The sequence below is a fragment of the Pelagibacterium sp. genome, from assembly GCF_035555455.1.
Taxonomy (GTDB): Bacteria; Pseudomonadota; Alphaproteobacteria; order Rhizobiales; family Devosiaceae; genus Pelagibacterium.
In genome coordinates this window covers 1-57671 of record NZ_DATMGM010000063.1, presented here as the reverse complement: position 1 = coordinate 57671, position 57671 = coordinate 1, and the positions used below count along the sequence as shown (strand labels likewise).

The window sequence follows — 57671 nt, the reverse complement described above, 5'->3', positions numbered from 1 at the left end:
GGTATCGTCGGTGCCATCGTCGCCAACGCTCTCCTCGCCGTATTCGGTATCGGTTTTGCCGGCTGGATCGGAAATCTTATCGCAGGCGTGATCGGTGCTTGTCTGTTGATCTGGATCGGCAGGGCCGTTCGCGGCAGGCGATAGACAAACAACAGGCCGCGCCTGTAAATGGGCGCGGTCTTTTTTCTGCCGCGCCAGGCGGCGTTCGAACAGGGCTGTTTCATGGTAACGCTTCTCGACACGGTATCCCGTCAGGCCATTCGCCACCCGGAAAAGGCCAATCGCCCCGATACCGACGTGCTGCGCAAACCCGACTGGATCCGCGTCAAGGCGCCGGGTTCCCCGGTCTATCGCGAAACCCGCGAAATCGTACGCACACACGGGCTGGTGACGGTGTGCGAAGAGGCCGGATGCCCCAATATCGGGGAGTGCTGGTCGAAAAAGCACGCCACCATGATGATCATGGGCGAAATCTGCACCCGTGCCTGCGCCTTTTGCAATGTGCGCACCGGGATGCCCACGGCGCTCGACCCCAATGAGCCGGAAAATGTGGCCCTCGCCGTCGAAAAGCTCGGGCTGGAACACGTGGTCATCACCTCGGTGGACCGCGATGACCTGCCGGACGGGGGCGCGCAGCATTTCGCCGATGTGATCTACGCGATCCGGGCGCGCAACCCGCGCACGACGATTGAAATCCTGACGCCGGACTTCCTGCGCAAGGACGGCGCGCTGGAAATCGTCGTGGCGGCCAAGCCTGACGTGTTCAACCATAACCTTGAGACGGTGCCGTCCAAATATCTGACCGTACGCCCCGGCGCGCGCTACTTCCATTCGATCCGGCTGCTGCAGCGGGTCAAGGAACTCGATCCCCGGATGTTCACCAAATCAGGCATCATGGTCGGACTGGGCGAAACGCGGAACGAAGTGCTGCAATTGATGGACGATCTGCGGATCGCCGACGTGGATTTCCTCACCATCGGCCAATATCTGCAGCCGACCCGCAAGCACCACAAGGTCGAGAAATACGTGACGCCGGAAGAATTCAAATCCTATGCGACGGTCGCCAGGACCAAGGGGTTCCTTCTGGTGTCGTCGAGCCCGCTGACCCGATCTTCCCACCACGCCGGCGAGGATTTCGCCGAATTGCGCAAGGCACGGCAGGCAAAGCTCGGACTCGCCTGATGCACAAGACATTCGAGCGCCTCGTTCCGCATTCCGCGGCGCAGATGATGGCGCTCGTCGCCGATGTGGCGACCTATCCCGACTTCATTCCCCATTGCGAGCGCATGGAAGTGCGCCGCAGTTTTGACGCGCCCGATACGCGTTTTGATGCGCGCATGCATATCCGGTTCGGGCCGATCGCCCAGAGCTACACCAGCCGCATCGAGGTCAATCGCGACGCTGCGACGATAAGGGTAAGGGCGGTCGATGGGCCGTTTTCCCACCTCGACAGCATGTGGCGGTTTACCGAGGGCGAGGCCGGGACAAAAATCCGCTTCGATATCGATTTCGGGATTGCCAACCCGCTGATCCGAACGGTGGCCGAACCGGCCTTCGCCGCCAAGCAGGAAGAGATCATCGACGCGTTTGTGGTCGAGGCGAAGCGCCGCTACGGCTGAGGGTTGGAAATTTCAACCTGCTCAGAGAACGTCGAGAATCATAGCGAGGGCGGTGCGGACGGTTTCGGCGCGAATCTGGGTGCGGCCCAGATCGCCATAGCGCATTTCCTGATGCAGCGTGCCCGACGGGGTCGCGAGGCCGAAATGCACAAGGCCGATGGGCTTGGTGTCCGAGCCGCCGCCCGGCCCGGCAATGCCGGTCACCGCAATGGCCAGATCGACCCCGGCGCGGGTGCGCGCTCCTTCGGCCATGGCCCGGGCGACCTGTTCGGACACAGCGCCGTGTGCGGAAATCAGCGTCGCCGGAACCCCGATCATCTCGCTCTTGGCTTCATTGGCATAGGTGACGAACCCGCCATAAAGGATAGCGGAGGACCCGGCCACTGAGGTGAGCGCGGCGGCGATCAGGCCCCCGGTGCAGCTTTCGGCGGTGACCATGATCTGGCCCGCGACCGTCAGCCGGTCATTGACCTTGCGCGCCAGATCGAGGGTTTCGGTATCGAGCATGTCAGTCTCCGGTGATGGGAACCTCAATGGTGGCCGTGGTCTGGGCCGCTATGCCTTCGCCGCGCCCGGTAAAGCCCAGTTGTTCAGAGGTTGTCGCCTTGACGGAAACCCGGTCGATGGAAAGGCCGGCGATTTCGGCGATGCGGACACGCATGGCGGCGACATGGGGGCCGATGCGGGGCATTTCGCAAATGATGGTGGTGTCGAGCAGGACGATGCGGCCGCCGCGCGCGCGTACCCTTTGCGCCGCGTGATCGAGAAAGATCGCGGAATCGGCGTCCTTCCATTCCATCTCGCTGGGCGGGAAATGGGTGCCGATATCGCCTTCGGCCAGCGCGCCATAAAGGGCGTCGGCCAGGGCGTGCAGCACCACATCGGCGTCGGAATGGCCCTTGAGCCTTGCCGTGTGGGGGATGGAAATATTGCCCAGCACCACTGCATCGCCCGGCGCAAAGGCGTGAACGTCAAAGCCCGAGCCGACGCGCGTTTCCATAGTCTGTTCTCCTGCCAGCAGGCGTTCGGCCCGAGCGAAATCATCGGGCAGCGTGATCTTGATGTTGCTAGTATCGCCCTCGGCGAGCGCAACGCTGAGCCCGGCCCATTCGGCGATGGCCGCATCGTCGGTGAACCCGTCGCTCATGGCGATGGCGCGGCGATGGGCGTCGTAAATGGCCGGGAAGTGGAAGCCCTGCGGCGTCTGGGCAGCGAAAAGCTGGGTGCGATCCTCGGTGCCCCCAACCGTCTTGCCGTCCAGTGAGCGCTTGATGGTGTCGGTAACGAGCGTGACCGGAAGCGCGCCGCTGGCATCGTCGAGGGCAGCCACCACGCGGGACACCAGCGCTGCATCGACAAAGGGGCGCGCGCCGTCATGGATCAGGACGATATCGGGTGCGGTATCGGCCAGAGCCTGAAGGCCGTTGAACACCGAAACCTGCCGGGTTTCGCCGCCGGTGACCGGGGCAGCGAGGCGGGGATCGGCAAGGCCGAGGGCGGCAAACAGGGCGCCCTGGTCGGGGCCGATGACAGGAACGACCTTGGTGATGGTCGGGATGGCGAGAAGGGCGCGCAGGGTGCGGGCAAGCAGGGGAACGCCCGCCACCTCGCGATACTGCTTGGGCAGTCCATCGCCCCCGGCGCGCTCGCCGCGGCCTGCGGCAACCACCAGCGCGACAATGGATTTGTGTTCAGTCATGAATTCTGGCCGTCCTGCGGATACGCTCGCACCCTTTGGTGTGCTCATAGAACATTTCGGCAATCGGGGGAAATGCTCAATACGCTGCGCAAGGTTGCCGATTGTGTCGCATTGGCGCGGCCCCGGGCGAATGGCAAATGAGGGCTAATCCGCTGCTTGCGCCAGAAGGTGGTGACTAATATAACGGCACATCGAAATAAGTGTACAGTTTTGAGGCAGGGCGCGTCATGCCAGATGCCCGCGCAATAAGCATCGGCGCTATCACACTGCCAAACCGCGCTTTTCTCGCGCCGATGGCGGGAATCACCGACCGCGCCATGCGCGACCTCGCGGCCCGGTTCGGGGCCGGATCGGTTGTCTCGGAAATGATCGCCAGCGCCGCGCTGGTCACCGGGCAGCGCGACATGGTCCGAAAACTCACCCCCAGCGGCAGCCTGCCCCATATCGTGCAATTGGCCGGATGCGAGGCCGACTGGCTGGTGCGCGGCGTCAGGATCGCCGAGGAGGCCGGGGCCGACGTCATCGATCTCAATTTCGGTTGCCCCGCCAAGCGGGTGACCAGCGGCTATGCGGGTTCGGCCCTGATGCGGGTGCCCGATACGGCGCTGGCGCTGGTCGAGGCGGTTGTGGCCGCGACTGAATTGCCGGTGACGGTGAAAATGCGGCTGGGCTGGGACGAGGACAGCCTCAACGCTGCCGATATCGCCCGCCGCGCCGAAAATGCCGGGGTGAAAATGATCACCGTGCATGGGCGCACACGGCAGCAATTTTATAAGGGCACGGCGCGCTGGCAACTGGTGCGCGAGGTCGTCGAGGCCGTGTCGATCCCGGTGGTCGTCAATGGCGATATCACCGGCCCGGACGAGGCCCGGGAAGCACTGGCGCAATCGGGCGCGCAAGCGGTGATGATCGGACGCGGGGCGCAGGGGCGGCCCTGGATCGTCGGCCAGGTGGGGGCGGTCCTGCGGGGTGAGACTGCGGAACCAGCACCAGCGGGCGAGGATTTGATCGATCTGGTCGAGGGCCATTACGAGGCCATGCTAAGCGATTATGGCACAGAATTGGGGGTGCGGGTGGGGCGCAAGCATCTGGGCTGGTATCTCGATGCCATCGGTAACACCGAAAGCGCGGCGCGGCGTCCGGTGATGACCGAGAACGATCCCAAACGGGTTATCGAGCTGATGCGCGACCTCATGCGCGAGGATCGGGACAGGGCCGCATGACCATTTCGGCACAGGCCGATCTGCACGGACAGATCCTTCATGCGTTGCCCCAGCCGGTGCTGGTGTGCGCACGGGATGGAGCGATCATTTTTGCCAATTATGCCGCCGAAACCTTCTTCCAGGCCTCGGCGTCTATTCTGACCCGGCACAAATTGGCCGATTTTCTGGCTGTCGGCTCGCCGGTGCTGGGATTGGTCGAGGCGGTCACAGAGCGGCAGGCCCCGATGAGTGAATATCGCGTGCTGGTCGATACGGCGCGCATGGCTCATGAGCGCAGCGCCGATGTCTATGCCAGCCCGCTGCCGGACAGGCCCGATCACGTCACCCTGATCTTTCAGGAACGCACCATGGCCGACAAGATCGACCGTCAGATGGGATCGCGCGGGGCGGTGCGGTCGGTGACCGGACTGGCGGCGATGCTGGCCCATGAGATCAAAAATCCGCTATCGGGCATTCGCGGGGCGGCGCAATTGCTCGAACAGGGGGCGGATGGGGACGACCGGGTGCTGGCGCGGCTGATCCGCGACGAGACCGACCGTATTGTCGGGCTGGTCGACCGCATGGAAGCATTCGGCGATGACCGGCCTGCCGACCGCAAGCCGGTCAATATCCACGTGGTGCTCGACCGGGTAAACCTGCTCGCCGCCAATGGAGTGGCCAAGGGCGTCGCCTTCGTCCACGACTATGATCCGAGCCTGCCGCCGGTGATGGGAGATCGCGATCAACTCATTCAGGCCTTCCTCAATCTGATCAAGAATTCAGCGGAAGCCATTGATAAGACGCTTAATCCTGAAATCAGGATTACCACTGCGTTCCGTCCCGGCATGTGGATCGGGGAAGGCGGGGCGCAGAAGGTTTCATTGCCGCTTGAGATCATGATCGAGGATAACGGGCCCGGGGTGCCCGCCGATATCCTGCCGTATCTGTTCGACCCGTTCATCAGCACCAAGCTGACCGGCAGCGGGCTGGGGCTGGCGCTGGTCGCCAAGATCATCGGCGATCATGGGGGCGTGATCGATTGCGAAAGCCGCCCGGGCCGCACTGCGTTTCGGATTTTGTTGCCGGTCGCCCGGAGCGGCGAGACCTCAGACCATGAGGACAGGGACTAGCCATGGACGCACAGACGATCCTGCTTGCCGACGATGATGCCGCCATTCGCACCGTGCTCAACCAAGCCCTGTCGCGGGCCGGGTATGAGGTGCGCCCGACCGGAAATATTTCGACCCTGTGGAACTGGGTGACGCGCGGCGAGGGCGACCTGCTGGTCACCGACGTCTCGATGCCGGATGGCAGTGTGTTCGATGTGATGCCGAAAATCCGCAAGCTGCGGCCGAACCTGCCCATCGTCGTGATGAGTGCGCAAAATACCTTCATGACGGCGATCAGGGCGTCGGAACTGGGGGCTTACGAGTATCTGCCCAAACCGTTCGACCTCAACGAGCTGATCGGGGTGGCCGGGCGGGCGCTGTCGGATGCCCGTCGCCCGGCTGGAAGCGGCAAGGCAGACGATACAGTCGATCCGATGCCGCTGGTGGGGCGCTCGCCGGCCATGCAGGACATTTATCGCACGCTGGCGCGGTTGATGCAGACCGACCTGACGGTAACGATCACCGGGGAAAGCGGCACGGGCAAGGAACTGGTGGCTCGCGCCCTCCATGATTTCGGCAGGCGCAGGAATGGACCGTTCGTCGCGATCAACATGGCGGCCATTCCGCGCGATCTGATCGAAGCGGAACTGTTCGGGCACGAGAAGGGGGCCTTTACCGGGGCGACGGCGCGGACGCCGGGTCGATTTGGCGAGGCCGAGGGCGGCACTCTGTTTCTCGATGAGATCGGCGACATGCCCATGGAGGCCCAGACACGGCTGCTGCGGGTGTTGCAGGAGGGCGAATATACCATGGTGGGCGGGCGCACCCCGCTGCGCGCTGATGTGCGCATTGTCGCCGCAACCCACCGCGACCTGGGGCAGGCGATCCGGCAGGGCCTGTTTCGTGAAGACCTCTATTATCGCCTCAATGTGGTGCCGATCCGCCTGCCGCCGCTGCGGGAGCGGGGCGATGACGTCAAGGACCTTGCTGCCCATTTTCTGCGGGACGCCCAGCGCGAGGGCGAGCCGCCAAAGGTGCTGGCGCCGGATGCCCTGACCCTGCTGCACAATTACGGCTGGCCGGGCAATGTGCGCGAACTGGAAAACCTCATGCGGCGGCTGGTGGCGCTCTATGCCGATGAGACCATTTCCGCAGATATCGTGCGCACTGAACTCAATCTGGGGGAACGGACTGACTTTGCCACCGGTGCGGGGGGTCTGCAAACGGTGGTCGAAGCTGAGGTGGCGCGGCTGTTTCGCGAGTATGAGCCGGGATTGCCGCCACCGGGCGTCTATCAGCGCCTGATCGACGACGTGGAGATACCGCTGCTGTCAGCGGTGCTGAACCTGTGCGGGGGCAACCAGATCAAGGCGGCAGACCTGCTGGGCCTCAACCGTAACACATTGCGCAAGAAAATCCGCGCCCATGGCATCGAGATCGTCCGGCAATCGCGGCAGGCCGGGCGCGAGACGGGCTGACGGGCACAGGCGGTACTGTAACATTTTGGCAACAACGGTCTTGAACCTATTGCGCAACTGGGCCAGACTCGGCAAAAGCCGCTCTCCAGCGGCTCTTGCAACCGTGAGTGCGGAAACGGCGATGCCTGTACACCTGCCAAGCACCAAAGGCCAGATTGGCCCGATCCCAACCGGCCCCCTGGGCCGGGGAAGTGGCGCGCATGGTGGCTAGACCGGACGAGCGCCGGATTTCTTCGGCCCGGGCCGCCGACAAGACCGCCAATCTTTTTCACGACAACCGGTTGTTGCGAACGCTGGGGTTTGTCGTTGTCCTGATTTCGGTACTGGTGGCCACCGGCTCGTTCCTGATCATGAGCGGGGCTACCGATATCGAACCGGGCCCCGACGTGTGGACGCTGATCTGGATTGCCAACGCCATTCTCGTGGTGCTGGTCGTCGCGCTGGTCCTCACCGAACTGGTGATGCTGCTCCAGGCCCGAATCCGCAAGCAGGAGGGCGCGCGGCTGCAGGTGCGGATCGTCACCATGTTCGCTGTGGTGGCTGCCGGTCCTGCTTTCATTGTCGCTGTCGTCGCGATGCTCTCGCTCAATCAGGGGCTGGACCAGTGGTTTTCCGAGCGTATGCGCTCGATGGTGGAAAGCTCGCGTCTCGTCGCCCGCTCCTACATGCTCGAACATGCCCAGGTGCTGCGTGATGACACCATCTGGGTGGCCCGCGAACTGGAGAGCGCGCGCGACACCTATGCGTCCGACAGCGCCCGCTTCCAGCGCATCCTGACGGCACTGGCGACGACCCGCTCGCTGCCCTTCACCAGCCTTGTCAACCGCGCCGGTGAAAACATCATGCGCGCCCAGATCAACGCCGCCGGAACGATCCCGCGCGTGCCGGACGAAGTGTTGCAGGCGGCGGGCGAGGGCGCGCCGACCCTGATTGCCCCCGGCTCGACCAGTTCGCTGGTGGGGGCCGTGGTAAAGCTGCGCGGCTATGAGGATCTGTTCCTGTTCGTCGCCCGTCCGGTCGACCCGGAAGTGCTCGAATATGTGCGCCTGACCGACGAAAACATCACCGAATACCGGCTCTATGATTCCAACCGGCTGGTGTTCCAGATCACCTATACGCTGATGTATGTCGGGGTCGCGTTCGTGTTCCTGCTCGCAGCGCTATGGATCGGGATCGCGCTGGCCAACGGGCTGATTGACCCCATCCGCAACCTGATGATCGCGTCGAACCGTGTGTCCCGGGGCGATCTGGCAGTGCAATTGCCGGTGCCGGGACGCGGAGGCGACCTGCACGATCTGGCCGTGCGCTTCAACAAGATGACCGCGCAATTGCGCAACCAGCGCGAGGCGCTGGTTGCCGCCAGCCGCACCAACGACCAGCGCCGCCAGTTCACCGAAGCCGTGGTGGAAGGGGTCTCGGCGGGGATCATCGGGCTCGACGCTTTTGGCCGGATCACTCTGGTTAATTCGCGCGCCTGCGCGGCGCTGGGGCAATCGGAAATCGACCTGATGAACCAGGAACTGGCGCAGGTGGCCCCGGAACTGGCTCCGACGGTGGAGCGGGCGCAATCGGTGCGGCGCGGGCGGGTGCAGGATCAGGTGCAGCTTTCAGCCGGGTTCGACCGCCGCACCTATCAGGTGCGCCTGACCCGCGAAGGGACGATTACCGAATCCAAGGGATTTGTCGTCACCCTCGACGACATCACCGAACTGGTGGCCGCCCAGCGCAACAGCGCCTGGGCCGACGTAGCGCGCCGCATTGCCCATGAGATCAAGAACCCGCTGACCCCGATCCAGCTTTCCGCAGAGCGCTTGCGCCGCCGCTATGCCAGCAAGCTTAGCGACGATTTCGAAGTGTTCGACAAGTGCATTTCCACCATCGTGCGGCAGGTGGGCGATATCGGGCGGATGGTCGACGAATTCTCGTCCTTCGCGCGGATGCCCTCAGCGGCCATGGCTCGGGCCGATCTGACAGATACCGTGCGGCAAGCGGTGTTTCTGGAAAGTGTGCGCCAGCCCCTGATCAACATCAGGGCGGACCTGCCGGACGAAACCATTTATGCCTATTTCGATGCGCGGCTGGTGTCTCAGGCCCTCACCAATCTGATCAAGAATGCCGTGGAAGCCATTGAAGCTGTTGGCATAGAAACGATCGAAAATCCGGAAGTGATCGTTGCCGCCATTGTCAAAGGCGACGAAGCCGTGGTGTCGGTGAGCGACAATGGCCGGGGCTGGCCGGAGGAAAACCGCCATCAATTGCTCGAACCCTATATGACAACCCGCGACAAGGGGACGGGGCTCGGCCTTGCGATTGTCGCAAAGATCATTGAACAGCATGGCGGCCGTATCGACCTGCGCGATTCCGCACCCGACGCGAATGGACGTGTCGGCGCGTCCTTCGCGTTCACGCTTCCGTTGCATGAAAGTGGAAAGCAACCACCTGAACCGTTCGCGGACGGAGCGGACCCCGACCAGACGACCCAACAGGAGACATCGCGCACCTCCGCGATGGCAATAAAATAATGGCTCGTGACATTCTGATTGTCGATGACGAAGAAGATATCCGCGACCTGATCGCGGGCATTCTGGAAGACGAAGGCTATGAGCCGCGGCAGGCCGCCGACGCCGACAGTGCGCTCGACGAAATCGCCAAGCGGCGGCCCAACCTCGTCTATCTCGATATCTGGATGCAGGGATCGCGGCTCGACGGGCTGCAACTGCTCGACGTGTTGCAGGCCGATCACCCCGATCTGCCCGTGGTGATGATCTCGGGCCACGGCAATGTGGAAACCGCCGTTTCGGCCATCCAGCGCGGCGCTTACGATTATATCGAAAAGCCGTTCAAGATCGACCGGCTGTTGCTGATCACCCAGCGGGCCATCGAGGCCAGCAAACTCAAGACCGAGGTTGCCGACCTCAAGGAGCGGACGGGAGATGAGACGGAACTGGTAGGCGTGTCCAGCGCTATTTCCCAGGTGCGCTCGCTGATCGAGAAATCCGCCGGAACCCGCTCGCGGGTGTTCATTTCCGGGGGCGCGGGGAGCGGCAAGGGCCTGTGCGCCCGTCTGCTGCACCTCAAGAGCCCGCGCGCGTCAGGCCCGTTCATCGAAATCAACGCTTCGCTCTACGCGCCCGAGGAAATTCCCGTGGTGCTGTTTGGGCGTGAAGTGCGCGACAAGACCGGGCTGCGCACCGAGGTGGGGGCGCTGGAGCGCGCCCATGGCGGAACACTCTATCTTTCGGAAGTTGCAGCACTGCCCGTCGACAGCCAGACCGCCTTGTTGCGTGCGCTGGTGGAAAACAAATTCACCCGCGTTGATGGTCATGGGCCGGTGCCGGTGGATGTGCGCATCGTTTCGTCCAGTTCGCAAAACGTGGCCGGGCTGATCGAGGACGGGAAATTCCGCTCCGATCTGTTCCACCGGCTATCGGTGGTGCCGCTGCAACTCACCGCCCTGCGCGAACGCCGCGAGGATATCCCCTCGCTGGTCGATGTGTTCGTGGCGCAACTGGCGCGGATGCACAATTTGCCGCGCTTCCTGTTCGGTGATGATGCCATCGCGGTCTTGCAGGGGCAGGACTGGCCCGGCAACGCCAGGCAATTGCGCAACGCCATCGAACGCCTGCTGATCCTCGTGCGCGATCAGCAGCCTTCCGATGGCGTGATCACCGCAGCGATGCTGCCCCCCGATATTTCCGAGGTGCTGCCCACAATCGGCGATAGCGATTCAGATTCTTCGGCCCACCTGATGAGCCTGCCCTTGCGCGAAGCCCGCGAAGTGTTCGAGCGGCAATATCTGATTGCCCAGATCGAGCGCTTTGGCGGCAATATTTCGAAAACCGCAGAGTTTGTGGGCATGGAGCGCAGCGCATTGCACCGCAAGATCAAGTCTCTAGGCCTTTAAATCGCACACCCCTCTGGGGGGTAGGCCGGCGCTGGCGTGTCGCCGGTCGCGCGTGATAACACTGAAAACCGGGTCGGACGCGGGACAATGCCATGAGAGTCATTATCTGCGGAGCAGGACAGGTGGGATACGGCATCGCCGAACGCCTGTCTGCTGAAGGCAATGAGGTGACGGTCATCGACCACAATCCCGCGCTTGTCCAGAGGGTGCGCGATACGCTCGATGCCAGAGGCCTGCATGGGCACGGCTCGCATCCCGAAGTGCTGGCGCAGGCCGGGGCCAATGATGCCGACATGCTGATCGCCGTGACCCAGGTGGATGAGGTCAACATGGTGGCCTGCCAGATCGCTCACGCGATTTTCGAGGTGCCCACGCGGATCGCCCGTATCCGCTCGCGCAGCTATCTCGATCCCGAATGGAGCACCCTGTTTTCACGCGAACACCTGCCCATCGATGTGATCATCTCGCCCGAGATCGAAGTGGGCGAACTGATCCTGCAACGCATGGCCTATCCCGGCGCCAATGAAATCATCTCGTTCGAGGACGGCAAGGTTCTGGTGATCGAGGTCAACGTCACCGAGGATTGCGCGGTGATCGATACGCCCTTGCGGCACCTCACCGACCTGTTTCCCGGCCTCGACGCCACCGTGATGGGCGTGCGTCGCGACGGGGAAATGCGGGTGCTGCACTCCCACGAGCAGATGATTGCCGGTGATCAGGCTATCGTTGCGGTATCGCGCGATCAGGTGCAGCGCGTGCTCGGCCTGTTCGGACGCGACGAAGCCCCGCCATCGCGCATCGTGATCGCCGGGGCAGGCCATGTGGGGCGCTATGTGGCCGGACGGATCGAGGAAACCGATCCATCGGTTTCGGTGCGGCTTGTCGAAAGCAATCGCGACAATGCCCAAAGAGCCGCTGAAGAGCTGAAGCGCGCCGTCGTGGTGTATGGCGATGCCATGGCCAGCGACATCATGCGCGAAGTCGATATCCGCGATGCGCACATGTTTCTGGGGCTCACCAATGACGACAAGACCAACATCCTCTCATCGGTAATCGCCAGCGAGATGGGGTGCCGCGCCAATATTGCGCTGGTCAATCAGACCAACTACCCGCGCGTGGCGCGGCGATTGGGCGTGGACGCCTTCGTCAACCCGCGCGCCATCACCGTTTCCAAGGTGCTGCGCCATGTGAGGCGCGGGCGCATTCGCGGGGTCTATACGCTCGCCAATGGCGCGGCGGAAATCCTTGAGGCGGAAGCGCTGGAAACCTCGACACTGGTGGGCAGGCCGCTGCGCGAGTTCAAGCTGCCGCCCGGAATCAGGATCGGCGCCATCGTGCGTGGCAGCCAGCCGATCATGCCGACCGGCGATACGGTGATCCGGGCCGGGGATTTCGTCATCGTCTTTGCTCTGGCCGCCAGTCTGCGGCAGGTCGAGCAGATGTTCCGGGTGAGCATCGACTTTTTCTGATCAGGCGCGTTTCCGGCAAGATACGCTCAATAAAGGGGGTTCGGCATTGCCGACCATCGGGGTGCTAGCGGCGGGGGTGTTGGGAGTGTTCGCGCTCTCGATGATGCTGCCCTTGCTGGTGGCGCTGCTGGAGGGCAATTTCGCGGCGCTTGAAGCGCTGTTTCTCATCGCGCTCGGCTATGGGTTTCTGTCCGTCACCGCCATTCTGGCGCTCAGCCCGCGCGCCCGGCCGCTCAATCGGGCCGGGGTCTTCACCGCTGCCATCGTGGTGTGGCTCAGCCTGATCGTTGCCGCCATGCCGGTATTCATGCTGGTTGAAGGGCAGGGGCCGATCGAGGCCCTGTTTGAAGCCAGCTCGGCGGCGGTCACGCTGGGCACCACATTGGTGCCGCCCGCCGAGATCGCGCCGTCCATGGCGTTCTATCGCGGGACGACAGCCTGGATCGGCGGCCTGATGACCCTGGCGCTTGCTGTCTATGTACTGGGGCCCTATCAGGTGGGGGGCATGCCCAACACCAATCTGCGGCGCGTCCAGCATGCGCAGACCGAGGACGATCCGCGTATCCTCACGACCCTGCGGGCCATTGCCGCTCCGTATCTTGGGCTGACGGTGCTCTGTGCGGTGCTGCTGATCGTGATGCGGGTGCCCGCCGATACGGCGGTGATCACGGCCATGAGCATGATATCGACCAACGGGTTCGTCCCCGGAGCCGCCGAGGGGACTGTGCTCGCCAATCCGGCTGCCGAACTGGTGATGCTGGTGTTCATGGTGCTGGGGGCGACCAGTATCGTGTGGCACAAGCTGGTGCTGGCCCGGGACCGGACGCAATCACGCGAGAGCGCCGAGGGCCGACTGTATCTGACGGCGTTGGGAGTGTTGATCGCGCTGGCCATCGCGGCGGCGATTTTCGGACCACGCAACGATCACGGATTGGCGGACACAGCGTTCCGCTATGTGTTCGACATCGTCTCGATCGCCACCACCACCGGCATCAGCCATGACCGCAGCCTGGGCCTGTCGATTCCGTTCGAAGTGATCCTGATCGTGGTGTTTATCGGGGGCTGTTCCTATTCGACCGCCGGGGGGATCAAGGCCTATAGCCTTTTGACCATGCTGCGCCATGTGGGCAATGAACTCGAACGGCTGGTCTATCCCAACGCCATGCTGCGCGATGATGTGCAATATGATGAGGAGCAGCGGGCCATCGCCAAGGCGGTGTGGAGCGCGTTTTTTCTGGCGGTTCTGACCCTCACCATCGCCATTCAGATCTTTGCTGCGCAAGGGTATGAACTGCCAGCGGCCATGGCGCTTGCGACGGGAGCGTTCTCGCAGGTGGGCAATGTGCTGGTTTCGGCGGCGCCGGATTTGGCGGATGGGGGTGTTTCCAGTTCCACCCTGCTCACCATAGCCATACTTGGGGCCGTGGCGCGGATCGAAATCCTGGTGCTGCTTGCGGCCCTGGCGGGCAACCGCTGGTGACACATGGCCAGCGCGTTTTAACACCGGATTTTGAAAGACCGGGGCACTTCGTTGAAAGACTGAAAGATTTCCCGAAGGTGCTCTAGGCGCTCCCTTGCGAATATGCCATAGTTTACGCCTTTGACAGGCACGGCGTGATCGGGGCAGGGCGGCCCTATGCTAAGTGTCACAGGGGAACGAGATAATCGGGCCAGACGCGCAACGCTGAGCCCGACGCAAACAAGAGGCCGGACAATGCCCAGTGAAAGACAGCAGAACCTTCAGGATGCTTTTCTCAATCACATCCGCAAGAACAAGGTTCCCGTGACGATATTCCTCGTCAATGGCGTGAAATTGCAGGGTGTGATCACCTGGTTCGACAATTTCTGTCTGCTGCTGCGCCGGGATGCCCAGAGCCAGCTTGTCTATAAGCATGCGATTTCGACGATCATGCCGGGCGCTCCGATCCAGCTTTTCGACCCCGAGAGCAACACCGATTGACCGACACCGGTAACGGACACGAAAAAGGCCTGATCGACCGTATCGTTGCGCCAACGCGCACCGGGCTGGTCACGCCTGACGTCAAGAGCATCCGCTATTCCCGCCCCGCCGACGTGCGCCATGCCGAGTTCATTGGGCTGGCGGCCGCCATCTCGCTCGACCTGGTGTTCACCGAAATTTTTCGCGTACGCGAAATCCGGCCGGCCACCTATCTGGGCGGCGGGCAGGTGGCTCAACTCGCCGAATGGGCCGAGGAACTCGACCTCGAACTGGTGGTGATTGACGCCGCGCTCTCGCCGATCCAGCAGCGCAACCTCGAACGCGAGATCGGGGTGAAAATCCTCGACCGGACCGGGCTGATCCTTGAAATTTTCGGGGAACGCGCCGCTACCCGCGAAGGCGTGTTGCAGGTCGAACTCGCCCACCTCAACTATCAGAAGGGTCGTCTCGTGCGCTCCTGGACGCACCTTGAGCGCCAGCGCGGGGGGAGCGGATTTCTGGGCGGGCCGGGGGAAACGCAGATCGAATCCGACCGCCGCCAGATTCAGGATCGTATCCTGTCGCTGGAGCGCCGCCTCGAAAAAGTGCGGCGCACCCGCCAGTTGCAGCGCGGACCGCGCGCAGCGGTGCCGTTCCCGGTGGTGGCGCTTGTAGGCTATACCAACGCCGGTAAATCGAGCCTTTTCAACGCCATTACCGGATCTGACGTGATGGCCGAGGACCTGTTGTTTGCAACGCTGGACACCACGGTGCGCCGGGCAACGCTGCCTCACGGGCGCGATATCATCCTCTCGGATACGGTGGGGTTCATCTCGGACCTGCCCACCGACCTGATCGCCGCATTCCGCGGCACGCTGGAAGAGGTGACCCAGGCCCAGGTGATTTTGCATGTACGCGATGTGTCCAATCCCGACCACACGGCGCAAGCGGCCGACGTGCTGGCGGTGCTGGCCGATCTCGGCGTAACGGGAGAAAATACGCCGATAATCGAGGTCTGGAACAAGATCGACAACCTGTCCGAGGACGGCAAGGCGGCGATTTCGGGGATCGTGCCGATGGGCAAGACGGTAGGGGCCGTTGCGGTTTCGGCTCTCACCGGAGAGGGCATCCCCGAACTGCTCACCGCGATCGAAAAGGCCCTGGCGCAGGACGCAAGGCTGTTCTCGGTGCTGGTGCCGCACGAGGCCGGATCGGAGCCGGGCTGGCTATACGCCAATGCCGAAGTGATCGAGCGGAGCGAACCCGACGAGACCGGCACGCGCTTCACCGTGCGGATATTGCCCCGACACCGTGCCGAGTTTCTGGAAAAATTTGCTGGCCGGATTACTGGCCTCGACGGCAACTGATCGGATTTGCCGACCAACAGAAGTGGTGGCTTATATAAAAAAGGGTCCGTGCAGAACGGACCCCTTTTTCTTGAATGGTTCAGCGGGAAAACAACGCTAGACGCGCTTGCCGGTCGAGCGCAGCAGGAAGGCCGGGATGTGACCCTCGGTCTTGAAGCTGACCGGAGTGTCGTCATCACTGTGGCGGCGCTGGCGTTCGCGATGACGCGGCGCCTGCTCCTCCGAAGCTGCCTTGGCAACCGGCTTGGCTTTGGCCGGCTGTGGGTTGGGCTGCTTGGCGGGCTTGTCCTTCTGACGGGCCTGGCTGTTGCGCTCTTCGGAAGCGCTATCCTGAGCAGGAGCAGCTGCAGCAGCGGGCTTTGACCCCGAAGGCAGCCATTCGATGTCGCGCTGGATCAGCTTGGTGATGGCGTCGACATATTTGCTTTCGCCGGGCCCGACCAGGGTGATCGCGGAGCCCGAGCGTCCGGCACGACCGGTGCGCCCGATCCGGTGCACATAGTCTTCCGCATGGGTCGGAATATCGAAGTTGAACACATGGCTGACCGCCGGGATATCGAGCCCGCGCGCCGCAACGTCGGACGCAACGAGGATTGGCAAAGCACCGGCGCGAAAGCTGTCGAGGGTTTCCATGCGCGACTTCTGGTCCATGTCGCCATGCAGCGCGCCGGCTGAAAAGCCGTGGCGTTCGAGCGAGCGCGCGACGATCGCCACGTCACGCTTGCGATTGCAGAAGACGATGGCGTTTTGCAGATCCTTGGCGGCGCGAATCTGGTCACGCAGGGCGGCGCGCTTTTCAGCTGGCGTCTTGCCGACCTTAAGCAGTTTCTGATCGATGGTGTCGGCGGTCGAGTTCTGCCGGGCGACTTCGACGCGGACCGGATCGTGCAGGAAGCGCTGGGTGAGCTTCTGGATTTCCGGCGGCATCGTCGCGGAAAAGAACAGGGTCTGCCGCCGCGCCGGCAGCAATCCGCAAATCCGTTCGATATCGGGAATAAAGCCCATATCGAGCATGCGGTCGGCCTCGTCGATGACAAGAATGTCGACGCCGGTGAGCAGCAGACGTCCACGTTCGAAGTGGTCGAGCATGCGGCCCGGGGTCGCGATCAGCACGTCAGCGCCGCGATCGAGCTTCTTGTTCTGGTCTTCGAACGACACGCCACCAATCAGCAAAGCGACGGTGAGACGGTGATTCTTGCCGTATTTTTCAAAGTTTTCGTGTACCTGCGCGGCAAGTTCGCGGGTCGGCTCAAGGATCAGCGTGCGCGGCATGCGCGCCCGGGCCCGACCCTTTTCGAGCAAGGTCAGCATCGGCAGGACGAACGAAGCGGTCTTGCCGGTTCCGGTCTGGGCAATGCCGATCAGGTCCTTTTTCTCAAGGACGTGGGGAATGGCCTGCGCCTGGATATCGGTTGGCCGGGTGTAACCGGCGGCGATCACCGCTTCGGTGACTTTGTCGCCCAAGCCCAGCTCGGAAAATTCAACAGTCAAATCGGATGTCCATCATGTTCGGATCAGAGAACAAGGAAGCAACGGGAGAAGCCCGGATCAATTCCTTTTCGATGTGTCGCCAGCGGAAATCGGTACACTTCATCCACACCTGACGCTTAACGCACTATGACGCGGCAGACGTGATAAAAAACACCGCCGCAAACGCTCCAAGCTCAATGCCGTACAACAATACGTACGGTCAAACGGGTATGGCCTCTGACGGGCGGGACCATAAACTACCTTGAGTTCAAGTCAATCTTGATTTGGCCATCTAGATTAACGTGGTGTCGCAGCCTGTCGGATCAGACATCCACAGCGGTCACAAATGAGGCATTTTCGGAAATGAACTCGAACCGGGCTTCAGGCTTGTTGCCCATCAGCCGGTCGACCGTGTCGCTGGTCTGGGTGCGGTCGGAGACGACGCGCACCTGCAACAATGTCCGGGATTTGGGGTTCATGGTCGTTTCTTTCAAGTGCGCATGAGGCATTTCGCCAAGGCCCTTGAAGCGGGTGATTTCGACCTTGCCCCGACCGGTGAACTCTTCCGCCAGCAATCTGTCCTTGTGCTCGTCATCCATGGCGTAGGCGGTCTTGGCACCCTGCGACAGACGATAGAGCGGGGGCAGGGCGAGATAGAGGTGCCCGTCCTCGATGAGTTTCGGCAATTCCTGATAAAAGAACGTCATCAGCAAAGATGCGATATGAGCGCCGTCCACGTCGGCGTCGGTCATGATGATGATCTTGTCGTAGCGCAGATCGTCTTCGCGATATTTGTCGCGGGTGCCACAGCCCAGCGCCTGTAACAGATCGGCGATCTGCTGGTTGGCGGCGAGCTTGTCGCGGCTGGCGCCGGCGACGTTGAGCACCTTGCCGCGCAGCGGCAGAATGGCCTGGCTCTTGCGGTCGCGCGCCTGCTTGGCGCTGCCGCCAGCGCTATCGCCTTCCACGATGAACAGTTCCGCACCCTCGGCAGCCGATTGGCTGCAATCTGCCAGCTTTCCAGGCAGGCGCAGCTTGCGGGTGGCCGACTTGCGGTCGATCTCTTTTTCCTTGCGCCGCCGCAACCGGTCCTCGGCCCGCTCGATGGTCCATTCGAGCAGCTTGTTGGCCTGATTGGGCGAGGCGGTCAGCCAGTGATCGAAAGCGTCGCGGATTGCATTGTCGACGATGCGGGTCGCTTCGCCTGAGGCCAGTCGATCCTTGGTCTGGCCAACGAACTCGGGCTCGCGAATGAACACCGACAACATCGCGCCGCAATGTCCCAGCACGTCTTCCGATGTGATCGCGGAGGCGCGCTTGTTGCCGACCAGATCGGCGTAATTCTTGAGCCCGCGCAACAGGGCGGTGCGCAACCCGGATTCATGGGTGCCGCCCTCGGGGGTCGGCACGGTGTTGCAATAGGAGGTGGTAAAGGAATCGCCCAGATACCACGAAATCGCCCATTCAACGGAACCATGGCCGCCGGATTTGCCGGTGCGCCCGGAAAACACGTCATCAATGATGCGGGTCTTGCCCTCGATGCGGCGTTCGATGAAATCGCGCAGGCCGCCGGGGAAATGGAACGTCGCCTTGGCCGGGACCGCTTCGGTGGCGAGCGACGGATCGCAGGACCAGCGGATTTCCACGCCGCCGAACAGATAGGCCTTGGCGCGGGTCATGCGGAAGATGCGATCGGGCACGAATTTGATCGACGAGCCGAAAATCTGCGGATCGGGATGGAAGCGGATGCTGGTGCCGCGCCTGTTGTTGACCCGACCAAGATTTTCCAGCTGCGAGGTGGCATGGCCGCGCGAATAGGTCTGGCGATAGAGGGTCTGGTCGATGGCGACTTCGACGACCAGGTCGTCGGTGAGCGCATTGACCACCGAGACGCCGACGCCGTGCAGGCCGCCGGAGGTCTCGTAAGCCTTGGAATCGAATTTGCCGCCAGCGTGAAGCGTGGTCATGATCACTTCGAGCGCCGACAGGTTGGGGCGCTTGGGGTGGGTGCCCACGGGGATACCGCGTCCGTTATCGACAACGGTGACATAACCGTCTTCGCCCAGATGTACCTCGATGCGGGTGGCATAGCCGCCGATCGCCTCGTCCATCGCATTGTCGATGACTTCGGCAAACAGGTGGTGCAGGGCATTGACGTCGGTGCCCCCGATATACATTCCGGGGCGACGCCGGACCGGTTCGAGACCTTCGAGAACTTCGATATCGGCAGCCGTGTAGGTCCCGCCGCCCGTGGTGGCGGGGGCAGGGGGCGCAGGGCGGGGCTCGGGAGCCGCCTGGGGCGCTGGGGCGCCAAAAAGATCGTTGTTGTCGGTCATGGGCCTCGAAATATCGCGGCAAGCGAATCAGGAATGAATTGACACTATCATATGGTCTGCCGCGCCCGCTGAATCATCACAGTTTCCGCTGCTTTTCAACACGGTTGACGCCGCAGGAGCGCGAGTGGCTGTTGGTGGGGCATTCTCATCTTGGGACACAAGAGGGAGGAAAAACCGCGCGCATTTACTTTGGCTTTGCCACTCATCAGCACTTTCTTAAGTCAGTTCAGCTAGAAATTTCAGTCATACGGTTCATGTGTCTGGAGTTGCCGTATGCGTGCGAAATCTTCGCCTGATGCTGCGTATCACGCGTCAGGAATGGCGCACGAAGTGTTCAGGTGGCTGCAGGCCGGGTTGAAAAGTTCTGCGTACCGGCTTGCCCACCTTTACCTGCCCAAGGCTGTCATCATGCCGGGGCTTGTGACCCTGTTTTTCCTCGCTTGAGCCCGTGAGCGGTTGCGTGCTCGCGCAACGGCGGATAACTAGTTCGGAACATCCTTTGGAGTTCCGTGCGTGTCCGAACCACAGGCAAAACCGATCCGCCCCCTTTATTTCGTCGCCTCCTATCCGCGTTCGGGCAGCAGGTGGGTGCGTTCCGCCATCTTCCTGATGGTGGCGATGGCGCAGCCCAACCCGCCAAAGCGCATCGATATGCGCAATATCGACAATATCATTCCGCTCGATTCCCATGGCCGCTTCTATAAGGAAGTGACGGGCAAGGACGCCTCGGAACTGGGGGAGACCGAGGTCGCCGAAGCGCGGCCTCTGGTGCATCAGTTTCTTGCCAGCGAGCACAAGGGATTCCCCGTTATTCGGACCCACGCCATTCGCGGCACGTTCCATGGCCATCCCACGTTCAACACCAGCGTGAGCTCCGGCGGTGTCTATATCGTGCGCAATCCGCTCGATGTGGCCGCATCGCTGATCGATGCCACCGGCATGCAGCCCATGCGGGTGATCGAGGCGATGATGACGGTGGACCGGCGGGTGCGGTCGAGCGTGCACAATGTGTCCGAACCGCAAGGGTCCTGGAGCCAGAACGTTGCGAGTTGGACCGGCGTGCGGCAGCCGGAAGTCCATGTCATCCGCTTTGAAGACCTTCGCGCCCAGGGGCCGCGGGAACTCAAGGCGCTGGCGGCGCATATGCGCATTCCGGTGGATGAAAAGGGCATTGCCAACGCGATCGGGCTTTTGGAAGAAACCCACAAGGCCGCTGGCGGCAAGCGCACGGCGCGCGATTATCGCGAAACCCTCAAGCCGGTGCATGCAAGGGCGATCATCGAGGCGCACGGGGTGCAGATGGATGCGCATGGATATCTCACCGACAAGGTGCTGGCCCATGCCGATATCACCCGCGAGGCAGCGCTGATCCTGGCGCGCAAGATGGCACCGAAAATCGCGAACTAGAGCGTTTCCAGAACAAGTGGAGCCGGTTGTTCGCTTCGGAAACGCGACAAAGCAATGAACTGGAGCCTCTGATTACAAATCAGCGGCTCCAGAAACGGGTGGGCTGACTGCTTTTACGATGTCGGCCAGCAAGGCGTTGAGGCGTTCACGGTGGCCATTGCCGTCCGAAGGGCTGGTGGGGTCTGAGGTCATTACGACGGTCAGTCCGGCAGCGCGGGCCACATAGAGCATCTGGCCACCATATCCCCAACCGTACGCGAACTCTTCGCCGCCGAAATTACCCAGGAACCAGCCATAGCCATAAGGGCCATGGGTGAGGCGGGAGGTGGTGCGCGGCTCAAACGAGGTTTCGATCCAGTCGCCGGGGACGATCTGCTGGCCGTCGCCGGTTTTGCCGCCATTGCGGATCAATTCGCCAAACGCCAGCAGCGAGAGTGGCGTCATCGCCATCTCATTGCCGCCCAGATAGAGGCCTTGCGGATCCTGCAGCCAGCCAGCGATGGCAAATCCGTCCAGGTCGACAAACCAGTCGCGGGCCAGATCGAGCGTGGATGCGCCGCCGACCCGGGTGAGAATGGCCGAGAGCAGGTGGGTGGAACCGGTGGAATAGATCATGGCGCCGCCGGGATCATCGGCAAAGGGCAGGGCGAGGGCAGAACGCACCCAATCGTCGCTTGCCACCCAGCGACCGTAATTGTCGCCAGATGTTCCTTCCAGTCCGGCCTGCATGGAGAGCAAATGGCCGACGGTGATGGCATCGAGACGGGGATCGGGATCGGGCGGAAACGCATCGGACAGCAGGCTGGCGATGGGCTGGTCGGGCCCTTCGAGTAAGCCCTTGTCGATGGCAATACCAACCATTGCCCCGATGATGGGCTTTGACGCCGACTTGATGTTGGTGGGCTCGGACACCGAATGGCCGTGAAAGCCGCGCTGGGCGATGATCTCGCCATCAAGGGAGACAATGACCGTTTCCAGCGGGGTAATCGTTTCGGCTGTGTCGAGAATGGCTTCGATCTCGTGCAGGCGGGAGGATTCCAACGCCAGGATCGGGGCGATAGGCAGCGTGCCGATAGCGGTAAAAAGGGCGGCGACAAGATAAGATGTCGGTGTGCGCATGCGGCGGCCTTTCACTGTCGAAGACCATTTTAACATCGCGGTACACCGCGACAAAACAAGGGCCCCGAAGGGCCCCTGTCGTAATAAGTCGCAGGTTTAATAAGACGGGACTTATGCGGAATAATACATCTCGTATTCGACCGGGTGCGGCGTGTGGTCAAGCCTGGAGACTTCTTCCATCTTGAGCGCAATGTAAGCGTCGATGAAATCATCATCCATGACCCCGCCGGCCTTGAGGAAATCGCGATCCGCATCGAGGCTATCGAGCGCTTCGCGCAGCGACAGGGCGACGGTGGGAATGTCGCGCAGCTCTTCCTTGGGCAATTCGTACAGATCCTTGTCCATCGGATCGCCCGGATGGATCTTGTTACGGATGCCATCGAGGCCTGCCATCAACAACGCCGTGAAGGCGAGGTATGGGTTGGCAAGAGGATCGGGGAAGCGCACTTCCACGCGGCGGGATTTGGGCGACTGCCCGAACGGAATGCGGCACGATGCGGAGCGGTTGCGGGCCGAATAGGCCAAAAGGACCGGGGCTTCGAAACCTGGCACCAGCCGCTTGTAGGAATTGGTGGTCGGATTGGTGAAGGCGTTGATGGCGCGGGCGTGGCGGATGATGCCGCCGATATAATAAAGGCACGTCTCCGACAGACCGGCATAGCCATCGCCGGCGAACAGCGGCTTGCCGCCTTTCCAGATCGACTGGTGGCAGTGCATGCCTGATCCGTTGTCGCCATAGACCGGCTTGGGCATGAAAGTGGCCGTCTTGCCATAGGACTGGGCGACCTGCTGCACGCCGTATTTATACAGCAACACATGGTCGGCGGCCTCGATCATGGGCGCAAACTTGATGCCGAGTTCGTGCTGGGCCGAGGCCACTTCGTGGTGGTGCTTTTCAACAACGACGCCCATCGAAGCCAGGGCTTCGAGCATTTCCCCACGGATATCCTGCGCGCTGTCGAGAGGCGGGACCGGAAAATACCCCTTCTTGAGCCCGATGTGGTGGCCGTTATTGCCGCCTTCATAATGGGCGGAAGAACTGGTGATGAGTTCGCCCGCCTCGACCTCGAAGCCCACCGAATAGGTGGAGGTGGAATAGCGGACATCGTCGAACAGGAAAAATTCCGGTTCCGGACCGAACACGACGCTGTCACCGATGCCGGCGGTGGCCACATAGGCCTCGGCCTTTTTGGCAATCGAGCGCGGATCGCGGTTGTAGGGCTGATAGGTGGCCGGTTCGAGAATATCGCAGTTGATGCACAGGGTTGGGGCGGAAAAGAACGGGTCCATATAGGCCGATGCCAGATCGGGCATGAGCACCATGTCGCTTTCGTTGATCGCCTTCCAGCCGGCGATCGAGGACCCGTCGAACATCACCCCTTCTTCGAACAGATCGGCATCAACCACGGAGGCGTCCATTGTGACGTGCTGGAGCTTGCCGCGCAGATCGGTGAACCGCAGGTCCACATATTTGATGCCTTCATCCCCGATCCGCTTGATCAGGTCGCTTGCTGAACTCATGGAAGTTTCCAAATGTCTGGTGTTGGTGTGTGCGGTTAAAGGGCGGCGTCGCCGCTTTCGCCGGTGCGGATGCGGATTGCCTGTTCGACCGTCGAGACAAAAATTTTGCCATCGCCGATGCGTCCGGTCTGGGCGGCATTGCGGATCGCTTCGATAGCCTTGTCGGCCAGCTGATCGGGAACCACGACCTCGACTTTGACCTTGGGCAGGAAATCGACCACATATTCGGCGCCCCGATAGAGCTCGGTATGGCCCTTCTGACGCCCGAATCCCTTGGCCTCGGTAACGGTGATGCCTTGCAGGCCAACCTCTTGCAGGGCCTCCTTGACCTCATCGAGCTTGAAAGGTTTTACGATGGCCTCGATTTTCTTCACGTCCCATGTCTCCTGATTGCCGGGCTGCGCGTTAAGGAAAGCATACGCCGTGCCAGATGATTGCGCCAAATAAAAGAAGTTATAATTCAATTGGATAGAGCGGATAGTGAAGGTTTTCTCTCAAGAGCTAGGTCGGCGTGTGCCTTATTTTTAGGCACTACGCATGGAAAATGACCGGCAAATGGTGCGAAAAGGACTACGGGCGATGGCCCGTCCTGACGCCTGGGCACCACTGGACTGAGCGCAAACTCATGTGGGGCCGGTCAATGAGCCTTTGACTGGAAACCGATCTTGGGCTAGACCGCGTTCCAACTCGGCGCCCGGCGCACGAGGCGCGCGGGTGTGGCGGAACTGGCAGACGCACTGGATTTAGGTTCCAGCGCCGCAAGGCGTGGAGGTTCGACTCCTCTCACCCGCACCAGCCTCGATCGCTCGGCCTTTTCGAAAGTGTCAAACGCACCGGCTTGCCGCCGGCGGAATCCAAATACGGGATCGAACAGAAATGAACGTTACTGAAACTCTGAACGAAGGGCTGCGCCGCAAGCTCGATGTGGTCATTCCGGCGACGGTGCTCGCATCGCGCCTCGACGAGAAGCTCGACGAAGTTCGGGGCCAGGTACAGCTCAAGGGCTTCCGTCCGGGCAAGGTGCCGACCTCGCACCTCAAGAAGGTGTACGGCCGCTCGCTGATGAGCGAAGTGCTCCAGGATTCGATCAACGATACCGTTTCCAAGACCCTCGAAGAGCGTTCGGAAAAGGCCGCTGCCCAGCCGGAAATCGATCTTTCGGAAGACCAGGCCGTCATCAACCGGGTTCTGGACGGCGAAACCGATCTCGCGTTCTCGGTGTCCTATGAAGTGCTCCCGCCGGTCGAACTGATGGATTTCAAGTCCATCAAGATCGAAAAGCCGGTGGTCGAGGTGACCGACGCGCAGGTGGATGAGGAAGTCGAAAAGTTCTTCAAGCAGAACCGCGGCTACGAGGATAAAGGCGACGCAGGCGTCGTGGAAGATGGCGACAATGTCGGCCTGTCCTTCGTCGGCAAGATCGACGGCGAACCGTTCGATGGCGGCTCGGCAGAGCATACCCACATCGTTGTGGGGTCGGGCCAGTTCATTCCCGGCTTCGAAGAGGGCCTTGTCGGCCTGAAGAAGGGCGAGGAAAAGACCGTAGAAGTCACGTTCCCCGAAGATTATCAGAATGCTGAACTGGCCGGCAAGAAGGCACAGTTCGAAGTGACGATCCTGCACGTCGATGGCCCCAAGGCCGATGTCGAACTCAACGACGAATTTGCCAAGACGCTCGGCCTCGAAGACCTGGCAGCCCTGAAAAAGGCGATCCGGGACCAGATCGAAGCCCAGAACAAGAGCCTGTCCCAGCAGCGCGTGAAGCGCCTCGTGCTCGATGCGCTGGACGAAGGCCACAAGTTCGACGTGCCGGAAAAGCTGGTCGAAGCCGAGTTCAACGCTATCTGGAATCGCGTCAAGCATGAGGTCGAGCATCACGGCAAGACGTTCGAATCCGAGGGCACGACCGAGGACAAGGCTCGCGAGGAATACCAGAAGATCGCAGAGCGCCGCGTGCGTCTCGGCCTCGTGGTTGCTGAAATCGGCAACGTCAACGAGATCACCGTCAGCGACGAAGAGCACCAGCAGGCGCTGATCGCCGAAGTCCGCCGCTTCCCGGGCCAGGAGCAGGAAGTGTACGACTTCTACCGCAAGAACCAGCAGGCGCTGGCCGGACTGCGCGCGCCGATCTTTGAAAACAAGGTCATCGATTTCATCGTCGAACTGGCTGATGTGACTGATAAGACCATCGCCCGCGACGAACTGGCCAAGCTGGTTCGCGAAGGCGAAGACGGTTTCGATATCGACAACGATCACGCACACTGATCGCGCGGGCCGATCACGGCCACGTTATCGACACAGAACTCGCACAATGAACAAGGGCTCCGCTTGCGGGGCCCTTTTTCGTTGCCGGGCCGTGGGGGCGCTCAGGAAATCGGGAGTTTACGGGTGCAGGATCTGTTGACCCCAAAGCAGATGGGGCAGGCCGACCGGCTGGCGATCGACGCCGGGGTGGCTTCGTTGTCGCTCATGGAAAACGCGGGGCAGGCGGTTGCCTATGAGATTGCCCAGCGCTTCGTATTGCAACCGGTGCTGGTGTTGTGCGGGCCGGGCAACAATGGTGGCGATGGGTTTGTCGTGGCACGATTGCTGTCCGACAGGGGATGGCCGGTGCGGCTGGGGCTTGCGGGCAGCAAGGCCGATCTGCACGGCGATGCGGCGATCATGGCGCGCATGTGGCGCGGGCCGGTGGAGCCGCTGAGCCCTGACATATGTTCGGGCTTCGGGATCATCGTCGATGCGCTGTTCGGGGCGGGCCTGTCGCGCGGCATCGAGGGCGAACTGGCCGAGGTGATCGACGCCATCAATGCCAGCGACGCGCAGGTGGTGGCCGTGGATATCCCCAGCGGCGTGGATGGAGCCAGCGGCGCGATATCAGGAGCTGCGGTCAAGGCGGATCTCACGGTCACCTTCTTCCGCCACAAGCCGGGACATCTGCTCTATCCGGGTGCGGGGCTGTGCGGAGTGGTTCTGCTCGCAGATATCGGCATTCCCGACACGGTGCTCGATGAGATCGGGATCGAGCTGTTCGAGAACGATCCCCGCCTGTGGCAATTGCCGGAGCGCAAGCCCGATGGGCATAAATTCGATGCAGGGCATTGTGTGGTGGTCTCTGGCGACGCGCTGCACACCGGCGCGGCACGATTGGCCGCCATGGGGGCGGCGAGGGTGGGGGCCGGGCTGGTCACGCTGGCTGGTGACCGGGTAGCGCTGGGCGTCCACGCAGCGCATGTCACCGCCATCATGCTGGCCGAAGCCGCGGACGCCAACCAGCTTGCAGCGCTGCTCGAAGACGAACGGAAAAACGCCTTGGTCATCGGGCCGGGAGCAGGGGTTGGGGACGCAACGAGGGAAAAAGTCCTGGTGGCGCTGGAAAGTCGGGCGCGTCTCGTTCTCGATGCCGATGCGCTGACCAGTTTTGAGGGGAATCCGGACGATTTGTTTTCGGCGATCCGCAGGCGTCAGCCGCTATCGGTGGTGCTCACACCCCATGGGGGCGAGTTCCGGCGGCTGTTCGGCGCGATCGGCGGCGCCAAGACGGATATGGCGATCGAAGCGGCTAGACGCTCGGGCGCGGTGGTGCTGCTCAAGGGCTCCGATACGGTGATCGCCAGACCGGACGGACGGGCGGTGATCAATACGACCGGAACGCCATTGCTGGCGACAGCCGGGTCCGGCGATGTGCTGGCCGGGCTGATCGGGGGGCTGCTGGCGCAGGGAATGGGCGGGTTCGATGCGGCGGCGGCGGGGGCGTTCCTCCACGGACGGGCAGCGGAAGTCTTCGGCAAACGGGGGATGACCGCAGAGGACCTGCCGCCACTGATCCCCGAGGTGTTGAGCGACATCGTCCACGATTAGATCGACAGAGACAGCCGCGCTGCGCTTTGGTGAAGGCTTGTGCTGCCCGGAAAATTGTTTAGGGAAGGGCCTGACCATTTCGGAGGGCACCCATCGTGAGCGATATCACCGTTCCCCAGGCCATCGACGCCATTTATACCGCGATTCAGAACGACAACGAAGATCTGGACCTGCGCATTGCCGAACTCAAGACGGCCATGGCGGGCGAGGGGGTCAGCGAAGCAGTGTTTGAAACCGCGAAACTGGCGCAGCCCAACCGGCAGGGCCGCAAGCTGATGCAATCGTATTTCCGCAAGAAAGGCGTGGCCGTCAGCTTCGTCTAGGGGCCGGGCGCCAGCCGTTAAGCATGCGTCATAATTAGGCCACGCCAGGGTTGCTATTGAAGTCGATCCCAGCCAAGCCTATGTGACCGTTTACCGCCCATTAAGCAGCAATCGTCTGCACTGGCAGCAATGCCGATTCTGTCCCCCGGGGAGTTACCCATATGCGAGATCCCGTCGATCTTTACATGAACACGCTTGTGCCGATGGTGGTCGAGCAGTCGAACCGCGGAGAACGCGCCTTCGATATCTACTCGCGCCTGCTGCGCGAGCGAATCATTTTCGTGACCGGCGTTGTCGAGGACAACATGGCGTCGGTGATCGTGGCACAGCTGCTGTTTCTGGAATCGGAAAATCCGAAGAAGGAAATCGCCATGTACATCAACTCGCCCGGTGGCGTGGTGACGGCTGGCCTGTCGATCTACGACACCATGCAGTTCATCCGTCCCAAGGTGCAGACGCTGTGTCTGGGGCAGGCGGCCTCCATGGGGTCGCTCCTGCTCACGGCTGGCGACAAGGACATGCGCGGATGCCTGCCCAACGCGCGGGTAATGGTGCACCAGCCCTCGGGCGGCTATCAGGGCCAGGTGACCGACATCCTGATTCACGCCCGTGAGGCCGAAAGCCTCAAGCGCCGGCTCAATGAAATATACGTGAAGCACACGGGCATGGATTATCAACAGGTGGAAGACCTGCTTGAACGCGACAAGTTCCTTTCGCCCGAAGAAGCCCGGGAACTGGGGCTTATCGACCATGTTCATGAAAAGAGGGTCGTGCCGGACACCGGGGCCTGATCCCCGTCTGCCGGCCCCGGAATTGGGGGGCAAGCGGTTCATGCGAGCTGATTGCGCCCCCGTTCATCGACCTTTATGGTCATGGTGTGAATTACTGATTGTTCACGCACCGTCGGATATCGTCAAAGTCCGGCGAAACTGAATCAAGCGTTTGCAACGCTTCTGGAGTTGCTAGATGTCCAAGGAAAATTCGAGCGGCGACACCTCCAAGAACACGCTTTACTGTTCGTTCTGCGGGAAGTCCCAACACGAAGTCCGCAAGCTGATCGCCGGACCAACCGTATTCATCTGCGATGAATGCGTAGAGCTGTGCATGGACATCATCCGTGAGGAATCCAAAACCTCGATGGTCAAGTCCGCAGATGGCGTGCCCAGCCCGGCCGACATCTGCAAGGTGCTCGATGATTACGTGATCGGCCAGCGGAGCGCCAAGCGGGTGCTCTCGGTCGCCGTGCACAACCATTACAAGCGCCTGCACCACGCAGCCAAGAACCAGGATGTGGAACTGTCCAAGTCCAATATCCTGCTGATCGGCCCCACCGGTTGCGGCAAGACTCTTTTGGCCCAGACCCTGGCCCGCATTCTCGACGTGCCGTTCACCATGGCCGATGCGACCACGCTGACCGAGGCGGGCTATGTAGGTGAGGATGTAGAAAACATCATCCTCAAGCTGCTTCAGGCTGCCGACTATAACGTCGACAAGGCCCAGCGCGGCATCGTCTATATCGACGAGGTCGACAAGATCTCGCGCAAGTCCGACAACCCCTCGATCACCCGTGATGTATCGGGCGAGGGCGTGCAGCAGGCCCTGCTCAAGATCATGGAAGGCACGGTTGCCTCAGTACCGCCCCAGGGCGGGCGCAAGCATCCGCAGCAGGAATTCCTGCAGGTGGACACGACCAACATCCTGTTCATCTGTGGCGGGGCGTTTGCCGGACTTGAAAAGGTGATCTCGGCCCGTGGCGAAGGCTCGTCCATCGGCTTTACCGCCGAAGTCAAGGATTTGCTCGATCGCCGGGTTGGCGACGTGCTGAGCGAAGTCGAGCCCGAGGACATGGTCCGGTTTGGCCTGATCCCCGAGTTCATCGGCCGCCTGCCGGTGATCGCGACGCTCGAAGACCTCGACGAGGACGCGCTGGTGCAAATCCTTTCGGAGCCCAAGAACGCCCTGGTGCGTCAGTATCAGCGGCTGTTCGAGATGGAAGACGTGCAGCTCAGCTTCCACGAGGATGCACTCAAGGCCATCGCCCGTCAGGCTATCGCCCGCAAGACCGGCGCACGCGGCCTGCGCTCGATCATGGAAGCCATCCTGCTCGACACCATGTACGACCTGCCCTCGCTCGATGGCGTGGAAGAGGTGGTGATCAGCCAGGACGTGGTGGAGAACAAGGACGTGCGTCCGCTCTACATCTATGCCGAGCGTGCCAAGGAAGACATGAAGTCCGGCGCCTGAGCGCGCCGTACCTAAGGATATGCTGGAAAAGGCCCGACGCACGTTCGGGCCTTTTTCGTGGCTGGCGAGAACGGTTCCGGGACGGAAAACCCTCCGGAATTGTCCGTATGACGCAACAATGCGTGCCGTGCATGCCCGCAATGTGGTGGGCAAGCGGGAATTTGTTGGCGCTGAACTTGTGAACGCGCGCGGTTGCCCTATCTTAAGAGACAAAGAGTCGGTTCGGTTAGCCAATCCCTAACGGGTGAGGCGCACACTGAACCGCAAGACCCTACTTGTTGCCGGCTTTCTCCCTCCCTGGCCGGCAGCGGCGAAAGGATAGTAGTCCATGTCCGATACCCAACCCACCGCAGTTGAGTTCGACCGCGAAAAGGTTTATCCCGTCCTGCCGTTGCGCGACATCGTGGTGTTCCCCTCGATGATCGTGCCGCTCTTCGTGGGACGCGAGAAATCGGTGCGCGCGCTCGAAGAGGTCATGCGCGAGGATAAGCACATTCTGGTCGTGACCCAGAAGAATGCCCAGGAAGACGACCCGGAGCCTGAAGGCATCTATGAGATCGGCACCATTGCGACCGTTCTCCAGCTGCTCAAGCTGCCGGATGGCACGGTCAAGGTGCTGGTCGAAGGGCTGCATCGCGCCCGGATCGACAATTACGTGCAGACCGAGAACTATTTCGAAGCGCAGGCCGATGTGCTGCCGATCGAGGGCCATGACGCCGTCGAGGCGGAGGCCCTGTCGCGCTCGGCGGTCACCGAGTTCGAAAACTACGTCAAGCTCAACAAGAAGATCTCGTCCGAGGTCGTGGCCGCGGTCGTCCAGATCGAGGATCACTCCAAGCTTGCCGATACCATTGCCAGCCATTTGGCCGTCAAGATTCAGGACAAGCAGGACATTCTCGCCACGCCGGGCGTGACCGCGCGGCTGGAAAGAGTGCTCGGCCTGATGGAAGGCGAAATCGGGGTTTTGCAGGTTGAGCGGCGCATTCGCAGCCGGGTCAAGCGCCAGATGGAAAAGACCCAGCGCGAATATTACCTCAACGAGCAGATGAAGGCGATCCAGCGCGAGCTGGGCGACGGCGAGGACGGTGCCAACGAGCTCCAGGAGCTCGAAGAGCGCATCGCCAAGACCAAGCTCTCCAAGGAAGCGCGGCAGAAGGCCGACGCCGAGATGAAAAAGCTCAAGCAGATGAGCCCGATGTCGGCTGAAGCGACTGTGGTGCGCAACTATCTCGACTGGCTGCTCAACGTGCCCTGGGGCAAGAAGAGCAAGGTCAAGCGCGACCTCAAGTTCGCCGAGAACGTGCTCGATTCCGATCACTACGGCCTCGACAAGGTCAAGGAACGCATCATCGAGTATCTCGCGGTGCAGAGCCGGACCGGCAAGCTAAAGGGCCCCATCCTGTGCCTTGTCGGCCCCCCGGGCGTCGGCAAGACCTCGCTGGCGCGTTCGATCGCCAAGGCGACGGGGCGCGAGTACATCCGCATGTCGCTGGGCGGCGTGCGCGATGAAGCGGAAATCCGTGGCCACCGGCGGACCTATATCGGGTCCATGCCCGGCAAGGTGATCCAGTCGCTCAAGAAGGCAGGGAAGGCCAATCCGCTGTTCCTGCTCGACGAGATCGACAAGATGGGCCAGGACTTCCGGGGCGATCCGTCTTCGGCACTGCTCGAAGTGCTCGATCCCGAGCAGAACTCGGCGTTCAACGATCATTACCTCGAAGTCGATTTCGACCTCTCGGACGTGATGTTCGTGACGACGGCGAATACGCTCAACATCCCGGGCCCCTTGCTCGATCGGATGGAGATCATCCGGCTGTCGGGTTACACGGACGAGGAAAAGTGGGAAATCGCCCGCCGTCACCTCATTCCCGAAAGCTTCAAGGAGCATGGATTGCGCCCTGAAGAGTTCGAGTTGCCTGACGAGAGCCTGCACCTTTTGACTCGGCGCTACACCCGTGAAGCGGGCGTGCGGAGCCTCAAGCGTGAGATCGCCAACCTGATGCGCAAGGCGGTCAAGGATATCCTGCTGACCGGCAAGAAGAAGATCGTGGTGACCCCGGAGATCGTCGAGGAATATCTCGGCGCCCCGCGCTTCCGCTACGGCGAAATCGATGCCGAACCGCAGGTTGGCGTGGTGACCGGGTTGGCCTGGACATCGGTGGGTGGCGAATTGCTGACCATCGAGGGCATCATGAGCCCGGGCAAGGGCAAGATGACCGTGACCGGGAACCTCAAGGACGTGATGAAGGAGTCGATCTCGGCTGCCGCGACCTATGTGCGGGCCCGGGCGCTCGAATACGGCATCAAGCCGCCGCTGTTCGACAAGCGCGATATCCACGTGCACGTTCCGGAAGGGGCAACCCCCAAGGATGGTCCCTCGGCCGGCATCGCGATGGCAACGGCCATCGTTTCGGTGATGACGGGTATTCCGGTGCGCCATGACGTCGCCATGACCGGCGAAATCACCCTGCGGGGCAGGGTGCTGCCGATCGGCGGCCTCAAGGAGAAGCTGCTTGCCGCCCTGCGTGGCGGCATCAAGAAGGTGCTGATCCCTGAGGAAAACGTCCGCGATCTCAAGGAGATCCCGGATAACGTCAAGGAAGGCCTGGAAATCGTGCCTGTCAGCCGGATGGGTGAGGTGCTTGAGCATGCCCTGCTCGAACAGCCCGTCGCCATCGAGTGGTCGTTCGACGAGGACGCCAAGCCGGTTCCGGCCCCCGAAGGCGAGGCCGGCGCGATCGTGGCTCACTGATCGCGCGCGACACGACGAAAGCCGGGGCATTTCAGCGGTTTTGCTTGAACACTGAAATGCCCCGGAACAATCGGGAACGGCGTCCTCTCCGGGCGCCGTTCTTTTTTTGCCGGCACTATCGATTCGGGAGACAGCCAGTCCCGGCGATGCACCGCCGTTTTGGCGCTGCCTTAAGCGTCAGGCTTTTGCCACAATCGGACTTTGGGCCGGTATTTTCCCCAGTTTGCGAGCGAAATCGCCGGGAAACCCGCAGTTTTCCTTGCTTTTGCCCCGGAATCGTAAAAGGGTGAGGCCGCTTCCGCTCGTCCGAACGGATGGGCATATTCATTGTGAGGAAACGCTATGAACAAGAACGATCTGAGCGCGGCTGTCGCCGAAAAGGCTGATCTCACCAAGGCCCAGGCGGCGGCAGCGGTTGATGCTGTTTTCGAGGCCATCACCTCGGCGCTCAAGGACGGCGAAGAAGTTCGCCTGGTCGGCTTCGGCACGTTCGCCGCTGCCCAGCGCAAGGCCACCAAGGGCCGCAACCCTGCCACGGGCGCTGAAATCGACATTCCTGCTTCCATCCAGCCCAAGTTCAAGGCCGGCAAGGGCCTCAAGGATGCTCTGAACTAGGCTTCATTGCCGCAATCGAGTCTGGTTTGGCCCCGGGCAGGCGTCCGGGGTCTTGCCGTTTCCGGCCCGTGCCGGTTCCCCTGCGGTGCTATTGACGCCGCCGTGGTTTACGCCTAATCAGGCGCCAATAATTCATCCGGTTCGGCCCGCTGGCCAGTGCCGGAGCCAGACCGTAAAATGCACGGTCGGGGGCGATTAGCTCAGTTGGTAGAGCGCCTCGTTTACACCGAGGATGTCGGCAGTTCGAGTCTGTCATCGCCCACCATCCCCTTAAGGGCCATTGATTTCCAAGGCTTCTTTCCAGTTTTCTCCGCACCGAATCCGGGGCGTGCATCGCTTGCGTGCCGATAACGTGCTCGATGCCGATCTCTTCAACTGCTTGTGGACAGGCTGAATTTGGTAGGACAGTATGCGGTGAGCACTCGGCATGGAGTAAATATGTACAAGCACATTCTCATCGCCACCGATGGTTCGGAGCTGGCGGACAAAGGCCTCAAGCATGGCCTGGCTCTTGCCAAGGCACTCGGAGCAAAGGTCACGGTCGTTACTGTGACGGCCAATGAATTCCTGTCTCCCTACGCCATGGCGGAAGACGTGGCCGACGGCATCAATCCGCTGGAGGTACAGCGCAAAGCCTCAGCGGCCGAAGCAAACAAGATCCTTCAGGCGGCAAGCGCAACGGCGCAGTCCGTCGGCGTCGATATCAAGACCGTGCATATCGCCGAGCGCCCGCCAGCAGAAGGAATCGTTGAGACTGCGCTGGAGAATAACTGCGATCTCGTCGTCATGTCGTCGCACGGCAGGCGGGGCGTCCAGCGCCTGTTGCTGGGCAGCCAGACATCCGAGGTGGTTGCAACGATCTCTATTCCGGTGCTCGTCGTTCGATAGGGCGTTTTGGGGACGAGGGGACCCGGTTTTTCCCGGTCAAGAGCGCCTGATCCGAAGCAATCCGATCAGGCGCCTGAACGCCAGACTAATCCTGCCAGGACCTCTTGGTCCTCAATGCCCAAAGCAAGCCGACCAGCGCGCCCTTGAAAGGCCTTAAGATCAGAATACTGGCGATGGTCGCGATGGGGACGATGACCAGAATGGAAATCATCGGCGAGCCGACACCGGATACCTCAAGGAAGAAATATACGTGCGCCACTATGGCCACGATGACGAGGCCGACAGCCAGGGGCAGGAGCAGGCTCGGTTCAAACTGATCCAGATTTTCCCCGCATACCTCGCACTTCCTCAAGGTGAGGAAGCCGGAAAACATCTTGCCCTCACCGCAATTGGGGCACTTCCCCACAAAGCCTCTTCCCATGGCGCGTAGCGCATTACGGTTTTCGTGAGGCTCGTGGTCGACTTCGGACATGGTTCCTCTTTCCTCTCGCAGCATCGCCGCGTGATTGATTCCGTTTCGAACCGACTGGCCGTTGGAAGGGGTCCCAGCCGCTCCAATGATTTGTTGCAACGCTGCAACAGGCGTCGATTGTGGGCGCCCTTGCCGTCCCGGTCAATCGGGTTATGAGGAACCGTGGTCGTCCGATCGCTCGCCCTCGCGTCTGGCCTGCTCAAGATCGCTGTCTGACAGGATGCGAGTATCCGGGTCAGCTGCGTTTTGACCCGCAGGCGAAAAATGCAGCTTTTCCATATAGGGCGTGGGTTTGTTGCGCCGGTAATCGGCGAACTCCTTGGCGTAATAGGCGCGGGCCTGTTCTACTGATTTAGCGCCGGTGACAATGTCGTGCATCAGGTTGAGTGCCAATAAATTGGCCTGTTCATCATGGCACCGGGCAGAAACTTCTCCAGTGGTGCGCTCCACGATGACGCTCCCATCGAATGCAGCCAGATCGGAGAATTTTTCCACGGGGACGCGATAGTCGATGAATGACTCGACGGAATCGTTATGCGGAGCAGGGAAATTGTGCTCGTAAAATGCCTTGGAGGCTACAATGCGTTTCCACGGGCCGGGCCTGTCCCACATCAATTGGCTCTCTGTTATTTCATCGGGTTCGCCATATGTGTCGATGACCAATTGCGCTGCTTCCCGGGATTCCTCTGGCCATCCTTCGGTATGATGAGATCGTTGCGTGTTCGTCATGTCGCACCTCCGGTTCTCATAGGCAAACTGTCGGCTGTCCGAGAATGTTCCCTGGTCAGGCGCTAACGTCTTGTCACAAACCATATCCCCACAAGAGCAGCGAGCACGAGCATCAGGCCAAAGGCGGTCCAAGTTGTGGAGGGGCCCTCCAATGGTTCGCATTCCCCGATACAGGCGATTGGCTCGATCGTGACCAGCCCTGTTCCTTGCAGGAACCACAGGCCGCCCAGAAGCAATGCCAGGACGCTGACGATGCCAATGATCCACTTGAGCGCGTTCATCCGGGGCCTCATTGCTGATGGAGAGCACAAGCATAACGCGCGCGGGCGGGCTGTGGTTCGTTGGTCCCAACCTACAAAAGGGCGTGTTCCGCGCCGGGAACGGCCAACGGAGCCTCTGGGGCGGCATGAATGGCCCGAAATTACAGGTTGGCCGCCAAGTGTGCTATGATGGATAACAGAAGCGCAATCCAGCGCTTCCCCGCTTGCCCAACGGGGTGAGGCGGTCACCAGGATAGGAAGCTGTTTGCAGGTACAAGTTCGCGATAACAATGTTGATCAGGCCCTCCGGGTCCTCAAGAAGAAATTGCAGCGTGAAGGCGTCTTCCGCGAAATGAAAGTTCGTAGATTCTACGAAAAGCCCTCTGAGAAGCGTGCGAGAGAGGCTTCGCAAGCCGTGCGCCGCTTGCGTAAGGAGGCCAGAAAACAGGCTATTCGCGAGGGTGTCATTGCTGGCCCCAAGCGGAGGGCTCCAAACCGCCCCACAGCGCCTTCGATGGCGCGCGGCGGATAAGTCTTACGGAAAACCCAGCCCGCCCGGTCCTCCAGGCGGGTTTTTTCATGCCCCCGGTACTGGCGCCGACAGCCCTGGGCTGGCACGGTGCGTCATCGGCACACAAGCATCGAGTGTTCAAGAAAAGGGGGTGAAATGGAAATTTTTCAGGGTCTTTCGGCTTTTCCGATCACGCCCGCTGACGAAGACGGGGTTGTCGATGCCGAGGGAGTCATGGGCTTGTCCGCGCGGCTCGCAGCAGCGGGAGTGGACACGATCGGGCTTCTGGGAAGCACGGGAACTTATGCCTATCTGACGCGGACGGAACGCCGCCGGGCAATCCAGGCAGCGATGAAATCGGTCGGCGGCACGACGCCGCTGATCGTCGGCGTTGGCGCGCTCCGCACCGATGAGGCTCAAAATCTGGCCCGCGATGCACAGTTCGAAGGCGCGAGCGCGCTTCTTCTCGCGCCCGTATCCTATACGCCGCTGACCGAGGACGAGGTCTTTGCGCACTATGCCGCGGTGGCGAGCGCAACCAGTTTGCCACTGTGTATCTATAACAATCCGAGCACGACGCATTTCACGTTCAGCCCGGCGCTTCTCGGTCGCCTTGCCGGGGTCGCCAACATCAAAGCGGTCAAGATGCCTCTGCCGGGGGCTATGCCGATCGCGAGCGAACTCGACGTGTTGAGAGCGGGGCCGGCCGGTCGCCTCGCGATTGGCTATAGCGGAGATTGGGGTGCAGCAGAGGCGCTGCTGGCTGGCGCGGATGCCTGGTACAGCGTCGTGGCTGGCTTCCTGCCCGAAATTTCAATGCAAATGGTGCGGGCGGCCCGCGACGCCGATCGGCAGGAGGTGTCGAGGATCAACGGTCTGCTGGAGCCGCTTTGGGGCTTGTTTCGCCAATTCGGCAGTCTTCGTGTCGCCTATGCAGCGGTTAACGCGCTGGGCTTGAGCCAGGCCGCCCCTCCAAAGCCCATTTTGCCGCTCTCCAGTGCGGATCGTCAGCGTACGGTCGAGGCCCTTGCCCATGCGGGCCTTGGTTGAGTCAGCTAGAGAATGCTTCCATGTTGCATCGGAGCAGGGGAGAGCATGATGGACGCCAGCGTTAAGCGGCTGTTTGCCAGCTATGAGAGCTTTTTCAATCGTTTCTTGCAGGGTGAGCCCGACATGACTGAAGCCGGGGAACTCTATGCCCCCGAATTCATTGCTGCTTCTCCCACGGGCGTAATGACCGGCAGGAACGATGAGGAGTTCCGCGATAACCTGATCCGGGGTTATGACCATTATCGCGCCATAGGCACGCGCCAGATGCAGGTCCGCGATGTGCGCATCTCGCCCATCGAGGACCTCCATTGCGTGGCGCATGTGGGCTGGACGGCGACCTATCTGCGCAGGGACGGCACGGACGTGGATATCGATTTCGAGGTGCATTACCTGGTTCAGGTGCTTGGCGGCGCCGCCAAAGTGTTTGGCTGGGTGGCTGGGGACGAGAATGCGCTGCTCAAACAGCACGGAATCATCTGATTTCGCGGCTTCGAAGAAAAAGAATGCCGTTTGGGAAGGCGTTTTGTCACGGGCGAGCTCCCTAAGGTGGTTATCGGGCCTTGCGCTCCCTATGTCGAAAGAACGTGAGACAGTGTTGGAACGAGGGGCAGCATAGGCCTGCATAATTTTCCGGCTCCGTTTGACGGTATAATAAAAATTCGGGCACTTGCTGGGTTTCTCCGGACAAGAACTGCCCTTTTCAAAGGAAAGAAAATACGCATGCTTTACGTTGATCTCCCTTCTGCCAAAGATATTGCAAAACTCCACAAGGTCCGGTCCAAGGCGGCCGTGTCGATCTATCTGCCCACCACTCCGATCACTCAGGATACCGATGGCAATCGGATCGAGCTGGGTAATCTCTTGAAGGACGCGATCGCGCAGGCGCAGGAGGCGGGGATCGACAAGAAAGCGGTCGCCAGCCTGGAGGAGCACATCAACGACTTGCGCGAGGATGATGAATTCTGGCGCTTTCAAGCCCATAGCCTTGCGATTCTGGCGACACCGGAACGCATCTGGACCTACCGCCTCGCCAACACGCTGACTGCATCGGTAGAGGTATCGGATCGCTTCCACCTCAAGCCGCTGTTGCGCGCGGTCACGTTCCCCAATTCTGCGCATGTGCTGGCCCTGTCCGAAAACGGCGTGCGGCTGGTGGAGATTTCCGCAGATTTGCCGCCCAGCCTCGTCAAGGTGGATGGGCTTCCCAAGGACGCGGCCAGCGCTGTGGGCAAATCGACCATCAACGATCGTAGCGCCAGCCGCCGTATCCAGGGTTCGGAAGGCCAGAAGGTGCGGCTTGCCCAATATGTACGCCAGATCGATGCGGCTCTGCGCCCGATCCTTGGGCAATCCGACATTCCGCTGATATTGGCCGCAACCCAGCCCATGGACGCCATTTTTCGCTCGGTCAGCTCGCTGAACCCGCTCGATGAGGCGATCAGCGGCAGTCCCGACCGGCTGAGCGAACAAGAGCTTGCCGAGGCGGCACGCCCGGTGCTCGACGCCGATTATGCCAAGCGGATCAGCGACCTCAACGCCATGTTCGAGGCGCGGGCGGGCGCGCGCATGGCGACCACCGATTTTTCCGACGCTGCACGGGCGGCAACGTTCGGGGCCATCGATACGCTTCTGGTAGACATCGACAGCGTCGTTGACGGCTATGTCGATGACGAGACCGGCGCCATCACCCTCGATGAGGGCAAGGATGCAAAGAATTACTGCATTCTCGATGAAATCGCCGCCCGCGCGCTTTCGTCCGGCGCGACGGTTCTGGCAGTCCGCGAAAGCGATATTCCCGGCGGCAAGAAGCTGGCCGCCATTTTGCGCCGGAACGTCTAAAGCGCTTCTCCAACCAGTGGGGCCCGCGATTCCGTCGCGGGCCCTTGTTATTGGCGCGGCGATACGGGAAGCGCTAATCCAGGTGCGGTTTGCTGCCCCGCAGGGCCTTGATCGCGCCGCGGCGGGTCTTGGCGTCGAGGCGCCGTCGTTTTGATGCGAGGGTAGGGCGCGTGGGGCGGCGCGTGCGCGGAACATGGGCTGCCGCCCGGATCAGTTCAGCCAGCCGGTCGAGGGCATCGGCCCGGTTAAGGGGCTGGGTGCGATAGCGATCGGCGGTGATGACGATGACTCCATCGCGCGTGACGCGCGCACCGGCCCGGGCAAGCAACCGGGTTTTCAGGTCTTCGGGCAGCGTGGGCGAGCCGACCACATCGAAGCGCAATTGCGCCGCGGTTGCGACCTTGTTGACGTTTTGCCCGCCGGGGCCGGAGCTGCGCACATAGGTGAGGCGGACTTCGGAAAGCGGAAGACTCAGGGCAGGGGTGATTTCGATTCGATCTGACATGCTGTCCTGAGGTCGTTGGCAGCTGCTTTTAAATGGCATTGAGCCGAAGATTCGCATGCCCGGACGGAAATATCTGCCGGGCGGCGAGGATTTCTCCCGTTGCGATGATCCTAACAGCCGCGATGGCTCCGGGACAGTGCTGCACAGCGCTGCAAAAAAGAGCGGATGCGAGGCGCAAAAGCCTGATTTCCCCCATTATGACAGGGGGTTGCGCCGTTCTATGTGGGCAAAAGCATAATTCTTCACAGCAGGCACCGGAACCCGCTTGACTTGGTCAGGGGGTGCCGGTAAACGAAGCACACCTTGCGGGGACGAGACGTTCCCGACCAGCAAGGGGGTGTAGCTCAGTTGGTTAGAGCGCCGGCCTGTCACGCCGGAGGTCGCGGGTTCGAGTCCCGTCACTCCCGCCATTTTTCCAAGGCTTTCAGTCGTTTAGGCGCTTCCGAATGGTGGCGCCTTTTTTGTGTTCCCACTTCTGTTGGCCGGGTGTTCCCGCTTTTTGCGCTTGGTTTGTTCACGAGTGCAGCTTCGTGCGTCCCTTTCGACGCGCGGCAGTGACCGAGAGGATCGTTTCGAACTCCACCGGCACGTAGGTGGCAAAGAGGGCGTTTGAGGCCGGGAACGCCTTTACCATTGCCGGGTCTCCGATTGCCAAAACAGCGCGGTGATCGAATCGGGGCTGAATCTCAGCCTCAGTCCTGACGCCATGTTCGGCCTCTTCTACAGCGACCAGATTGCTTCCAGGCGGTGCTCAGCGTGGACGGCGCGGAGACAGAACATTGGCTAGATCCGAGATAGAGTGAGTTTTGAGATTGAATCCTCAACCTCGTGGGTCACGACCGCCAGAAGTTCACGTGCAAAGGCTGAGGCGAGGGGGGATCGGTCATCGCGCGGATAAATCGCCGCGAAATCGAAAGCGATGCGCGGGCGAAATCGACGGACTTCGATGCGAGTAAGGTCAGAACCCATGATGGAAAAAACGTCGACCACCGCGATGCCGAGGCCACGTGCGACATAGGCACTGGCGGTGTTGGAAAACAGTGTCTGCACAAGACTGCCGGTCTCGACGCCCGATATCCTGAGCGCTGCCTCAACTTGAAGGCGCAACAAGCTGCTCGCGCCTAACGCGACGAAAGGTTGGCCCGCCAGATCTTGAACCGAGATTTCATCTTTCCGGGCGAGTTCATGCTGCTTGGGCAGAATGCAGATCGCTTCGGAGACGGGCATGTCCAGCCTGTCCAAGTCATCGCGCTCAAGCGGAATGCGACCGATACCGAGATCGACTTCGTTGTGGGCGAGCGCATCGAGAATGCGGGTTGAAACGTCGGATTCGATGATCACGTCGATCTCGGGAAACCGCTCCCTGAACCTGCCGATCGCTTCGGGCAAAACGCGCGACGACAGCGTTGGCATGGCCGCAATTCTAAGCTGTCCTCCGCGCTTGTTGCGCAAATTGCGCGCCGCTTCCACGACCCGCTCCAGACCAAGAAAATAGCGCTCAACATCACGGTATAAGATTTGAGCATCGCGAGTCGGGGTCATCCCGCCGGAGCGCCGCAAGAACAGCGAAAAACCTAACGCGATCTCCAGTTCCTTGATGAGGCGCGTGATGGCGGGCTGGCTGACATGCAAGATTTTGCCCGCTCCAGTGGCGCTTCCACACACAATGACGGCCCGGAATGCAGCAAGCTGCCGAGGATTTAGAGTGGAGATTGGATTGATACGCATGGGTCCTCCTCGCTTCGATGCCGAGCCATGGGTGCTATAACAAACTGTTATGACAGATGACTACATTCGATTGGAACGAATGGCAAAGGCGAAGCAGACTAGCTCGTCATTTGCGAGGTTAGTTCAGTATGCCTGATATCATCGGCGAGTATATCGATCGCCTGATCACCGTCGAAATGCGCAACCGCGGGATGAATCACAACATCATCGCGCCCATCTATGCCGAGGCGCGCCGCGAGGGCGGCGGGCGACCAATCACGGCGCGGGCGGCTGAAGCGCTTGTCGACAAGGTTGGTGAAGGCGATGTGGTCTTCATCGTCACAGGCGCCGGTTATGGCCCTGAAGCGCCATGGGGCGAAAGCGATGGCCCTCCGGGCGCTGCGGCGTTGGCGCGGGCAATCTATTGGGGTCTCAAGGCGGTGCCGGTCTTTGTGACCGAAGTCTGCCACGCCAACCCCATGATCGCTTCGAGCGAAGCGGCCCATCTCATGATCCGCGATTTCGAGCTGGCCAAGCACCGCCGTATGGGCGCTGCGCTGGTTACCGCTCCTGAAAACCAGGACGAGATCGAAGACTGGGCCAGTGAAATCCTGACGCGGATGGACCCCAAGGCGATCATTTCCATTGAGCGTCTGGGACCCAATGAGAATGGTGTTGTCCATTACTCGACCGGCGTCGCGCCCAAGGGCTGCGTCAATATCGGGCCTCTATTCGATGAAGCCGCCAAGCGCGGCGTGCTGTCCATCGGCGTCGGTGATAATGGCAACGAGATCGGCTTTGGGCGCATCCACGCTTTCATGCAGGATTTTCATCCCTATGGGCGCGAAACCCAAACGGACCAGCCGGGTGGCGCGATCACCGTCACGCCGACCGATATTTTTCTGCCGGCCTCCATCTCCAATTGGGGTGCCTATGGCATTGCGGCGATGCTGGCGTTCCTGCTCAAGGACAAGGAACTCGTCCAGACGCCCGAACTGGAAAAGAGGATCGTGACCGCGTGTCTCGATGCCGGAGGCTGGGAGATGCGCTACTGCACCAACCGCTTCATCGTCGATGGCGCTGAGGGCGAGAGCGGCATGGCCATAGTTCAACTGCTTCGCGACATGGTGCGCGTCAATATTGCCGAGCCCGATCGGGGGCTCTCGCATGGTAAAATGAAGTCAAAGTGAGGAGAAATAAATGACATTTAAGGCTTTTGCCACTGGGGCAATGCTCGGCCTTGCGGCTCTGACCGCTACAGGCGCGGCGCTGGCTCAGGATTACCCGACGCGAACCATTCAGATCATCGTGCCCTATGCCCCCGGTGGGCAAGGCGATATCACCGCCCGCCTCATCGCAGAGCATCTGAGCCCGGCGCTCGGCAAGCCGGTGGTGGTTGAAAACCGTCCCGGTGCAAACGGAACGATCGGCGGAGATCTCGTCGCCAAGTCCGATCCTGATGGATATACGCTTGAAGTTGTCGTGCAGTCGCACGTTCTGGCTGGCGCGTTGATGCCGGGCCTTACTTACGACCCGGTCGACGATTTTGAACCCATCTCGCTGATGGCCCGGACTCAGCTGGGGGTCGTGGTGCCCGCCAGCCTGCCGGTCGAAACGCTTGGCGACTTTGTCGATTATATCGAGGAGCGCCCCGGCGAGCTTGGCTTTGCGTCCGCCGGACACGGAAGCAACGCCCATATCTTCACCGAGTGGTTTCTGGATATGGCCGACCTTGACATGATCCATGTCCCCTATGCCGGCAGCGCCGCAGCGCATCCCGATCTTATCAGCGGTGTGGCAACCATGGCGTTTGATACGCTCGCTTCGGTGCAGGGCCTGGTAGGCGACGGACGCCTCAAGCTACTTGCCGTTGCCGGGGCCGAGCGGCATCCGGAATTCCCCGACGTTCCTACGATCGCCGAATCCGGTTTTCCCGAATATGACGCTTCGTCCTGGAGTGCGCTGCTGGCCCCGGCCGGCACCCCTCAGGAGATCGTTGATCGGCTGAATTCCGAAGTCGTTGCCATTCTCGCTCGTGAAGACGTTGCGGAGCGGCTCGCGACGCTGGGCGCAACTATTGTTGCGTCCTCGCCTCAAGAAGCGCGTGAGATCATGGAAGACGAAGTCGTCCGCTATACCGATCTGATCGAGCGGCTCGAACTGGCACAATAACGCAATTGGCGGCCGCGTCCTCCCAAGGGCGTGGCCGTATTCTATCTGGTGGCGGATATGAACAACGATATGGACAAACTCCTGGTCGTTCCGATCAATAAAGACGTTGCGGCGGGCGCGATTTTTGTCGCCTTCGCGCTTGGTTTTGGATTGATATCGACCAATTACCCGATGGGACGTCTCGCCCAGATGGGGCCGGGGTATTACCCCGCGCTGCTCTCGGCGATTCTGGCGGTTTTTGGGATCGCCATCGGCATTACCGGCTTCCGCAAGGGAGCTGAGAAGGTCGTTGTGGTTCGTCCGCTTGCTCTTATTGCCGTTCTCGGTTCTCCGATTTTATTTGCCGCCACGGTGCGGCCTCTCGGGTTTGTGCCAGCTGTGATCCTGACCAGCCTTGTTGCGACCATTGCCGCGCCGAGAATGACCCTGATCCAGCGTCTGGGGGCCGCTCTCGTTCTGACGCTTGGGTGTACGGTCATTTTCATTTTGGCGCTTGGCATTCCGTTGCCGCTTTTGGGCAACTGGCTCACTTTCTAAGGAATTGCCGCGTGGAACTTTTCGACAATCTTGTGCTGGGCCTGCAAACGGCTCTCTCGCTCGAAAACGTCTTTTATTGCTTCCTCGGCTGCCTGCTGGGGACATTGATTGGCGTCTTGCCCGGCGTTGGGCCGGTGACGACCATCGCTTTGCTGCTGCCGGTCACCTTCGGCCTCGATCCCTCGACCTCGCTCATCATGCTCGCGGGCATCTATTACGGAGCCCAATATGGCGGCTCGACCACGGCGATCCTGGTGAATTTGCCCGGCGAGGCGTCGTCGGCGGTTACCGCCATCGATGGGTACAAGATGGCTCAGAAGGGCAGGGCGGGCTCGGCGCTGGCTATCGCTGCTATCGGCTCATTTATTGCCGGAACGGTTGCAACCTTCGTCGTCGTGATCTTTTCGCCCCCCTTGAGCGAAATGGCTCTTCGCTTCGGTCCGCCCGAGTATTTTTCGCTGATCGTGCTGGGTTTGGTGCTGTCGGTGACGCTGGCAAATGGCTCTGTGCTCAAGGCGCTGGCGATGATCATTCTGGGTCTGCTGTTCGGGCTTGTGGGGGCCGATATCTATACGGGTATCCCGCGCTTTACTTTCGGCCAGCCGTCGCTGATGGACGGTATCAACTTCGTCGCGTTTGCCACCGGCATCTACGGTATTTCTGAAATTCTCTCCAACCTGGAACAGGACCCCAGCCGGAAAACCAAGATCAGCAAACCCAAGGGCCTGCTGCCCAGTTGGGATGAAATGAAGCGGTCTATCGGCCCGATCTTTCGCGGCACCGGTCTTGGTTCGGTGATGGGCGTTTTGCCGGGCGGGGGCGCTACACTTTCGTCTTTTGCGTCCTATGCGCTTGAGAAAAAGCTTTCCAAGCGCAGTGAAGAATTCGGACACGGCGCGATCGAAGGCGTGGCCGGACCGGAATCGGCCAACAACGCCGGTGCCCAGACCTCGTTCATTCCCATGCTCACGCTGGGCATCCCCGGCAATGGTGTCATGGCGATCATGATCGGCGCGCTGATGATTCAGGGCATTCAGCCCGGGCCAAGTGTCATGATCACCAACCCATCCCTGTTCTGGGGGCTCATCGCATCGATGTGGGTTGGCAATCTGTTGTTGCTGGTCCTCAACCTGCCCATGGTGGGCATCTGGGTGCGCCTGCTTTCGACGCCTTACAACTACATGTTCCCCGCCATCCTGCTGTTCAGCGCCATCGGCATCTATTCGACCAACATGAACGGTCTGGATCTGACGCTTTTGGGAATGTTCGGGCTGATCGGATATGTACTCATAAAGCTCGATTGCGAACCGGCGCCCTTCCTGATGGGCTTTATCCTGGGGCCACTTCTGGAAGAAAATCTGCGCCGCGCCATGATGTTCTCGCGTGGTAATCCGATGACCTTCATCGAAAAGCCGTTAAGCGCGGCACTCCTCGCTATTGCAGCGGTGGCCCTTCTTATGCTGGTGCTTCCTGCATTCCGAAAGCGCCGGGAAACGGTTTTCGTCGAGTAAGTCGCCGGTACAGCGCAACAGGCGGCACGACTATGATTTGGAGGCTGGCGCGATCTTCGGGCCAGCCTCCAGTCTGCAACGAGACCCTCTTGTCGCGACGTGCTTCTAAGCCACGACGATCCGGGTGTTCCGGCAGTTCTGTTTCGGTGAAGCGGTTTTAGCGGCCTGTGGGGGGCTCTGGCTCGCCGGACGGTCCCATGCCCCCTCCGGCACCTGCACCGCCGGAGCCCCCGGCGCCTGCTCCGCCGCCTGAACCTCCGCGACCTTCAGCGCCTCGATTACCGCCGCCCCTGCCGCCCGAACCTGAGGGGCGCGACGGTCCCTGCATGGGGATTTGGAGGTCGGCAGAAATCGGATCCAGGTCCAGAGCCTTGCGGATGAAATCGCGCAGGGACACGACGAGTTCGCCCGTGTGCACCGGATTGCCGGCAATCAATTCGCGCGCCGCCGTGCTGGCGAGCCGCACCTGGTCCTCGGTTCCGAGCAGGATGATATCGGACAGTGCGGCCTCGACCGCATCACGAATCTGGCGGCGGCGGTCTGAAAGCGTTGCGCTCGCGGGTTGCGTCTCCGCCTGCTCCGTATCCTCTAACGGCACATCGAGAGTGGCGGATTTGAGATCGCGGAAATGGCGCGGATCGACGGCCAGATTGCCGGTGAACGAACCGCCGAGCACCTTGTAGGCGGCAATCAGGGTTTTGAGCCGTTCGTTGATCTGGCGATTCATCCGCTGCTGGCGCTGCTGGATCGTCATCATGACGAGAATGCGAATCCCGATGCCGATCAGGGCAAATATCGCCAGTCCCAGTACCGTGCCCAGAATGCTTTGCCAGGACGAAAAATCGATAAATCGCAGGGTCTTTTCCTCCACGGCCAACCGCAGCCAAACATGCAGCACAGTGCTGCAAAGGCACCAGCATGACAATCCTTGGAGTGGGAGCGGCCTTAGGCGCGGCGTTTACGTGCTGAACGAATCTTTTCGGCAAGCCCTGCCAGTTCGGCACTGTCGGCCATTTCGCCGGAATGAGGCTTGAGCGGGACGCCATCATAGACAGGAATGACGTGGAAATGCAGATGGAAGACGGTCTGGCCAGCGGCGGTTTCGTTGAACTGCACAACGCGGATGCCATCGGCCTGCATGGCGGCCTTCACTGCGCGGGCCACGTGCTGCGTGCGGGTAATCAGGGTGGCGAGAACCTGCGGGTCGGCGTCGAGCAGATTGCGCGAACCGGTTTTAGGAATGACGAGCGTATGGCCGCGCGATTGTGGCATAGCGTCCATGAAGGCGAGGGTGTCGGCGTCCTCGAATACCTTGTGACTGGGAATCTCGCCCTTCAAAATCTTGCCGAAAATGTTTTCCGGATCATAAGCCGTCATTGATAAAGCTCCTCGCGATCGGGGTCGCCCAACTGAAACTGTGCATCTGTTTCGCCGGAATTGGTGGCGAAGTCCATCAGGACTTGCGGAATGGGGCGTGGCCGGAAAGATATTGGTTCTGGTGCGCGACCTGTTCGCGTTCGTCGTCAAGATAGCTGGCAACGGCGCGGCGCAGGCCGGGATGGACGATGTGGTGGATGGAACGCGTCGTGACGGGCGCATAGCCGCGTGCCAGCTTGTGGTGGCCCTGGGCACCGGCTTCGACCCGTTTCAGGCCATGGGCAATGGCGAAATCAACGGCCTGATAATAGCACAGCTCGAAATGCAGGAACGGGACGTCGCGCACCGCCCCCCAGTTCCGGCCATAAAGCGTGTCGCGCCCGAGGAAATTGAGCGCGCCGGCAATATAGTCCGAACCATCGCGGGCGAGCATGAGGACAATCCGATCGGCCATGGTGGCCGAAATGGCGGAGAAGAAATCGCGATTGAGATAGGGGCGGCCCCATTTGCGCGCGCCTGTATCCATGTAGAAGGCATAAAACGCGTCCCAATGGGCTTCGGTCAGATCGCTGCCGGTGACCCATTCGCAGACGATGCCGCTGGCCAGCGCCTCGCGGCGTTCACGGCGGATGGCCTTGCGCTTGCGCGATTGCAGCGTATCGAGAAAGGCGTCGAAATCGGTATAGCCGTCGTTGGTCCAGTGGAACTGTGTATCGTGGCGCACCAGCCAATCGGCTGCTGCCGCGATGCGTTCCTCGCTTTCGGGAACAAAAGTGGCATGAATGGATGAGGCGCCCAGCCGTTCGGCAAGGGTTTCTGCGGCCTGCAAGAGGAGAATCTGCGTATCGGTGCTGCCATCAGCGGTGAGCAGCTTCGGCGCGCCGGCGGGCGTAAAGGGCACCGAGGATTGCAGCTTAGGATAGTAGCGGCCACCGGCGCGCTCAATGGCATCGGCCCATGCATGGTCGAAGACATATTCGCCCATGGAATGGGATTTCAAAAACAGCGGCATGAGGCCAACAGGCGTATCGTCGCGCGAGATCAGGATATGCTGGGGTTGCCAGCCAGTATCTGCCGTAGCGCATCCCGACTGTTCCAGTGCCAGAAAAAACTCGTGGCTGATAAAAGGGTTGTCAGGAATTTTTCCACCAGAAGATGCAAGAGCATTCCAAGTGGACCGGTCAATCGAAGCGGTCGAGGGATGAACCGAGATGGTCAGCTCAGAACTTGCAGTCACGCGTCGGGATCGAATCCTTCAAAAACTATCTGATCGGCTCCGCGCCGCGCCTCCTGGGCTTCAAGGGGTGAGTGGATAGTCCAGCTCATCACCTTGAGGCCAAGCGCCCGCCGCAGCCGGATCATGGGGTGCGCAAGGTGCGTTCGCTCGCATGATATGAATGTGAAGTGTGACACAGCCTTATGCAAGGTCGTGCGCAAAAGGAATTTCTGCAGCCCGCTCAAATGGCTTGCTTCAGTTTTGTAATCGAAGGTGATGATACCCAGAGGGCCCTTGAAACCGGCCTTATGCAGCGTGTGCAGCGCAACCGGATCGAACGATTTGAAGGCCAGAGCCCCGCCATAGCCGGCGGTGTCGGCAAGGGCTTTAAGGCTGAGCTGACGGGTGAGGTCCGGCGAATATTGCTGCTTGAGCTCCACGACCAGCGGAACCTGTCCTGCGACGCCGGTGAGCAGGTCGGAAAACCGCAAGGGCGTGTCGCCGCTGGAACTGCCGGACAGGGACATGGCGCAAAGGGCATCGGCAGGTGTTTCCCGCACAAGGCCCTGCTGTCCAGTAAGGCGCGCCAGATCGGCGTCATGGAAGACGACGGCCTCGCCATCGGACGTCAGTTGCAGATCGCATTCGATGGCAAATCCACGAGAAATCGCCGCTTCGAACGCCGAGCGGGAGTTTTCGATGACGCCACTGGCGGCATTGTGGAAGCCGCGATGGGCAATGGGAGCGTCGAGGGCGAGGCCGGTCATGCTATTCCAACTCTACGATTGCATCGATTTCGACCGCGGCGCCGAGCGGCAGGGCAGCAACGCCGAAGGCGGCGCGGGCATGGCGGCCGTTTTCCCCGAGCACCTCGCCAAGCAGGTCGGACGCGCCGTTGGCAACCAAGTGCTGTTCGTGGAAATCAGGGGCCGAAGCAACCAGAACCGTCAGCTTGTGAATGGCCTTGATGCTGGAGAGCTCAGCAACCTGCTTGATCTGCGCAAGGATATTGATGGCGCATAGTGCAGCAGCCTTCTGCCCGGTGGCAACGTCAGTGCCATCGCCGAGCCTGCCCTTCATCAGCCCGTCGGGTCCGGACGAGAGCTGACCAGAGACGTAGATCAGCTTGCCTGACTGGCTTACGGGCACATAATTGGCGGCTGGGGCGCTGGGAGTCGGCAGGGTATAGCCGAGGTCACTGAGTTTTTGTTCGATCGTCATCATTACTCTCCGGATGGGACGGTGTTTGGTCAGGCTGGCGGTAAAGCCTGCCACGGACAAGGGCTTCGCGGCCAAAGCGGCCGCGCACCGAGTCCATCGCGCGCTCAGCCGCTGCCTTGCGGGCCACACGCGGCTCGATCAGGTCAACCGGATCGCTGCCATCGGCGGCCTCCAGTCCGGTAACACCGATACCGAGCAGGCGGAAGGCCGTGCCGTCTATTTCACGCGCCAGCAATTGCCGTCCGGTTTCATAAAGCGTGGTGGCCAACTGGGTCGGCAACATGATGTGCTGGGCGCGGGTGCGGGTTTTAAAGCCGGCTGTCTTGAGTTTGAGGGTGATGGTGTCGCCAACCAATTGCTGCTTTTTGAGCCGTTCGGACAGACGTTCGCAAAGCGACAATAGCGCCGTGGACAGGGACTCGAAATCTGCAAGATCGGACGAAAAGGTGGTCTCTGAACTGACCGATTTGGTTTCGCGCTCCGGCGTGACGGGGCGATAATCTTCGCCGCGAGCCAGTTTCGACAGGCGGGCGCCCATTTCTCCGTAACGGCGCATGAGGTCCTCGGGCGCGCGTTGCTGGAGCTGGCCGATGGTGGTGAGGCCGTCCCGCTTCAAGGTTTCCGCCATCACCTTGCCGACACCGTAGATGATTGTGATCGGCTTTTGCGCGAGAAAGGACGTGGTCTCGCCCTTGCCGATCACGGCAAAGCCGCGGGGCTTATCGAGTTCGGAAGCGATCTTGGCGAGGAACTTATTGTGGCTCAGGCCAACGGAGATCGTGACGCCAAGCTCTCTTTCGACTTGGCTGGCGAGGCGGGCCAGCGAAACGGAAGCAGGGGCCTTATGGAGCTTGTCGGTGCCCGAAAGATCGAGGAACGCTTCATCGATCGAAAGCGGCTGGACCAGCGGGGTGAGCGAATCGAGCAGAGCCCGAATCTGCCGGCTGACATCGACATATTTGGCCATGTCGGGTTTGATGATGACTGCTTGCGGGCAGAGGCGGCGCGCCTGGAACATGGGCATGGCCGAGCGCACCCCGCTCATGCGGGCGATATAACAGCAGGTGGCGACCACGCCACGCTGGCCGCCGCCGACGATCAGCGGCTTGTCGATCAGGCTCGGATCGTCGCGCTTTTCGACGGAAGCGTAAAAGGCGTCGCAGTCGATGTGGGCGATGGAGAGGGTGAACAGTTCAGGGTGATGGAGGACACGCGGCGAACCGCAGGCAGGGCAGCGCTGCGGCGCAACCGAAGACGAGCCGGTCGCAAAACAGTCTCGGCACAGGTGTCCGCCGCTCGCCATGGTTCAACTTTGCGGATTCAGGGCGTGCCAAAGACGCATGACACGGGTGGTATCCATGCCGGCATTGGCACACAGCGCGAGCAACAGAGATTCGTTGCGACCGAAATAGTCTATCAGCCCTTCGGCAAGGGCCCTGGTGCCGACCGACTCGCGCAGCCGCTGGGGCGAATAGCCAGCGAGCGCCATGAACCGTTCGAGTTCGTTCACATCGGCGGCCAGCCAGCCGAGGCACGCCTCGCCAACACTCAACAATTCTGCGGTTTTCACGGCTTCGACCAAAGGCCCGGACTCGTCTATTTCTGGTTTCGTAATATATTGCTGGTACCGCAACACAATGACAACTCTATAGCACCGCGTTCAGGTGTCAGGCGAGGGACATGGCCAAAACCGTGATGATCGTGGAAGATAATGAGCTCAACATGAAGCTCTTCCATGACCTGCTCGAATCGCGGGGATACCGCACCATTCAAACCCGCAACGGGATGGAAGCACTCGATCTGGCCCGGGAACACCGGCCCGATCTGATCCTGATGGACATTCAGTTGCCCGAAGTATCGGGTCTGGTGGTGACCAAATGGCTCAAGGAAGATGATGATCTTGCGGCCATTCCTGTGATTGCCGTTACCGCCTTTGCGATGAAGGGCGATGAGGAACGCATCCGCCAAGGCGGCTGCGAAGGCTACATTTCCAAGCCGATTTCGGTGCCACACTTTTTGGAAACGATTGAAAGCTACATTGGAAAGGCCCAATAGCCGACCCTTTCCGTATCTGATTGGCCGAGAGGATGCGCCGTGACCGCACGAGTGCTCATCGTCGATGATATTCCCGTAAACGTGAAGCTGCTCGAAGCGCGGCTGCTGGCGGAATATTTCGAAGTGGTGACCGCATCTTCGGGAGCGGCGGCAATCGAGATTTGCCGCAGCCAGGATATCGACATCGTCTTGCTCGATGTGATGATGCCCGAAATGGATGGGTTCGAGTGCTGCCAGCTGCTCAAGGCCGACGCGGCGACCGCGCACATTCCTGTCGTGATGGTCACAGCGCTCGATCAGCCTTCGGACCGGGTGAGGGGACTGGAGGCGGGGGCGGATGATTTCCTGACCAAGCCGGTCGACGATGTGCAACTGATGGCGCGGGTGAAAAGCCTCGTGCGGCTCAAGCTCCTCAGCGACGAATTGCGGGCACGGGCAAAAACCAGTCACCAGATCGCGCTGGAGGATGCGACGCAGACCGAATTCGGCGTGCCGGTGGATGGCGGACGTATTCTCGTCATCGACACACACCGGGAGCGTGCAGAACGGGTCAAGTCGTTCCTCAGCGACAGTCATATGGTGAACATCCTGACCGAGCCGGCGGATGCTGTGTTTCAGATGGCGGGCGGGGAATTCGAGTTGGCGATCGTCTCGATGGTGCTGGACGGGTTCGATCCGCTGCGAATCTGCTCGCAGATTCGCACGGTGGAGCAGGCCCGCTCGATCCCGATCATTCTCGTAGCCGAGGAGCAGGACCGGCCCCAGATCGTGAAGGCGCTCGACCTGGGGGTCAATGATTTCATCATGCGGCCCATCGAGCGGCATGAATTGTCGGCGCGCGTGAAGACCCAGATCAGACGCCAGCGCTATACGGTGGAACTGCGCGAAAGCCTCAATTCGACCATGGCCATGGCGGTGATCGACGAACTGACGGGGCTATATAACCGCCGTTATTTCGAGCGGCATCTGGCCATGGTGCTGGCGCGGGCTCAGCAGCAGGATCGCGACATGACGCTGATGCTGCTCGATATCGACTATTTCAAGCCGGTCAACGATACGTTCGGTCATGATGTGGGGGATGCGGTGCTCAAAGAGTTCGCGACCCGATTGCAGCGCAATATCCGCGGCGTGGACCTGGCGTGCCGCTATGGTGGCGAGGAATTCGTGGTGGTCATGCCCGACACAGACATGCGGCAGGCCCTGGGGGTTGCCGAGCGGGTGCGCAGCGCAATGGCGGAACAAGGGTTTGCTGCGGGGCCGGACCAGACCATCAATATTACCGTAAGCGCGGGCCTCGCCACCAACGACAGGGAAAACGATACGCCGGAATCGGTGCTCAAGCGCGCTGACGTGGCACTCTATCGGGCCAAGCGGACCGGGCGGAACCGAGTGGTGTCGGACGCGGCCTAAACGGGGCCAGTAAGGTTAACCTTTCATTATTAATGCCGATACAAGAGCGCGCGAGGCCTGCAATGGTTGGCACACGCGGCGGGCAGGAGTAGATTGCAAGCACTGAGGCGGCCGCGACACGCGGACCCGATCAGTGCCCAACCCTACGGCTTTCAGGTCCGCCGCAACTCCTGTTCCGTAGGGTCGCTGGCCCGGCTCCGGACAAGAGTGGCCTCTTCGACTAACCGGAACCGGGCCGGCCCTTGCTGGTTTCCAAATTCGCTCGATCAGACAACAAAAAACCCCGCCGAAAGCGGGGTTCTTGTCATGCGGGGAAGGCCTGATCTTATTTGATCTTGGCTTCCTTGAACTCTACGTGCTTGCGAACCATCGGATCGTACTTGCGGAACGACAGCTTTTCGGTCGCAGTGCGCGTGTTCTTCTTGGTGACGTAGTAAAATCCGGTATCGGCAGTCGAAACCAGTTTGATTTTGATCGTGTTGGACTTTGCCATCGCATATGCCTTCGAAAATATGACAGACCGCGCGACGGACTTTCACGCACGGCGTTCAATGAGTTGGGCGCAAACTAGGCATTTTGCGCCAAAAGTCAAGCGCGTCAGGCTCGCAAGTCCTGCTCGATTTCGTGTTCGGCGCCCTCTGGATCGAACCCGTGCATGTAGCGCGCCCATTGCAAGCCCACGATGGAGCCCTTGATGACTGGCAAGAGCGCCAGCGACGCCAGAATCAACACGGGAATCATGATCAGCAGATAGAGCAGGGGGTGAGCCGGAGTGTTGCTCATTTCCATGTGCAGCACCGGCACGATCGCCAGATGGCCGACAATAGTGATGACGATATAGGGAGGAGCATCATCAGCACGGTGATGGAACAGATCGGTTCCGCAAACGTCGCAAGTATCGGCAACCCGGAGATAGCGGCTGAACAGCTTGCCCTCGCCGCAGGCAGGGCAGCGGCACTTCAAGCCATTGACCATAGCAGGCCAGACAGGCCGGGTCGGCCTTAACGTCAGATCGGTGACCGGCATTCATCTTCTCCTTGCGCCACGTCCGCGCGGCATAGGTTTTCGTGTACGGTCCCTGCGCCCAGGGCCGGGCGGCTTTATACGTTCGCCCTGAGATAGAACCTCAAAGCGCAAAGCACCAGCCACGGGCGCTGCTTCAAGCAGTCGCACCTCAAGTTTATCGCCGATACGGAAGCGTTCGCCAGTCCGCTCCCCGATCAGGGCCTGCTGCTCTTCGAAATAGCGGAAATAATCCTGCCCGAGCGAGGAAACGGGCACAAAGCCGTCGGCGCCGGTCTGGTCCAGCCGGACGAATAATCCTGCCCCCACGACCCCCGAGACCGTTCCCTGGAAGCGGGCGCCGATCTGGGCGGCCAGGAACTGCGCGAGCAACCGGTCGGACGTCTCGCGCTCAGCGGCCATGGCACGGCGCTCGGTGGCGGAGATGTGCTCGCCGATGGCGCCGAGACGGTGTTCCTCGGCATCGGTCAGCCCATCATCGCCAAGCTTGAGGGCCCGGATCAGGGCGCGATGGACGATGAGGTCGGAATAGCGGCGAATCGGCGAGGTAAAGTGGGCGTAGCGATCGAGATTGAGCCCATAATGGCCGTAATTGGTGGGGGCGTATTCGGCCTGTGCCTGACTGCGCAGCACCATTTCGTTGACCTGCTGGCTCTTGCCAGCCTTTTCGGCGCGCAGGAGAATCTGGTTGAAATCGCGCGGTCGCAGCGACTCGCTGCGTGGTGCCGGCAAATCCAGTGATTTCAGGAACTCACCCAGTGCGTTGAGCTTTTCGCGGCTGGGGGAATCGTGGACGCGATAGAGCAGGCCGGTTTTGTGCTTTTCCAGCGTCTCGGCAGCGCACACGTTGGAGAGGATCATCATCTCCTCAATGAGCTTATGCGCTTCGAGGCGTTCGGGGACATAGACCTCGTGCACCATGCCGCTTTCATCCAGCCGGATACGGCGCTCCGGCAGATCTAGGGCGAGAGGGTGGCGGCGGTCGCGGGCTGCTGCCAGCGCCTCATAAGCACCCCAGAGGGGCTTGAGTACGGTGTCCAAGAGCGGCCCCGCCACATCATCCGGGCGACCATCGATCGCGTATTGGGCCTGTTGGTAGCTGAGCTTTGCGGCAGAGCGGATGGTGACACGATGGAACGAATGGCTTCTCTTGTTGCCTTGGGCATCGATGATGATGCGCAAGGCCATGGCCGGACGATTCTCGCCTTCGCGCAGCGAGCACAGATCGTTGGAGATGCGCTCGGGCAGCATGGGGACAACACGGTCGGGGAAATAGACCGAATTGCCGCGCAGGAACGCTTCGCGATCCATATCCGAGCCGGGCCGGACATAGGCGGCCACATCGGCGATGCCGACATGCACGATAAAGCCGCCGGGATTGCCGGGATCGGGATCATGCTCGGCATGAACGGCGTCGTCGTGGTCCTTGGCGTCGGCCGGGTCGATGGTGACGAAGGGGATGGCGCGCCAATCCTCCCGCCCCTTGAGGGTCATTTCCCTGGCCTCGTCGGCCTCACGCAGAACCGAGGCCGGGAAGCGGTAGGGGATATCGAGGGAATGCAGCGCAATCAGGCTCACCGCGCCTTCTGATTTCGGGTTGCCCACCACATTGATGACCCGGGCGCGGGGAATCATCATGCGGCCCGAAACGGCGATTTCGACCTCGACCAGATCGCCATCCCTGGCACCATTAAGGTCGCCGGCAGGGATACGCATTTCGCGAGCCTTGCGCTCGATGGGAACGAGCCTCGCTCCGTCCTCGTCCATCCGCACAACGCCAAGATCGGCCTTGCGCGGCTTGTCGAGCACCTTCATGGGACGGGCGGTGTAGCTGGGAACCAGACCATCGCTACGCTGGATACGGGCCAGGATACGATCGCCGGGGGCCGGAACGACACGCGCGTCCTTGCCGACCGTCACCGCAACCCGGGGCTTTTCGCCCTCCTCATCGTCCCATTTGGCGGGAAAGGCGTAAAGATCGTCCGGATCGGCATCGGACGGAATGTCGAGCACTGTAACGGCAGGCAACTCGCCCACCGGCCGCAATTCCTTGCGACGCCGGGCGAGCAGGCCTTCGGCTTCCATATCCCGGAGCAGGACCTTGAGGGGAATACGATCATCGCCCTTGATGCCGAAATGCCGGGCGATCTCGCGCTTGGAATTGATCTCCGGGAAATCGGCGATCGCTTCCAGAATCGCTTCGCGGGTCGGCAAAGCGCCGGGGGCAAAACTTTCCGAGCGCCGGCCCTTGCTGGACGCAGGGGCCTTGTGCTGCGGAGTGGGGCGCTTGGCCATTGGCTTTATGCCTCGGTTTCCGTTGCTTTGGATTTGGCAGTTTTGGTGGCGGCTTTTGGCTTCGTTGCAGCTTTGGGTTTGGCAGCCGCCTTTGGTTTGGCAGCGGTCTTGGCCTTGGTCGCGGTTTTCGCCTTCGCGGCGGTTTTGGGCTTGGTCTTGGCTTTGGCTTTTGGCTTTGAAGCCGCCTTGGCGGCAATCAGTTCCAGAGCCTTGTCCAGTGTCACCGCTTCGGGCGCGAGATCGCGGGGCAGGGTAGCGTTGATCTTTCCCTGATTGACATAGGGGCCATAGCGCCCAGAGCGCACGGTGATCGGCCCATCGTCATGCTCAAAAGTCTGGATGGGGGCAACGGTTGCGCGTCCGCCGCGCCCGCCACCCGCCAGCTTTTCGGCGATCAGAGTGACAGCGCGGTTGAGCCCAACCGAAAACACCTCTTCGACATCTGGAAGGTTGGCATAGGTGCCATCGTGAAGAACGAACGGACCATAGCGGCCAATGCCAGCGGTGATCGGCTTGCCCGATTCTGGATGCAGGCCGACTTCGCGGGGGAGTGAGAGCAGCTTAAGAGCCTTTTCAAGATCCATAGCGCCGGGCTCCCAGCCCTTGGGCAGGCTGGCGCGCTTTGGCTCCTTGTCGTCACCAAGCTGGACATAGGGGCCGAAACGACCGGTCTTGAGATAGATTTCCGCCCCGGTTTCGGGATCGGCACCCAAAATGCCATCACCAGGCAGGGCCTCGCCGGACTGACCGGTGGCGCTTTCGGCGAGCTGCTGGGTGTGGCGGCAATCGGGATAGTTCGAGCAGCCGATAAAGGCGCCGAACTTGCCGAGCTTGAGCGAAAGCTGCCCAGTGCCGCAGGTCGGGCACAGGCGCGGGTCGGAGCCGTCGGCCTTGGGCGGAAAGATGTGGTGGCCGAGCAGGTCGTTGAGGGCATCAAGCACCTCGGTGATGCGCAGCTCCTTGATCTCGTCAGCATTGCGCGAGAAATCGGCCCAGAAGCGGCGCAGAACTTCCTTGTAGTCGATCTGTCCGGCTGAAATTTCGTCCAGCTCTTCTTCAAGGCCGGCGGTAAAGCCGTATTCCACGTATTTGGAAAAGAAGCTTTGCAGGAAAGCAGTGACGAGGCGGCCCCGATCTTCGGGTACGAGGGCACGCTTTTCGAGCCGGATATAGTCACGGTCCCGCAGGGTGCCCAGCGTCGAAGCATAGGTCGAGGGGCGCCCGATGCCGAGCTCCTCCATCTTCTTGATCAGGCTGGCTTCGGTATAGCGCGGGGGCGGCATGGTGAAATGCTGCTCGATATCGACCTTTTCCAGTGCCGGGGTGTCGCCCACGGACAGCGCGGGCAATTCGCGACTGTCTTCGTCGTCTTCGTCGGTTTTTTCGACGCCATAGACACCAAGAAAACCGGGGAAGGTCACCACCGAGCCGGTTGCTCGCAGCGAGATGGCGCGGCCCGCGG

General features: G+C 61.1%; 54 protein-coding genes and 3 tRNA genes (1 of these 57 running past the window's edge). 34 read left to right on the top strand and 23 right to left on the bottom strand.

Features of this window, described 5'->3' with window-relative positions:
- From VNS12_RS12535 to VNS12_RS12525, 3 genes are all read left to right on the top strand, one after another.
- A protein-coding gene (locus VNS12_RS12535; RefSeq protein ID WP_325488178.1) for a GlsB/YeaQ/YmgE family stress response membrane protein crosses the window boundary here: on the top strand, positions 1 to 144 show its 3' portion. Its footprint begins 108 nt before the window's first position; only the last 144 of its 252 coding nucleotides appear in the window; its start codon lies off the left edge, out of view; its stop codon occupies positions 142 to 144.
- Between the two features lie 78 nt (positions 145 to 222).
- Complete coding sequence (lipA, locus tag VNS12_RS12530; protein WP_325488183.1) at positions 223 to 1182, top strand: lipoyl synthase; 960 nt, start codon at positions 223 to 225, stop codon at positions 1180 to 1182.
- Positions 1182 to 1619 carry a type II toxin-antitoxin system RatA family toxin gene (locus tag VNS12_RS12525; RefSeq protein ID WP_325488177.1) on the top strand — a complete coding sequence of 146 codons (438 nt, stop codon included), beginning with the start codon at positions 1182 to 1184 and terminating at the stop codon, positions 1617 to 1619. Before lipA ends, VNS12_RS12525 begins: the two co-directional genes overlap by 1 nt.
- A 21-nt stretch (positions 1620 to 1640) precedes the next feature.
- Here the strand turns inward: VNS12_RS12525 and VNS12_RS12520 are convergent, their stop codons facing one another.
- Both VNS12_RS12520 and VNS12_RS12515 read right to left on the bottom strand, forming a co-directional pair.
- Positions 1641 to 2126, bottom strand: coding sequence for a CinA family protein (locus tag VNS12_RS12520; protein WP_325488176.1), 486 nt, complete (start codon positions 2124 to 2126; stop codon positions 1641 to 1643).
- A gap of 1 nt (position 2127) precedes the next feature.
- Positions 2128 to 3318, bottom strand: coding sequence for a bifunctional 2-C-methyl-D-erythritol 4-phosphate cytidylyltransferase/2-C-methyl-D-erythritol 2,4-cyclodiphosphate synthase (locus tag VNS12_RS12515; RefSeq protein WP_325488175.1), 1191 nt, complete (start codon positions 3316 to 3318; stop codon positions 2128 to 2130).
- 227 nt (positions 3319 to 3545) lie between these two features.
- On the opposite strand from VNS12_RS12515, the gene dusB reads away from it, so the two are divergent.
- The 9 genes from dusB to hflX all read left to right on the top strand — a co-directional run bounded on the left by dusB (position 3546) and on the right by hflX (position 15786).
- Positions 3546 to 4541 carry a tRNA dihydrouridine synthase DusB gene (dusB, locus tag VNS12_RS12510; protein WP_325488174.1) on the top strand — a complete coding sequence of 332 codons (996 nt, stop codon included), beginning with the start codon at positions 3546 to 3548 and terminating at the stop codon, positions 4539 to 4541.
- Entirely contained in the window at positions 4538 to 5650 is a 1113-nt protein-coding gene (locus VNS12_RS12505) for a two-component system sensor histidine kinase NtrB (protein WP_325488173.1), read from the top strand. The genes dusB and VNS12_RS12505 overlap by 4 nt, the downstream gene beginning before the upstream one ends.
- A gap of 2 nt (positions 5651 to 5652) precedes the next feature.
- A complete protein-coding gene (ntrC, locus tag VNS12_RS12500; protein ID WP_325488172.1) occupies positions 5653 to 7107 on the top strand; it encodes a nitrogen regulation protein NR(I) in 1455 nt (484 codons plus the stop codon).
- A gap of 200 nt (positions 7108 to 7307) precedes the next feature.
- Entirely contained in the window at positions 7308 to 9629 is a 2322-nt protein-coding gene (locus VNS12_RS12495) for a sensor histidine kinase NtrY-like (RefSeq protein WP_325488171.1), read from the top strand.
- Positions 9629 to 11011, top strand: coding sequence for a nitrogen assimilation response regulator NtrX (gene ntrX / locus VNS12_RS12490; protein WP_325488170.1), 1383 nt, complete (start codon positions 9629 to 9631; stop codon positions 11009 to 11011). Before VNS12_RS12495 ends, ntrX begins: the two co-directional genes overlap by 1 nt.
- Before the next feature lie 92 nt (positions 11012 to 11103).
- On the top strand, positions 11104 to 12480 hold the full coding sequence (gene trkA, locus VNS12_RS12485) for a Trk system potassium transporter TrkA (RefSeq protein WP_325488169.1): 1377 nt from the start codon (positions 11104 to 11106) through the stop codon (positions 12478 to 12480).
- A gap of 46 nt (positions 12481 to 12526) precedes the next feature.
- Positions 12527 to 13960: a potassium transporter TrkG gene (locus VNS12_RS12480; RefSeq protein WP_325488168.1), complete on the top strand. Its 1434-nt coding sequence runs from the start codon at positions 12527 to 12529 to the stop codon at positions 13958 to 13960.
- A gap of 234 nt (positions 13961 to 14194) precedes the next feature.
- A complete protein-coding gene (hfq, locus tag VNS12_RS12475; protein ID WP_325488167.1) occupies positions 14195 to 14440 on the top strand; it encodes an RNA chaperone Hfq in 246 nt (81 codons plus the stop codon).
- Entirely contained in the window at positions 14437 to 15786 is a 1350-nt protein-coding gene (hflX, locus tag VNS12_RS12470) for a GTPase HflX (RefSeq protein ID WP_325488166.1), read from the top strand. The genes hfq and hflX overlap by 4 nt, the downstream gene beginning before the upstream one ends.
- Positions 15787 to 15882: 96 nt before the next feature.
- On the opposite strand, the gene VNS12_RS12465 is transcribed toward hflX, so the two are convergent.
- Both VNS12_RS12465 and parE read right to left on the bottom strand, forming a co-directional pair.
- The gene (locus tag VNS12_RS12465) at positions 15883 to 17277 is read right to left on the bottom strand and encodes a DEAD/DEAH box helicase (RefSeq protein ID WP_325488165.1); all 1395 of its coding nucleotides are present in this window, start codon (positions 17275 to 17277) and stop codon (positions 15883 to 15885) included.
- Positions 17278 to 17579: 302 nt separating this feature from the next.
- A complete protein-coding gene (parE, locus tag VNS12_RS12460; RefSeq protein ID WP_325488164.1) occupies positions 17580 to 19592 on the bottom strand; it encodes a DNA topoisomerase IV subunit B in 2013 nt (670 codons plus the stop codon).
- A gap of 513 nt (positions 19593 to 20105) precedes the next feature.
- Here parE and VNS12_RS12455 point away from each other — a divergent pair.
- On the top strand, positions 20106 to 20999 hold the full coding sequence (locus VNS12_RS12455) for a sulfotransferase domain-containing protein (protein ID WP_325488163.1): 894 nt from the start codon (positions 20106 to 20108) through the stop codon (positions 20997 to 20999).
- Positions 21000 to 21071: 72 nt separating this feature from the next.
- On the opposite strand, the gene VNS12_RS12450 is transcribed toward VNS12_RS12455, so the two are convergent.
- The 3 genes from VNS12_RS12450 to VNS12_RS12440 all read right to left on the bottom strand — a co-directional run bounded on the left by VNS12_RS12450 (position 21072) and on the right by VNS12_RS12440 (position 24013).
- Entirely contained in the window at positions 21072 to 22118 is a 1047-nt protein-coding gene (locus VNS12_RS12450; RefSeq protein ID WP_325488162.1) for a serine hydrolase domain-containing protein, read from the bottom strand.
- Between the two features lie 111 nt (positions 22119 to 22229).
- The gene (gene glnA / locus VNS12_RS12445; RefSeq protein ID WP_325488161.1) at positions 22230 to 23639 is read right to left on the bottom strand and encodes a type I glutamate--ammonia ligase; all 1410 of its coding nucleotides are present in this window, start codon (positions 23637 to 23639) and stop codon (positions 22230 to 22232) included.
- Positions 23640 to 23674: 35 nt separating this feature from the next.
- Positions 23675 to 24013 (bottom strand): P-II family nitrogen regulator, encoded by a 339-nt coding sequence (locus tag VNS12_RS12440; RefSeq protein ID WP_325488160.1) that lies wholly within the window; start codon positions 24011 to 24013, stop codon positions 23675 to 23677.
- A 336-nt stretch (positions 24014 to 24349) separates the two neighbouring features.
- On the opposite strand from VNS12_RS12440, the gene VNS12_RS12435 reads away from it, so the two are divergent.
- From VNS12_RS12435 to VNS12_RS12390, 10 genes are all read left to right on the top strand, one after another.
- Positions 24350 to 24434: transfer RNA gene (locus tag VNS12_RS12435), tRNA-Leu, on the top strand.
- A gap of 81 nt (positions 24435 to 24515) precedes the next feature.
- Positions 24516 to 25904 carry a trigger factor gene (tig, locus tag VNS12_RS12430; protein ID WP_325488159.1) on the top strand — a complete coding sequence of 463 codons (1389 nt, stop codon included), beginning with the start codon at positions 24516 to 24518 and terminating at the stop codon, positions 25902 to 25904.
- 123 nt (positions 25905 to 26027) lie between these two features.
- Entirely contained in the window at positions 26028 to 27497 is a 1470-nt protein-coding gene (locus tag VNS12_RS12425) for an NAD(P)H-hydrate dehydratase (RefSeq protein ID WP_325488158.1), read from the top strand.
- A gap of 95 nt (positions 27498 to 27592) precedes the next feature.
- Positions 27593 to 27820 carry a hypothetical protein gene (locus VNS12_RS12420; RefSeq protein WP_325488157.1) on the top strand — a complete coding sequence of 76 codons (228 nt, stop codon included), beginning with the start codon at positions 27593 to 27595 and terminating at the stop codon, positions 27818 to 27820.
- A gap of 161 nt (positions 27821 to 27981) precedes the next feature.
- A complete protein-coding gene (locus VNS12_RS12415; RefSeq protein WP_325488156.1) occupies positions 27982 to 28611 on the top strand; it encodes an ATP-dependent Clp protease proteolytic subunit in 630 nt (209 codons plus the stop codon).
- A 175-nt stretch (positions 28612 to 28786) separates the two neighbouring features.
- Positions 28787 to 30064 (top strand): ATP-dependent Clp protease ATP-binding subunit ClpX, encoded by a 1278-nt coding sequence (gene clpX, locus VNS12_RS12410; RefSeq protein WP_325488155.1) that lies wholly within the window; start codon positions 28787 to 28789, stop codon positions 30062 to 30064.
- Positions 30065 to 30392: 328 nt separating this feature from the next.
- The gene (lon, locus tag VNS12_RS12405; protein WP_325488154.1) at positions 30393 to 32816 is read left to right on the top strand and encodes an endopeptidase La; all 2424 of its coding nucleotides are present in this window, start codon (positions 30393 to 30395) and stop codon (positions 32814 to 32816) included.
- 342 nt (positions 32817 to 33158) lie between these two features.
- Complete coding sequence (locus VNS12_RS12400; RefSeq protein ID WP_325488153.1) at positions 33159 to 33431, top strand: HU family DNA-binding protein; 273 nt, start codon at positions 33159 to 33161, stop codon at positions 33429 to 33431.
- A gap of 189 nt (positions 33432 to 33620) precedes the next feature.
- Positions 33621 to 33696: transfer RNA gene (locus VNS12_RS12395), tRNA-Val, on the top strand.
- Positions 33697 to 33869: 173 nt separating this feature from the next.
- Positions 33870 to 34319, top strand: coding sequence for a universal stress protein (locus tag VNS12_RS12390; protein ID WP_325488152.1), 450 nt, complete (start codon positions 33870 to 33872; stop codon positions 34317 to 34319).
- An 85-nt stretch (positions 34320 to 34404) separates the two neighbouring features.
- Here VNS12_RS12390 and VNS12_RS12385 read toward each other — a convergent pair whose 3' ends face one another.
- From VNS12_RS12385 to VNS12_RS12375, 3 genes are all read right to left on the bottom strand, one after another.
- Entirely contained in the window at positions 34405 to 34791 is a 387-nt protein-coding gene (locus VNS12_RS12385) for a DUF983 domain-containing protein (RefSeq protein WP_325488151.1), read from the bottom strand.
- 150 nt (positions 34792 to 34941) lie between these two features.
- Positions 34942 to 35520 carry a hypothetical protein gene (locus VNS12_RS12380; RefSeq protein WP_325488150.1) on the bottom strand — a complete coding sequence of 193 codons (579 nt, stop codon included), beginning with the start codon at positions 35518 to 35520 and terminating at the stop codon, positions 34942 to 34944.
- 62 nt (positions 35521 to 35582) lie between these two features.
- Complete coding sequence (locus VNS12_RS12375; protein WP_325488149.1) at positions 35583 to 35801, bottom strand: hypothetical protein; 219 nt, start codon at positions 35799 to 35801, stop codon at positions 35583 to 35585.
- 244 nt (positions 35802 to 36045) lie between these two features.
- Here VNS12_RS12375 and rpsU point away from each other — a divergent pair, with 244 nt between their 5' ends.
- The 4 genes from rpsU (at position 36046) to VNS12_RS12355 (ending at position 39180) form a co-directional block, all read left to right on the top strand.
- Positions 36046 to 36312, top strand: coding sequence for a 30S ribosomal protein S21 (rpsU, locus tag VNS12_RS12370; RefSeq protein WP_325488148.1), 267 nt, complete (start codon positions 36046 to 36048; stop codon positions 36310 to 36312).
- A 135-nt stretch (positions 36313 to 36447) separates the two neighbouring features.
- Complete coding sequence (locus VNS12_RS12365; RefSeq protein ID WP_325488147.1) at positions 36448 to 37341, top strand: dihydrodipicolinate synthase family protein; 894 nt, start codon at positions 36448 to 36450, stop codon at positions 37339 to 37341.
- A gap of 45 nt (positions 37342 to 37386) precedes the next feature.
- On the top strand, positions 37387 to 37821 hold the full coding sequence (locus VNS12_RS12360; protein WP_325488146.1) for a nuclear transport factor 2 family protein: 435 nt from the start codon (positions 37387 to 37389) through the stop codon (positions 37819 to 37821).
- Positions 37822 to 38061: 240 nt separating this feature from the next.
- Positions 38062 to 39180 (top strand): baeRF11 domain-containing protein, encoded by a 1119-nt coding sequence (locus VNS12_RS12355; protein WP_325488145.1) that lies wholly within the window; start codon positions 38062 to 38064, stop codon positions 39178 to 39180.
- A gap of 73 nt (positions 39181 to 39253) precedes the next feature.
- Here the strand turns inward: VNS12_RS12355 and arfB are convergent, their stop codons facing one another.
- Positions 39254 to 39685 (bottom strand): alternative ribosome rescue aminoacyl-tRNA hydrolase ArfB, encoded by a 432-nt coding sequence (arfB, locus tag VNS12_RS12350; RefSeq protein ID WP_325488144.1) that lies wholly within the window; start codon positions 39683 to 39685, stop codon positions 39254 to 39256.
- Between the two features lie 333 nt (positions 39686 to 40018).
- Here arfB and VNS12_RS12345 point away from each other — a divergent pair.
- Positions 40019 to 40095: transfer RNA gene (locus tag VNS12_RS12345), tRNA-Asp, on the top strand.
- A gap of 373 nt (positions 40096 to 40468) precedes the next feature.
- Here the strand turns inward: VNS12_RS12345 and VNS12_RS12340 are convergent.
- Positions 40469 to 41413 carry a LysR substrate-binding domain-containing protein gene (locus tag VNS12_RS12340; RefSeq protein ID WP_325488143.1) on the bottom strand — a complete coding sequence of 315 codons (945 nt, stop codon included), beginning with the start codon at positions 41411 to 41413 and terminating at the stop codon, positions 40469 to 40471.
- Positions 41414 to 41541: 128 nt separating this feature from the next.
- Between VNS12_RS12340 and VNS12_RS12335 the strand changes: the two genes are divergently transcribed.
- From VNS12_RS12335 to VNS12_RS12320, 4 genes are all read left to right on the top strand, one after another.
- Entirely contained in the window at positions 41542 to 42582 is a 1041-nt protein-coding gene (locus VNS12_RS12335) for a glutamate cyclase domain-containing protein (protein ID WP_325488142.1), read from the top strand.
- Between the two features lie 10 nt (positions 42583 to 42592).
- Positions 42593 to 43564 carry a tripartite tricarboxylate transporter substrate binding protein gene (locus VNS12_RS12330; protein ID WP_325488141.1) on the top strand — a complete coding sequence of 324 codons (972 nt, stop codon included), beginning with the start codon at positions 42593 to 42595 and terminating at the stop codon, positions 43562 to 43564.
- Positions 43565 to 43633: 69 nt separating this feature from the next.
- A complete protein-coding gene (locus VNS12_RS12325; RefSeq protein WP_325488140.1) occupies positions 43634 to 44101 on the top strand; it encodes a tripartite tricarboxylate transporter TctB family protein in 468 nt (155 codons plus the stop codon).
- A gap of 11 nt (positions 44102 to 44112) precedes the next feature.
- Positions 44113 to 45612, top strand: coding sequence for a tripartite tricarboxylate transporter permease (locus VNS12_RS12320; protein ID WP_325488139.1), 1500 nt, complete (start codon positions 44113 to 44115; stop codon positions 45610 to 45612).
- Between the two features lie 157 nt (positions 45613 to 45769).
- Here VNS12_RS12320 and VNS12_RS12315 read toward each other — a convergent pair whose 3' ends face one another.
- The 7 genes from VNS12_RS12315 to VNS12_RS12285 form a co-directional block, all read right to left on the bottom strand.
- A complete protein-coding gene (locus VNS12_RS12315) occupies positions 45770 to 46468 on the bottom strand; it encodes a hypothetical protein (RefSeq protein ID WP_414693118.1) in 699 nt (232 codons plus the stop codon).
- Positions 46469 to 46557: 89 nt separating this feature from the next.
- A complete protein-coding gene (locus VNS12_RS12310) occupies positions 46558 to 46989 on the bottom strand; it encodes an HIT family protein (RefSeq protein ID WP_325488137.1) in 432 nt (143 codons plus the stop codon).
- A gap of 76 nt (positions 46990 to 47065) precedes the next feature.
- The gene (locus tag VNS12_RS12305) at positions 47066 to 48226 is read right to left on the bottom strand and encodes a GNAT family N-acetyltransferase (protein WP_325488136.1); all 1161 of its coding nucleotides are present in this window, start codon (positions 48224 to 48226) and stop codon (positions 47066 to 47068) included.
- Positions 48223 to 48972, bottom strand: a complete 750-nt coding sequence (locus VNS12_RS12300) for a glycerophosphodiester phosphodiesterase family protein (protein WP_325488135.1) — start codon at positions 48970 to 48972, stop codon at positions 48223 to 48225. The genes VNS12_RS12305 and VNS12_RS12300 overlap by 4 nt, the downstream gene beginning before the upstream one ends.
- A gap of 1 nt (position 48973) precedes the next feature.
- Positions 48974 to 49426 carry a RidA family protein gene (locus tag VNS12_RS12295; protein WP_325488182.1) on the bottom strand — a complete coding sequence of 151 codons (453 nt, stop codon included), beginning with the start codon at positions 49424 to 49426 and terminating at the stop codon, positions 48974 to 48976.
- On the bottom strand, positions 49401 to 50729 hold the full coding sequence (locus tag VNS12_RS12290; RefSeq protein ID WP_325488134.1) for a DNA polymerase IV: 1329 nt from the start codon (positions 50727 to 50729) through the stop codon (positions 49401 to 49403). Before VNS12_RS12290 ends, VNS12_RS12295 begins: the two co-directional genes overlap by 26 nt.
- A 3-nt stretch (positions 50730 to 50732) precedes the next feature.
- Complete coding sequence (locus VNS12_RS12285) at positions 50733 to 51008, bottom strand: DUF3572 family protein (RefSeq protein WP_325488133.1); 276 nt, start codon at positions 51006 to 51008, stop codon at positions 50733 to 50735.
- 98 nt (positions 51009 to 51106) lie between these two features.
- On the opposite strand from VNS12_RS12285, the gene VNS12_RS12280 reads away from it, so the two are divergent.
- Complete coding sequence (locus VNS12_RS12280; RefSeq protein WP_325488132.1) at positions 51107 to 51481, top strand: response regulator; 375 nt, start codon at positions 51107 to 51109, stop codon at positions 51479 to 51481.
- 39 nt (positions 51482 to 51520) lie between these two features.
- On the top strand, positions 51521 to 52891 hold the full coding sequence (locus tag VNS12_RS12275) for a PleD family two-component system response regulator (protein WP_325488131.1): 1371 nt from the start codon (positions 51521 to 51523) through the stop codon (positions 52889 to 52891).
- 325 nt (positions 52892 to 53216) lie between these two features.
- Here VNS12_RS12275 and rpmG read toward each other — a convergent pair whose 3' ends face one another.
- From rpmG to VNS12_RS12255, 4 genes are all read right to left on the bottom strand, one after another.
- The gene (gene rpmG / locus VNS12_RS12270; RefSeq protein WP_325488130.1) at positions 53217 to 53384 is read right to left on the bottom strand and encodes a 50S ribosomal protein L33; all 168 of its coding nucleotides are present in this window, start codon (positions 53382 to 53384) and stop codon (positions 53217 to 53219) included.
- A 104-nt stretch (positions 53385 to 53488) separates the two neighbouring features.
- The gene (locus VNS12_RS12265; RefSeq protein ID WP_325488129.1) at positions 53489 to 53917 is read right to left on the bottom strand and encodes a DUF983 domain-containing protein; all 429 of its coding nucleotides are present in this window, start codon (positions 53915 to 53917) and stop codon (positions 53489 to 53491) included.
- Positions 53918 to 56209, bottom strand: coding sequence for a ribonuclease R (gene rnr / locus VNS12_RS12260; RefSeq protein WP_325488128.1), 2292 nt, complete (start codon positions 56207 to 56209; stop codon positions 53918 to 53920).
- 5 nt (positions 56210 to 56214) lie between these two features.
- A partial coding sequence (locus VNS12_RS12255; protein ID WP_325488127.1) for a topoisomerase C-terminal repeat-containing protein occupies positions 56215 to 57671 on the bottom strand: 1457 nt, incomplete at its 5' end.

Coding starts and splice junctions, on each gene's coding strand:
- lipA (WP_325488183.1), top strand. CDS start 223: ATGGTAACGCTTCTCGACACGGTATCCCGTCAGGCCATTCGCCACCCG.
- VNS12_RS12525 (WP_325488177.1), top strand. CDS start 1,182: ATGCACAAGACATTCGAGCGCCTCGTTCCGCATTCCGCGGCGCAGATG.
- VNS12_RS12520 (WP_325488176.1), bottom strand. CDS start 2,126: ATGCTCGATACCGAAACCCTCGATCTGGCGCGCAAGGTCAATGACCGG.
- VNS12_RS12515 (WP_325488175.1), bottom strand. CDS start 3,318: ATGACTGAACACAAATCCATTGTCGCGCTGGTGGTTGCCGCAGGCCGC.
- dusB (WP_325488174.1), top strand. CDS start 3,546: ATGCCAGATGCCCGCGCAATAAGCATCGGCGCTATCACACTGCCAAAC.
- VNS12_RS12505 (WP_325488173.1), top strand. CDS start 4,538: ATGACCATTTCGGCACAGGCCGATCTGCACGGACAGATCCTTCATGCG.
- ntrC (WP_325488172.1), top strand. CDS start 5,653: ATGGACGCACAGACGATCCTGCTTGCCGACGATGATGCCGCCATTCGC.
- VNS12_RS12495 (WP_325488171.1), top strand. CDS start 7,308: ATGGTGGCTAGACCGGACGAGCGCCGGATTTCTTCGGCCCGGGCCGCC.
- ntrX (WP_325488170.1), top strand. CDS start 9,629: ATGGCTCGTGACATTCTGATTGTCGATGACGAAGAAGATATCCGCGAC.
- trkA (WP_325488169.1), top strand. CDS start 11,104: ATGAGAGTCATTATCTGCGGAGCAGGACAGGTGGGATACGGCATCGCC.
- hfq (WP_325488167.1), top strand. CDS start 14,195: ATGCCCAGTGAAAGACAGCAGAACCTTCAGGATGCTTTTCTCAATCAC.
- parE (WP_325488164.1), bottom strand. CDS start 19,592: ATGACCGACAACAACGATCTTTTTGGCGCCCCAGCGCCCCAGGCGGCT.
- VNS12_RS12450 (WP_325488162.1), bottom strand. CDS start 22,118: ATGCGCACACCGACATCTTATCTTGTCGCCGCCCTTTTTACCGCTATC.
- glnA (WP_325488161.1), bottom strand. CDS start 23,639: ATGAGTTCAGCAAGCGACCTGATCAAGCGGATCGGGGATGAAGGCATC.
- tig (WP_325488159.1), top strand. CDS start 24,516: ATGAACGTTACTGAAACTCTGAACGAAGGGCTGCGCCGCAAGCTCGAT.
- VNS12_RS12415 (WP_325488156.1), top strand. CDS start 27,982: ATGCGAGATCCCGTCGATCTTTACATGAACACGCTTGTGCCGATGGTG.
- clpX (WP_325488155.1), top strand. CDS start 28,787: ATGTCCAAGGAAAATTCGAGCGGCGACACCTCCAAGAACACGCTTTAC.
- lon (WP_325488154.1), top strand. CDS start 30,393: ATGTCCGATACCCAACCCACCGCAGTTGAGTTCGACCGCGAAAAGGTT.
- VNS12_RS12400 (WP_325488153.1), top strand. CDS start 33,159: ATGAACAAGAACGATCTGAGCGCGGCTGTCGCCGAAAAGGCTGATCTC.
- VNS12_RS12390 (WP_325488152.1), top strand. CDS start 33,870: ATGTACAAGCACATTCTCATCGCCACCGATGGTTCGGAGCTGGCGGAC.
- VNS12_RS12385 (WP_325488151.1), bottom strand. CDS start 34,791: ATGTCCGAAGTCGACCACGAGCCTCACGAAAACCGTAATGCGCTACGC.
- VNS12_RS12380 (WP_325488150.1), bottom strand. CDS start 35,520: ATGACGAACACGCAACGATCTCATCATACCGAAGGATGGCCAGAGGAA.
- VNS12_RS12375 (WP_325488149.1), bottom strand. CDS start 35,801: ATGAACGCGCTCAAGTGGATCATTGGCATCGTCAGCGTCCTGGCATTG.
- VNS12_RS12365 (WP_325488147.1), top strand. CDS start 36,448: ATGGAAATTTTTCAGGGTCTTTCGGCTTTTCCGATCACGCCCGCTGAC.
- VNS12_RS12360 (WP_325488146.1), top strand. CDS start 37,387: ATGATGGACGCCAGCGTTAAGCGGCTGTTTGCCAGCTATGAGAGCTTT.
- VNS12_RS12355 (WP_325488145.1), top strand. CDS start 38,062: ATGCTTTACGTTGATCTCCCTTCTGCCAAAGATATTGCAAAACTCCAC.
- arfB (WP_325488144.1), bottom strand. CDS start 39,685: ATGTCAGATCGAATCGAAATCACCCCTGCCCTGAGTCTTCCGCTTTCC.
- VNS12_RS12340 (WP_325488143.1), bottom strand. CDS start 41,413: ATGCGTATCAATCCAATCTCCACTCTAAATCCTCGGCAGCTTGCTGCA.
- VNS12_RS12335 (WP_325488142.1), top strand. CDS start 41,542: ATGCCTGATATCATCGGCGAGTATATCGATCGCCTGATCACCGTCGAA.
- VNS12_RS12330 (WP_325488141.1), top strand. CDS start 42,593: ATGACATTTAAGGCTTTTGCCACTGGGGCAATGCTCGGCCTTGCGGCT.
- VNS12_RS12325 (WP_325488140.1), top strand. CDS start 43,634: ATGGACAAACTCCTGGTCGTTCCGATCAATAAAGACGTTGCGGCGGGC.
- VNS12_RS12310 (WP_325488137.1), bottom strand. CDS start 46,989: ATGACGGCTTATGATCCGGAAAACATTTTCGGCAAGATTTTGAAGGGC.
- VNS12_RS12300 (WP_325488135.1), bottom strand. CDS start 48,972: ATGACCGGCCTCGCCCTCGACGCTCCCATTGCCCATCGCGGCTTCCAC.
- VNS12_RS12295 (WP_325488182.1), bottom strand. CDS start 49,426: ATGACGATCGAACAAAAACTCAGTGACCTCGGCTATACCCTGCCGACT.
- VNS12_RS12290 (WP_325488134.1), bottom strand. CDS start 50,729: ATGGCGAGCGGCGGACACCTGTGCCGAGACTGTTTTGCGACCGGCTCG.
- VNS12_RS12280 (WP_325488132.1), top strand. CDS start 51,107: ATGGCCAAAACCGTGATGATCGTGGAAGATAATGAGCTCAACATGAAG.
- rpmG (WP_325488130.1), bottom strand. CDS start 53,384: ATGGCAAAGTCCAACACGATCAAAATCAAACTGGTTTCGACTGCCGAT.
- VNS12_RS12265 (WP_325488129.1), bottom strand. CDS start 53,917: ATGCCGGTCACCGATCTGACGTTAAGGCCGACCCGGCCTGTCTGGCCT.
- rnr (WP_325488128.1), bottom strand. CDS start 56,209: ATGGCCAAGCGCCCCACTCCGCAGCACAAGGCCCCTGCGTCCAGCAAG.